The sequence below is a fragment of the Chloroflexota bacterium genome (assembly GCA_016219275.1).
Classification (GTDB): domain Bacteria; phylum Chloroflexota; class Anaerolineae; order UBA4142; family UBA4142; genus JACRBM01.
The window spans coordinates 1-57,671 of record JACRBM010000031.1 but is presented as its reverse complement, the minus strand read 5'-3'; the positions used below and the strand labels follow the sequence as shown (position 1 = coordinate 57,671).

The window sequence follows — 57,671 nt, the reverse complement described above, 5'->3', positions numbered from 1 at the left end:
CATCCACGCAATGTTCTTGCCGGCAACTTGGAACCACTCGGCGAGTTTTTCTGCCGATGCTTTTTCGCCGCCGACGACGACCAGGCGCACCGATGGCGGTACGCGTTCGCCGGTGGCTTGCAACTCGGCAACCCAGGTCTGCCAGTACGCGGTCGGCAGGTCAAGCACGGTAACCTGCTCGCGCTCGATGAATTGGTGAAACTCGCGCAGCGTGGGCAATGGCTCTGGTCGCAAAACGATGCGCGCGCCGACCGACCATGCCGGAAATATTTCTTCGACGGCGGCATCGAAACAGATCGTCGAGAATTGCAAAACCCGGTCGCGCGCATCCAAGCGAAATGCCTGCGCGACGGCAAGGTTGTGGTTGACGACGGCGCGGTGCGGCACGAGCACGCCTTTGGGTTTACCGGTTGAACCCGAGGTGTAAATCACGTACGCGAGATTTTCCGGCGTGACATTGCTTGCTGGGTCGGTATCACACTCTCGCGCGATGGAGTTCCAATCGGTGTCTAGGCAAATGAAATGACGAATGGCGAATGGCGAATGGCGGAATCGTTCCACGAGAGGCGCTTGCGTCAACACAATCGGCGCGCCCGAATCTTCAAGCATGAAGGCGAGCCGGTCGGCAGGATAGGTTGGATCGAGCGGCAGGTACGCGCCGCCGGCTTTGAGTACCGCAAGCAGTGCAATCGGCAACTCGAACGACCGCGCGACGCAAATGCCGACGAGCGTATCCGGAACGACACCCAGTTTTTGTAAATGCTGCGCGAGTTGATTCGCGCGCCGGTTCAATTCGCGATACGTGAGCGGCTCGCCTTCAAACTGCACGGCGATGGCGTCGGGCGTGCGTTTGGCTTGCGCCTGGAACAAGTGATGCATGCACTGATCGCGCGCATACTCGGTCGCGGTCTGGTTCCATTTGGACAACTGCTGTTGTTCGGCTTCGCTCAACAACGGCAAGGTTGCGATGGATTGATCGGGATGCGCGGCGATGCCTTCCAATATGTTGCGATAGTGCGCGATAAAACGCGTGATTGTCGCGGCGTCGAAGAGATCGCCGGCGTACTCAATCGTTCCATGCAACCCATTCGGTTTTTCTTCGAGCATCAAGGTTAGATCGAACGTGGACGTTCCGCTGTGAACGGGAAGGCGGCTGATCGTCAAATTGGGCAACTGGAGATCGGGCAAGGGCGCGTTCTGCAGAACGAACATCGTTTGAAATAACGGCGTGTGACTCAAACTTCGTTCCGGCTGAAGTGTGTCCACCAACATTTCGAATGGCACGTCTTGATGTGCGAACGCATCCAAGGTCATTGGGCGCACGCGTTTGAGCAGATCGCGAAAGGTCGGCTCACCTGAGAGGTCTGCGCGTAAAACAAGCGTATTGACGAAAAAGCCGATCAATCCTTCCAGTTCCGAGCGATTGCGGTTGGCAATGGGTGTGCCAACACAAAAATCTTTTTGCCCAGTGTAGCGATACAAGAGTATCTGAAACGCCCCCAACAGCGTCATAAAGAGTGTAACGTCTTCTTGGCGGCTCAATGTTTGCAGAGCAGAAAGGAGGTCATGCGGAAGCATAAACCCACATTGCGCGCCGCGATTGGATTGCGCCGCCGGGCGCGGGCGGTCGGTGGGCAGTTGCAGAACCGGTAACTCGCCGCCGAGTTGTTGCTTCCAATATGCCAGTTGCGTGTCCAGTGTTTCGCCTTTCAATGACGTGCGTTGCCACGCGGCGAAATCGGCGTATTGGATTGGCAGATCGAGCAAGCCGGATGATTTCCCAGTAGAAAAAGCGGAGTACAGTGTCGCAAACTCTTTCACGAGCACGCCGAGGGACCAGCCATCCGATATGATGTGATGCATCGTCACGAGGAGCACATGTTCGTCGTCGGTTAATTTCAAGAGACGCACGCGCAAAAGGGGACCGCGCGCTAGATCAAACGGACATTGCGCTTCTTCGGTTGCGATGCGGAATGCTTCCGCGCCGCGTTTCTCTTTGGGCAAGTCGTGGAGGTCGGTGATTGGCAAAGACAAGTCGAATTCGGGTGCGATGACCTGAACGGGTAGATCGCCGACGGTTGCAAAGGTGGTTCGCAACGATTCGTGCCGGCGCACGATCGCGTTGAGACTGCGCGTGAGCGCGTCCACATCCAGCGCGCCAGTAAGCAAGAGCGCGGCGGGAATATTGTAGAGCGGGCTATTCGGTTCGAGTTGGTCAATGAACCACAGGCGCTGTTGCGCAAAGGACAGCGGCGCTGGGTCCATGACGGGGCGACGCGGAATGATTTGCGGCTTGGAGGTCTTGGCTTGCTTGAGCCGCATCATCAGTAGCGCGTGTTTTTCTGGCGATAGATTGGCTACACGCTGCGCAAGGTCACTCATTGGTATACCCCCTTTGGTGACCTAACTGTACGGAACTACGGGATACGCCGTGATGGCAACACGGTTGTTCGTCCCGTAGTTCTATTTTTCTTCAACGTGTTTCTGAATTCAAGCTCGCTTGCACCTGCTCATCTGAAAGCGCTTCTATTTCTCCCAGTAATTGATCTATCTCCGCGCTGTTCGATTGCGCGACTTGATACGAAATCAGAACGCTCAAATCTGCAATCGTGGCGGATTCGAAGAAACGACGCAAGGGCAATTCAACTTGGAACGTATCGCGAATTCGCGACGCGAGTTGCGTTGCCAATAGCGAATGTCCACCCAAATCGAAAAAGTTATCGTGAATGCCTACGCGTTCGACCTTGAGCAATGCCGCCCACACGCGCGCTAATTCTGCTTCGATGGTTGTGCGCGGCGCGACGTACGACGATGCTAGGTCAGGTCGCCCAAGGTCGGGGATTGGCAAGGCGCGGCGATCTACTTTGCCGCTCACATTGAGCGGTAACGCGTCGAGAAAAATAAACGCGGCTGGCGCCATATAGTCCGGCAGTTTGGCGCGCAGAAAATCGCGTAACTCATTTGCGGTCGGTCGCTGTCCATCCTCCCGCGCGACAACATACGCCACAAGTTGTTTTTCCCCCGCCGAATCTTCACGCGCGATGACAATCCCTTCGCGCACGATGGGATGTTGATTGAGCGCCGCTTCAATTTCCCCTAATTCGACACGAATACCGCGAATCTTGATTTGATTGTCGAGCCGACCCAGGAACTCGATGTTGCCGTCGGAGCGAAACCGCGCGAGATCGCCGGTCTTGTAAACGCGAATTGGCAATTGGCAATTGGCAATTGGTAATTGGTAATTGATAAATTTCTCTGCGGTGAGTTCAGGACGATTGAGATAGCCGCGCGCCAGACTCGCACCGCCGATGTGCAATTCACCCGGGACGCCGACCGGCACCGGATTGCCCATGCGATCCAAAATGTACGCGGCGCGATTGGCAAGCGGACGACCGACCGGGACGCGCGGATCGTGCGTAATCTGGTCCTCGACCTCGAACGTCAATGCGGTGATCGTCGTCTCGGTTGGACCATACGCGTTGAGTAAACGCGCGCCGCGCATCGGCGTGCGCCGCCACAGTGCGAGCATCTCTGGCAAAACCACGTCGCCGCCGATGATGACGAGGCGCACCTGGTGGTTGGGCGAGAGATCGGTTGCGTCCGCGCATGCTTGCGCCCATTGATGCCAGTACGCCGGCGGAACGTTGACGATGGTCAACGCATTCGCGGCGACCATTTCGTTAAAGCGCCGCGCGTCGAGGATTTCGGGACCGCGCAGAACCAACTGCGCGCCGGCAATCAACGCGGTAAAAATTTGTTCGAGCGACGCGTCAAAGTTGAGCGAGGCAAATTGCAGGGCGCGGTCCTGCGCGGTGATTTCGTAATAGCGTTGGCAATCGCGACAATGATTCGCGATGGCGTCGTGCGTGATCATCACGCCTTTTGGTTCGCCGGTCGAGCCGGAGGTGTAGAGCACATACGCAAGATGATCCAACGCCGCGCTGTCCGGCAGATTGGCGTCATCCCATTTCGCAATGGCATCCCAATCTGAATCGAGACAAAGAGTTGGGGTGTGATGATGCGGCAAACGATTCAGCAGAGATTGCTGGGTCAGCCGGATGCGGGCTTGCGAATCGTTCAGCATAAACGCGATACGTTCGCGCGGATAAGCCGGGTCGAGCGGTAAATACGCGCCGCCGGCTTTGAGGATGCCGAGCAAACCGACGATCATATCCAGTGATCGTTCAACGGACAGCGCGACGATCACTTCGGGTCCAACGCCGAGCGTCTGCAAATGCCGTGCGAGCCGATTTGCCCGCGCGTTCAATTCGCGATACGTCAACTGCGCGTCACCCAGCGCGACGGCAATCGACTCCGGCGTCCGCTCGACTTGCGCCTCGATCAGGCGATGCATGCACGGCGCAGATGGTTCGCGCGTTTCGTGCGCGTTCCATTCGACAAAGTGTTGTTGCTCGGCGAGGGACAGGAATTGATAATCGGCAATTGGTAAATTGGGATTGGCGCTGATGCCTTCGAGCAAATTTTGGAAATGTCCCAGCATTCGCGCAATCGTCGCGCCGTCGAATAGATCGGCGTTGTACTCCATCAACGCAACCAGATCGTTGTCGGCTTCTGCCATCTGTAAGAGCAAATCGAACGGAACGACGCGCTCTTGCATCGGATACACTTGAAGCGTCATCCCATCGAGCATGAAGTTCTTGCCTGGTTCAGCCAACGCCAGCGAAGTTAAACTTTGCCCTTCGACGAGACGCGTCGTTTTCTGCCACGCAAACATCACCTGGAAAAGCGGCGAGCGACTGAGGTCGCGTGTCGGCTGCAACCTTTCGACGAGAAGTGAAATCGGAAAGGCGTCGTGCGCGAACGCATCTTCGACCGTTTGTCGTGCGCGGGCGAGCAATTCGACAAAGCTGGGATTGCCGGCGAGATTGGCGCGCAGAACAATCGGGTTGACGAAATAGCCGATGACGCGCGCCCACTTTTGAGTGCGCCCGGCTTTGGGCGAGCCAACCAGAAAATCGTCTTGGCCGGTGTAGCGATAGAGCAAGGTCTCAAATGCCGCGAGCAAAAGCGCGTGCAGTGGCGCGCCGTGCGTTTTCGCGATGGCGTCGAGACGCCGCGCCAGGTCGGCGCCCAAGCGAATCGTCTGCGATGAACCGTGGTAGGATTGCGCCGGCGGACGCGGACGATCCGTCGGCAAATCGAGCGGGACGAGATCGCCGGCGAGTTGCTGAGACCAATATTCCCAATGTCGCGCGCCTTCCGGGCTGGCGAGCATGGCGTCTTGCTCGCGAATGAAATCGGCGTATTGCGTGCGCGGCATTTTCAACACGGCTGGCACACCGGTCATCTCTGCCGGATACAACACACCCAACTCGTACATAATCACGGCGATAGACCAGAGATCGGTGACGATGTGATGCATCGCGAGCGACAAGACGTACTCGTGCGGCGAACGGGTGAACACGTTCACGCGAATGAGCGGACCCTGCTCCAAATCAAAGGGGCGATACACTTCTTCCGCCAAGCGCGCATCGAGTTGCGCTTGGCTCCACGTCGCCGCATTCTCGCTGAAAAAGAACCTGGGAATGCGCGCGTGCACGCGTTGAATCGGATTGCCATCGGGCGCGGCAAATGTCGTCCGCAGCGTGGGATGTCGCTCGACGATTTTTTCAAACGCGCGTTGCATTGCCTTCACATCCATCGGCGCGGTAATGCGTACAATATTCACAAGGTTGTACGCGCCGCTATCCGGATTCAGTTGATGCAAGAACCACAACGCGCGCTGACCGTGCGAGAGCGGGTATTCGGCGAGCGGCTCTTCGACCAGGGCTGGCGGAGTCAGTCGCGCGGTGAATTGATCCGCGATCAGCAGAGCGAGTTGAGACGCCGTGATGCCTCGCGTTAGATATTCGATGGGCAACGTGACACCCAGACTCGATTCGAGTTCACTTACCAAATCCACTGCCATGACCGAATCAATTCCCAGCACGGTCAGTGGCTGTTCGGGATTCAAGCGCGATGGCGCAACGCGCAATACACGCGCGACCTGTTCTTGGATATGCGATTCGAGTAAAACATGACGATGTTGCGGCGACATGGCGCGCAGTGCTTTGACCAAGAGCGGTTCGGATGTGGCGGCTTGATCCTTGGCAATGCTAGCAATCTCCATCACGCTCACCTTGACAATTTCTAATGTCCCGGCAAGATACTCGGCGCGACACGCGTGGCGTTGGATTTTGCCGGACGAGGTTTTGGGAATACTACGCGGCTCGATCAACACCACCGCGTACACTTGGACATCGTGCGCCTCGGCGACGGCTTGACGAATCGCGTTCACGATGGCATCCGCGTCGAATTCCTGGCGTGTGTCTACCTCGTTCATGATGACGAGTTCCTCTGCGCCGTTCACGTCAATCGAGAATGCCGCGCCGCAACCGGGACGCAATGCGGTGTGACATGACTCGACGGTGAGTTCGATATCTTGCGGATAATGATTTCTGCCGCGAATGATAACGAGGTCTTTGATGCGCCCGGTGACGAACAATTCGCCGTCGTGTACAAAGCCGAGATCGCCGGTGCGCATGAAATCGCTGTCGTCGTCAGCCAGCCGCGCGTGAAAGACGGTGTGCGTTTCTGCCGGTTGATTCCAATATCCTTGCGCGACACTCGGACCCGCGATCCATATTTCGCCGACGTGATCGGGCGCACAGCGCGTCAACGATCCTGGGTCCACTAGCGCAATCTCTTGCAATGCTTGACCGCATCCAACTAGCGTTTGCGCGTCTGGGTCATCTCGGCGCGATGGTATCACTTGGTTGTGTTCGAGCGCAGATTTCTGAATCGTGAACAGCACCGGCGGTTCGCGTTTCAAACTACCGGTCGCAATCAACGTTGCCTCGGCGAGACCGTAGCACGGATAAAATGCCTCGCGGCGAAAGCCACACGGCGCGAACGTCTCCGCAAAACGATCAAGCGTTTCCGGGCGAATCGGTTCTGCACCGTTGAACGCCAAACTCCAACTGCTCAGATCGAGCGTCGCGCGTTGCTCCGGCGTCGTCTTGCGAACGCAAAGGTCGTACGCAAAATTGGGACCGCCGCTGATGGTCGCGTGATAACGTGAAATCGCTTGGAGCCAACGAAAGGGGCGTTGCAAAAACGAGACCGGCGACATTAAGACGCAAGGAACGTCGGCAAATAGGGGTTGGAGAATCCCGCCGATGAGTCCCATGTCGTGATAGGGCGGAAGCCAGACCATGCCGACGCTGTGTGGAGTTACTCGAAATGCTTGGCTGATCAACGCCGAGTTGTGAAGCAGATTGCCGTGGGTCAACATCACGCCGCGCGGCGTGCGCGTGGAGCCGGAGGTGTATTGCAGAAACGCGAGGGTATCGCGCGAAATGCCGGGGTCGCGCCAATCACCTGCCGCGCTGTCAGGAATCGTGTCGGTCGCGATCCACTGCAGTGCCGCAAGGTCGGGCGCTTGATCGAACAGGAATTCGGCAAACGAAAGAATTTCAGTCGTGGTGAGAATAAAGCTTGCCTGGGCGTCGGCAATCATCGCTTGCAGGCGAGGTAACGTACGATTGAGGCGGGCTGGGTCGGGTGGATAAGCGGGAACAGCAACAGCGCCAGCGTACAGACAACCGAAGAAACCGGCGATATATTCCAAGCCGGGGGGATAGAGCAATAGAGCGCGTTGACCGGTCGCTCGCAGGCGTTCGAGGGTCGCGCCGATTGCGCGTGCTCGACAATCTAATGCATCCTGGGTCAGATAACTTTCTTGAGTTTCGCCGTCATCAAGAAAAGTGTAAATCTTGCGATGAGGTTGAGGAAACGATTTCCGCTGAAGCAGATCAACTAGATCGCGATAGGCAAATGTCTCAGTGGACGATTCGGCGCTCTGGTTCATAGTGTGCCTCTCGTTCATGCACTGACACGCTGCAATTGCGGTGATGCCAGCTAGATTGTTTTAGTTTTAGTTTGACGACACAAAAAATAAAGCGATAGCCCTCCTTGTTCAGGATTGCTACCGCCTCTGGGTTTTCCAGTCAGCGATTCTATTTGTCGGTCTGGTGTGAGTTCGGTTTGTAAGAGAGATTCAGGTCCGTATGGACCACCTTTCCATCTTGGATTTGAAGCGTGAGTCGGCAATACGGATATCGTTTGGCAATCACCGCGATCCACTCACACTGGCACAGGCGATCCAAGACTTCATCGAGCATTTTGTCAATTTGGCGACGGTCCTGCATCATTGCAACTCCAATCATTTGATTTGGATAGATTGGCGTTCCAAGACCAAGGCATCCTTGAACAACGTAAAATCCAAAAAACAAAAACCGACCACTACAAAACGTAGCGGCCGGTTTCGCCATTTGCTCCCTCCAGCCCCAGGCGACCGATTAGAAAAATCTGGCTGAAGATCTTTGCATCCGCGGGTCACTTGCCATTCAGCAGCATTTCAGTTAGAAAAATGCTGACAGCAACATTAAAGTTTGGTTAGATTCTACCACAAACTCGCTTGCTTGTAAATAGGTTTGGCTAGAATTTGCACGGTTTTTCAAAAGTCAGTTGCAGACCCATCCCCCTGCCCCCTTCCCTATAAGGGAAGGGGGTTGGGGGTTTGGTTGGCAAGTGAGTCAAGCGACTTTTGAAAAGCCGTGCTAGGATTTACCCAAATTGTATTGCAGAGATCGCGAAGAGCGCAGAGATTTTTAGGATAACTCGGCGGTGAAATGAGGGTAATTTGGCAGTTAGGTCCTGGTGATTACCAAAGACTCCAGACTGCCATTGGGAGCGGCTTGTGCAAAGCCGCGAAGCGAGTGTGTCACTGGATGATTGCTTCGGCGCAAAAACCGCGCCGCGCAAGAACAGAAACGCGTTTTGGCGCTACCGCAAACTACGATCCAACCCATCCTTGCGAAGGTTACCAACTACTTGGGCGAGACATCGCGCCTTCAAACCTTCGTAAGGATGAGCCGTCACAAACGCCAATGCTTTGTCAATACCTTCGCCAAAATGATTTTGCGCGTCACACTTTACGCGTGCTCATTGCAGAATCGTGGTGCCGGTCTTTTGCCCGGTGACAAACACTTGCTTGTTCCAGGTCTGCGGCACACCGGAAGCAATCCCGTTGGGGGTATAGTACCAGTTGTCGAAAATCGCCTTGCGGTGAATTTCGTTGCGCGTCGGATAGTAGATCGGCAAGACCGGCACATCCTGCGCGAGAATCACTTGCATCTCCATCACAAGCGCTTGGCGTTTCGCTTCGTCGGTCGTCGCAAGTTGTTGGTCCGCCAGTTCGTCGAACCGGGGATTGCTGTAACCCAGCGCGCGCGAAAATGATTTCGACGTACTCTTGCTCGAAAAGTTTTGGCGCATCGTATCCGGGTCGCCGCCGAGTCCGCCATAGTACGTGATCGCGACGTCGTAATTGCCGCTCGACGTCGAAGCGTCCATCGTCGCGCGATCCACCGGCTTTAACTCGACGGCAATACCCGCGGTCTTGAGCATATCGCGAACCATTTCGGCGAGGCGTACGAAACCGTTCGAATCGAAAATGAGCGGAACCCGGAATGGTTTGCCGTCGGGATTTTCGCGCACGCCATCGCCGTTGACATCCTTATAGCCCGCGCTCTCCAACAACGTTTTGGCTTTGTCCAAGTTAAACTTGTACTGCTCGACGTTGCGATTGAACCAGGGATTCGACGGCGCGAGATAAACCGGCACGCCTGGCTCGCCGCGCCCGAACAACAGCCGCTTGACCATTTCGGCGCGATCAATCGCGTACGCCCATGCCTGACGGAACTTGACATCGTTGTACGGCGCGCCCTTGGACATGTTAAAGTGAATGACGGGGTTCCATTCGCCCGGCGCGCTCAGAATTCCAAACTCGGGTTTTTGGAACGGCGCGATCACATCGTCGGGCACGCCGGTATCGGTCGGCAGACCCGCGACGTCCACCGTGCCTTGCTGTAACGCGACCAGACCATCCGCGACCGGCACCAGTTCAATGCGTTGTACGTGCGGTTTGCCGAGAAAGAAATTATTGTTCGCTTCGTACAGATACGCGCCGGTCGCCTTGTCGTACGAAATCAATTTGTACGGTCCGCTTCCCAGCAGCGCTTCGGGCGTCGTGAATTTAAGCGGGTCGGAAACCTTTTCCCAAATGTGCTTGGGGATGATCGGCGTTGCGCCGGCGATGTTGACGAGGAACGGCGCGTACGGTCGCGAGAAAACAAATTCGACGTGGTTGGCATCCGTCTTACGAATCTCCGTGATGAACTCGAGTCCGCGCACGAGCGGCGATAGCGCGGGCTGGCTTTTGGAATACTGGAACGTAAAGATAACATCGTCCGCCGTGAACGGCTGACCGTCTTGCCATTTCACGCTGTCGCGCAGTGTGAACGTCCACCGCTTGCCATCCTCCACCGATTTCCACTCGGTCGCAAGCCAGGGAATGTAACCTTGACTATCTTTCCAAACGAGTTGATCGAAAATAAAACTCATCCGGATATATCCCGGACCGCGCACGTACGCGAATGGTGTGGGATAGCCATTGTCGCCGCCGACCAAACGAATGACCGGCACCGATTTTGCGATCGCCGGTTTGGCGGGCGCGGCGGTTGGCGCAACGGTTTGCGGCGCGCAACTGGCGACGATTAACCCAGTCGTTGACAAGCCGACAAGTTGTAGAAACTCACGACGTGTCATCGGATACATAATGATTCCTCCTTCAGAATCAATTTGCTTTTCGCGCGACGAGCAACATGGCTGGCTCTGGCGCAGACAGATGAATCGTTTTGGGCGGTTCAAAGCCCGACTCGATCAACCAGGTTGTCACCTCATCCGTCGTGCGCGATTGCCCGGCTTCCGTCGAGAGCAGCATGTGCAGATCGAACAACGTGGCTTCGAGCGGACTCGTGCGGTCGGGCGTCAGGTAAAAACCGCGAATCGCGATATGACCACCCGGCGCGAGCGCGGCGTATACTTTTCGCAACAGCGCGAGCGAGTTTTCCGGCGTTTCGCTCACGAGCACGCCAAAGAGCAAGGCGAGATCAAAGTCACTGCCGAGTCCATCAATCTTGAAATCGCCGGCATGGGTGTGGACGCGATCGGCGACGCCCGAATCGGCAATGATCTCGCGCGTGACTTCGATTACCGGCGGCAAATCAAAGACGACGGCTTGAACGTTCGGACAGCGTTGCGCGAGCGCGATGCTGTACATCCCATGCCCGCCGCCCACATCAATCACGCGCGCCGGCGCAGTTGACCGCGCGGGGAGCAACGGCTCCAAGGTTTCCGCGATGGCGGGCGCCATCGTTCGCGCGGCATCGCGCAACGCGAACTCGAAACCGCGCACCCAGGTTTTTTGTTTTTCGTCGCGCAGATTTTCCTCGGGACGACGACCGGTCTTGACGGCTTCACTCAATCGCGCCCAGCGTCGGAAGAACGCACCCTCGCGCTTGACGAGATTGCCGACGAACAACGGACCTTCGCGCGCCAGGCACGCGAGCGTTGCCGCGCTATTCGCGTACAACCCATCGCGTTTTTCGAGAAATCCAAGCGCGACGGCGGCATTCATCAACCGCGTCAGCGCGCTCGCATCGGCGTCGAGTGTGCGCGCGAGGTCTGCCGCGCTGAGCGCTTGCTCACCGAGCATCTCAAAGATTCCCAGTTCCGTACAAGCGATCAGCACCTGCGCCGGACGATAGCCGCGCATGATCGCAATGATATGGCGACGATGTTCGAGTTCTGACAGCGTGCACCTCCTATCGGTCAAGACCTTCCAGGTCTCCGAGACCTGGAAGGTCTGGTCTATTCACCGTTGCGCCGCGGCAATTAGCGTTTGGGTATACGCTTGCTCCGGACGCTGGATGATGGAATGTGACAAACCCACTTCGACAATTTCACCCTGGCGCATCACGGCGATGCGATCCGATACTTTGCGAACGAGCGCGAGATCGTGCGAGATCAAGAGCAAGCCCATACCGCGTTCGTTCTGCGCCTCTTTGAGTAAACGCAAGACCTTGGCTTGCTCGCTGGCATCGAGCATCGCGACCGGCTCGTCGGCGATGATGAGCTTGGGTTCGAGGATGAGCGCGCGCGCAATCGCAACGCGCTGCAATTGTCCGCCCGAAAGTTCGTGACCATGCTTGGACAAGAACGCCGGCGTCGCCGGCAAACGGACATCGGCAAGCGCGCGACGGGCGCGTTGATCGCGTTCTTCGCGCGCGCCGAGTTGCTGAATGTCGAGCGGCTCGCGCACGAGTTCGAGCACGGTCAAGCGCGGGCTGAGCGATTCGAACGGGTCCTGAAAAATCATTTGGATGCGACGCCGCGCCGCGCGCAAGGATTGATCGCGCAACGCGTGCACGTCCTGCCCCTCGAAAATGACTTGACCCGCATCCGGTTCATGCAAACCGACGAGACATTTCGCGAGCGTCGTCTTGCCACTACCAGTCTGTCCGACCAGGGCGACGACTTCGCCTTCGCGCACGGAGAGCCAGACGTTCTTGACGGCGACCGGACCATCGCGAAAACGTTTGGTGATACCGCGCACCTCGAGCAGTGTTTGCAATCCGCCGAGATGACACGCGACCAAGCGACCATCGCTTGGCGCGAGGCGCGGCAATTCAATCGCGCAACGTTCGATGGCTTGCGTACAACGCGGGTGGAACGGACAGCCGCGCGGCAAGTTCATCGGGTCAGGCGGTTGACCACGAATGCCCCACAAATCTTTAGCGCGATCCATGCGCGGGTATGCGTTGACGAGACCCCAGGTGTACGGATGCAGTGGCACGTCGAGCACGTTGGCAGTCTTGCCCAGTTCCGCGATTTGACCGGCATACAAAACGAGCGTGCGATCCGTCAGCCCGGCGACATCGTCCAAATCATGTGAGATGACGATCATGGTCAATCCGCGTTGGCGGCGCAACTCGGCAAGCAATTCCAGGATGCGCCCGCGCGTCAGCATATCGAGTCCTGAGGTCGGCTCATCCACGATCAACAATTCTGGATCACACGCCAGCGCCATTGCGAGCATCGCGCGTTGTTTTTCGCCGCCGCTCAGTTGGTGCGGATAACGCTCGAACAATTCCGGCGTCAAGCCAACATTGTCCCACAGCGCGCGCGCGCGTTCGCGCGCCGTGCGCTGATCCAGTTTTAGGTGTTCGATGATCGGTTCGATGACCTGGTGTTCCATCGTGTACACCGGATCGAACGCGTTGCTCGATCCCTGGAACGCGAGCGCGATCCGCCGCCACCGCATCGCGCGCATCGCGTTATCATCGCCGAGCGGTAAGGGCGCGTTTTCGTAAAGCACTTGCCCGTGGAGTTGCGCCGTCGTTGCGAGTCCCATCAACGTAAGCGCGAGCGTCGTCTTGCCCGACCCGGTTTCGCCGACGATGCCTAACACTTCGCCGCGCGCGAGATCGAATGAAATTCCGTTGAGCGCGTGAACGACACTGTTCGGCGCAGTGGAATAGGAAACGGTCAGGTCGCGAATTTCGATAAGATTATCCATAACGAGAATGATCCAACTCGGGCACGTCCAAACCAGGCAGGAATTTTTCCACGAAGAACACAAAGGGGCACAAAGATAATAATATTCCCCTTTGTGTTCTTCGTGACCTTCGTGGAAAAAAATCTTTGCATTTTGCGTAGCATTTCACGGGATAGGCGCTAATCATGTGATAGAATCTGGGTCGCCGCGTGTCGCTTCAAGCGCGGGTCCAGGCGCGATTCCAAACTCACACCCAGGAAAGTGAACCCCAGGATAATCGCGCTGATGTTCAACGCGGCGGGCAACAGCCACCACAACCAATGAGACGTAAAGTAGATGCCGCCAAAATTTAACGCATAGCGCATAATCAAACCCCAGGATTTCGCCGTGGGATCGCCCAAGCCGAGAAACGCCAACCCGGCTTCCATTCCAATTGCGCGACCGGCTTGCGCGACGAAGGTCGCCGCGAGAATCGGCGCGACCGCCGGAATCAGGTGTCGAAAAATCACATAGCCCGCGCCCGCGCCGAACAAACGCGCCGAGTGAATGTAACTGCGGCTACGCAAACTTAATACCTGGGCGCGAATAATGCGCGCGGGAACCATCCATCCGAGCAACGCGATCAGCAGAATGAGATTGAAAATGCTCGCGCCGAGGTAGACGCCGACCAAAATCATCAACGGCAAATGCGGAATCGCCATCAACGTATCCACGAACCGCATCGAGAGCGCATCCACTTTGCCGCCCAGGTAACCTGCCGTCATGCCGACCAGAGTTGCGAGCGTCAGGGTCAACATTCCGGCGACGACGCCGACCACGAGCGAAATGCGCGCGCCGTAAATGAGTTCGCTCAATATGTCTTGCCCCACGTCGTTCGTGCCGAGCCAGTGCACCGCGCTCGGTCGTTCGAGCGGATTGCCGACGTATGCTGACGGATCGTACGGCGCGAGCACGGGCGCGAAGAGTGCGCCAAGGAGGTAGAACGCGATGATGGTCGCGCCAATCGTTGGCAGGGGCGCAAGGGTGCGCGGGGGTACGGGAGATAAAATCTTTCTCCCTTGCTTCTCTGCTCCCTTGCTCCCTTGCGCCCACACTTTTACACTCATGCTTCCCTCACGCGCGGATCGAGCCAGCCGTACATTAGATCGGCAAGCAGATTCATCGTCAACACGGATAGCGCGACAACCAGAAACGATCCTTCGAGAACCGGATAATCGCGCGCGCCGACCGCGTCGAACATCAGTCGTCCCATGCCGGGGTATGCGAACAAGGTTTCGATAAAGATCGCGCCCGAAACGGCAAACCCGAGTTGCGCCGAGAACGCGGTGACGAACGGCAAGATCGCGTTACGCAAGCCGTGACGAAACTCGATCGCGCGTTCGGGCAAACCCTTGGCGCGCGCGACGAGCATGTAATCTTCGCCGAGCACCGCGACCATGCTGTTACGCATCAACAGAAAACGCGCGCCCAGTGTTTCGACGATCAGCAACGACGCCGGCAAAATCCAATGTTTGAGAATGTCGGCGGCTTGTTCCCAGGGTGTTTGCCAGACGCGAAACGGCGTCGTCGCGCCGAAGAGCGGAAGCCAGCCGAGATTCACGCTGAACAGGATCAACGCAAAAACGCCGAGGAGATACACCGGCATGGTGCGAATCAGGTTGAACGCGATCAACAACGCGCGATCTGTGCGTGAACCGCGCACCCAGCCAGAGTGCACGCCGGCGAGCACGGTAATCGTCGAAGCGATCAACAACGTTGGGATCGTGAGCAAGAGTGTCCACGGCAAGCGCAGGCGAAGCAATTCGATTACCGGCGTGTTCAATCGAATGGACCACCCCAGGTTGACGGTGGCGATGCCGGCGAGATAGCCCAAGTACTGTTCGCCGAGCGGGCGGTCGAGACCATAGTACGCCGCGAGCCGCGCGCGCGCCTCGGCATCGGCAATGTAGAAATTTGAGGACGAGTCTTGCATCGCGGCAATCGGATCACCCGGCAGTGCGCGCGGCAACAAAAAATTGAACGTCAACACTGCCCAGACCGTCAACCCGTACAAGCCGACCTGGTTCAGCCAGCGCGGGGTGCGCCTCACGTTCAACGCGCGGATGTTCACACTCATTTGCGTTCGGCTTCTTCAAAGCACGGGATGCACAAATTTTGTCCCTTGAAACGACGCGCGCGCGTTTCCATCGTAGACTCGCCGCACGATTCGCATTGCACCGAATCGTGGATGCGCGCCTTGCGCGGCGGCTTGCCCAAAATTTCGCGCACGCGGAATAATTGTTCCTCGGGTACTTGGAGGACTGCCAGCGCGCGTTGAACGTGCAATTCGCGAAAACGTTTCGCTTCGGCTTCGGTTGCCGTTCCCGCGCGGACTTTATCGAAGAGAATTTTGCGCTCTTCCGGTTCGGGGGGCCATCCATCGGGGCGCGTGACGATGCGGATGGCTTTGCCATCGGAGCGACGATAGAACGTGAACGCGTTCTTGCCGTAATCGCGGTGAATCAAGTTGCCTTTGCCGTACGTGCATCCAGTCAACGACTGGATCGCGTCCACCGCTCACATGTCCGTTTCGACGACGGCGACGACTTCTTCATCGGCAGAGTGGGGACCGATTTCGCGCAAGGCGATTTGCGCGGCGCGCACGCCAATCGTCAGACCTGGGCACAGGTGCCCGTGAAACTCTTTGACTTTTTGAATCGTCTCGTCCACCAGGGTCTCCTTTTGAAGTCAGCCCATCTGTCATTGCGAGGGTGTTTTTTGCCCGAAGCAATCTCCAACCCCACCCTAGCCCTCCCCTTGTCAAGGGGAGGGTTGGGAGGGGTGATTGCTTCGTCGCTGCGCTCCTCGCAAAAACAGTCTGAGGTGCCCCTTTATGCTGTTCGTCCGGCGTACTAGTTCGCTAATATCGTTGCCCAAAAAACTCGCGCGTGAATCACGCGCGCAGAACAGTTGTTATCGAATACGCGTCGTTGTTTTTTTCGGTTTGGGCATGCAGTCGCAGTTGGGCATGAACGCACCGCACGTTCCACAGGCGTTCTTGCCGGACTGCATCAGTCTTCGACGCAAGAGTTTCAAATCATCGCGAAATGCAATCAGCGATTGAACCTGATCGTCGGTTTCGCGGATTTTGCGCGCGAGCATCGCGCCGAGTTTTTCGCGCAGGGGATCGCACGCGCCATCGCTCGCCAGGTCAATCAATTCCGCAATCTCGTTGAGCGACAAGCCCATCAGTTTGGCGCGGCGAATAAAGCGCAGTTGGTCGAGCGCCTGCCGTGCATACAAGCGATAACGATTTTCGCCGCGCGTCGCCGGCGCAAGCAAACCGATCCGTTCGTAATAGCGAATCGCTTTGCGCGTCGTGTTCGTTTGTTTCGCCAGTTCACCGATCTTGAGTAGATCGCGATGCACCATTTAGAAACCCTCGCTATGCCACGCGTGTTTGCAATTCTTGCGCGAGACGATGGATCGCCGCAACGACGCCCGAGTCAGCCGCATAATCCAGAGGCGACATTCCAACGCGATCCGATTCGGGGACGCGCTCGTCGTACGGAATCGTTGCGATGAGTTCAACTTTTTTCCGCTCTGCCAACTCGCTCACGGCTTGCCGATCCGTTTCGTTTCGCACCTTGTTCGCAACAAAAAATATGTTGGGAATACCCAGGTCGCGCGCGAGTTCCGCCGCGTGCCCGCCCAGGTCGAGCGAACGAAAGTACGGTTCGACGACGACGAGCATCACGTCGGCGTGTTCGGTCGTGCCGCGGCTCAGATGCTCCAGACCGGCTTCCATGTCCGTCACGGTGACATCTGCCCAGGGTCCCTCGCGCGTCGCCGCCATCAGCCCGCGCGCAATCGCGTGCGGCTGGCACATGCACCCAACGCCCGCTTCGGTGATTTGTCCGGTGACGAGCAAGCGAATGCCATCGGGCACATGCCAGCCGTACTGCTCCGCGATTTGATCGAGCGGTTCGCGGAGATGCACGTACGCGCGACCATGATCGTCTTGACGCCACTCTGCCATCTCGCGCGGAATCACATTGACCTGGGCGGCTTGCTCGCGCGGCACGCCCATCACGACCGCCATATTCGGGCTGGGATCGGCGTCAATCGCCAGCACCTTGTGCCCATCCCGCGCCATCACCCGCGCGAGAATTCCAGCAATCGTCGTTTTGCCCGAGCCGCCTTTGCCTGAAACCGCCACTCGCATTCATTGCTCCTTGCGCGACCATACCGGATTTTCTGCGGGATAACAGTTGACTAATAATCGCGCGCATAAAAAAAGCGCACTTGTCCCCGAGTGTGTCGGGCAAGCGCGCGTTTGTTCTCGCATGACCAATCCCTTTTTCTAGGCCTCCCACCCTGAGAGACCGACTAGTGAAAGGTAAGTTAACTTGCCATACGATAACGATAAGCCAGCATTTTGTCAAGCCCCCAACTGTCAAACAACTGGGATGCGGTCTTGATAGTTCTGCTGATAGATTTTGATTTTCAAATCGGCAATCGGTCGGTGCAGGGAACGGAACGGCGTCCGATCCCTACCCGTATTACTGCTGAGGAAGAATTTCACTCGCGTGGAGACTCGGCGTGACAGTTGCAGTTTTCGCACGCGCAATGCCCGTCGAACAAAAGGCGTTCGATGCGCCGCAACTGCCGCAGCATTTCGCCGTTGTGCAGGCGCACCGCGTCCAACAAATCCGGAAATAAATCGAGGAGTTTGAGGAGATGGTCGAGCGAGGGAGATTCGATGTCGCGTTCCCAAAATGAAATCGTGCCCTGGCTTACGCCCAGTCGCCGCGCCAGTTCGGTCTGCGCCAACGGCGCGCGCATCCGCGCGCGTCGAATCGCATGACCCAGCGAAATTGCCCGCTGACGTCCCTCTGGCGTAGCCGGGATTGCATTGACCGCCAATCGAATCATATCGTCTTCTGCTAGCCCGATTTCATGCGTGCGCGCGCGTTTGGCGCGATTCGCAAAATTCGGGACCCTGGGTCTGGCACGCGCAATTCGGGTTGTTGCATTCGCCGTGCGCTTGATTCGTCAAGCCGGCGAATTCGTCCATGAATTGCCTGCCGCCTTCGGCGCGTCCACGCTCGGTGAGCGAATACCCCTTGCTTTTCGCGCGCGTCAGATATTTTTCTTTTGTCATCCGGTCGAGGTGGACGCGCAGTTGTTCGGCGGTCGTGTTCAGAAACGTTGCGAGTTCTTCGGCGGTCGGCGCGTCGCCCAGACCTTCGCCGCGCATCCAAAACATCACTTGCAAAATCTCGTCGCGCCAAAAAATCGCGTCGAGCGCCGAGGAATCATTTTTCGCTGGTCGTTTCGCCACGCTGAGTCTCCCGAACGATTTTTTCGATCACGCGAATCGTCGTCTGCGCCGCGCGCGCGACCGGTTCCGTCAAACCAATGCCTAGGTCGTTCACGTCGCCGGGCTGACAGCCCACGATGAAAACCTGGGGCGGCAAAACGCCGAGCGCCTTGGCAAGAATCAACGCCTGGCTTGGCGTCGTATAGTGCATGTCGGAAAGAAAATCGCGTCGCGCATCTTCCTCCCAGGAACCCAGGTCGGGCACATCCGCTTGCGAGGCGCGCATCGTTCCCGGCGCGCTCCCGTGTTCGACGGCATCCACCACGACCAACACATCGTAGCCCGCCATCAATTCCTGGACGAGATGGATGCCGCCAATGCCCACCTCGACGACCTTGACGTTCGCGGGAAACGTGTTTGTGTCGGCGAGATGTTTGGCGACCTGCACACCAAAACCATCGTCGCGGCGCAAGACATTGCCCATCCCGGCGATCAGAACGCGCTTCATCCGACTCCTGGTGTGCTGTTCGCGCGTGTCGTGTTGATCGCCAACTGAATTACGCCATCCACAATCGCGACCGGCAGGACTTGGAGATTCGGTCCGGCTTGCCCATCCGAACGTTTGCCAGTGCGAATGTCCCACGCCTCGTTATGCCAGGGACAAACGATGATGGGCGGTGTGAACGGACCCAGGTTCAGCGGCGCGGCGCTGCCGGGACAATTGTTTCGCACTGCGTAAATGTCGCCGTTCACATTCGCGATAAAGACGCGTGCATTATCAATATCGTACACCCGATACGTTCCAAGCGCAATGTCTTGCGCGCGCGCGATGGGAGAAAAAACTGGGCGTCGTCTTTCGCGCGGCGGCAAGGTCGCCAGTTGATCGAACGGAATAAATCCGGGCGTTTCGTCATCGGGAAGAAAATCGTACAGCAGGAGTAACGCGTGGACGATGGGATCGTGCGCGGCGCGCAAGACGAGATCGGCGTGACCTTGTTCGCGGATGAACGCGATGAGCCGGCTTAATCCTTCGCGATGTACCGCGTCAATCGTTGCGAGCATCTCCATTGCTTTTGCGCGGACTTTAGGCAACGGCAGATGCTCGAATTCCTGAACCAGTTCGTCGAGGTGTTGCAACGTCGCGTTGAACTCTAGTTCTGTTTGCCGATCCGCGCTCATGCTGGAACACTCGTTTCTAGCGCCGCATTCTTCACGGCTTGAATCACTTGATCGAACACTGCCTCGATGCGCGGTGTAAGTTCAAGTCCAAAGCTCGTGTCCGCCGGTTCGACCTCGACGACGCGCACATCGCGCGGCAGAACGCCAAAGTGTTGGGCAATGATCAACAGATTGTCGAGACTCACGACGCCGGTGACCGCTTCGCCGATCCGCTGTTGGATTTCGTCCTTGCTCGGCAACGCGCTGTCCCAGTGATACGAAAAAATTTGACCCGGCGCGCGCCCGCGTTGCACGCCGGCAACGAATACGACGCGGTCGTAGTAACATGGCTGGTCTTGCAATCTTTGCACGACGGCGATGGGACCGAAACTCAAATCGTCAATCTCGACGTTGGCGCGCCAATCGAGTTGCTTTAATTTCGCGACCAACATGGGTCCGATGGATAGGTCGCGCAAATTGTGATAGCCGACGCCGGCGATTAGTGTTCGCATCGCTAGTAAACAAGTAGGCGGGTAGACAGGTACACAGGAAACGAATCTACGTGTGTACTTGTCTACGTGTCTACCTTATTCGTCCAGCCCACACGCGCACGTATTCACCTCGCGCACGACGACGTGATTCGTGCCGTCAACGTGAACGTGCGTCGTGCATGGCATACACGGGTCGAAACTGCGAATCGTTCGCAGAATGTCAATGCCTTTGAAATTTTCGATGCTAGACGCGTTCTCTAAAATCGGCGTGTTCATCACCGCTTCTTCGTACGGTCCTGGGTCGCCTTGCGGACCGCGCGGACTCGCGTTCCAGGTCGAAGGGGTTACAATTTGGTAATTGCTCAGAACGCCGTTGTCAATAATCGCGTGATGCGTCAAAAAGCCGCGCCCCGCGCCCCAGAATCCCGCGCCGATGTGTGTACCATTGCGCGGCAGTTCGAACGGCGTGTGAATCTTGTCCTTGCCCTGTTTGAGTAAATCCAAACCGATGAGCCAGTTGTCGAACGCGACCATCACGGTGTACGGAATGCAGTACGCGCGCCCGCGATTGCGCTCGAACGCATTCCACACCGCCGGCACATGCCATTCCATTTCGACGGCAGGTTGTTTGCCCTCAGGCACTTGAAGTTTGAGACTCGTGCCTGTCGCTTGGATGAAACGCGTGTGCGGAAACACGCCGCCCGCCGCGGTGTTCCACAAACGCGCGGCGCATTCCGCTTCCATCGCTTTGCGATCCCAGCGCGGCGAAGTATCCCAGGAATATTTCTCGCGCCAGTTTTGTCCGCTCGGACGCGGTTTGGTGTCCTTGTTCCACATGTGGTGCGGGCTGAGCGGATTGCCAGCCGGATCGGTTTTGAAACGCGGATTGTCCCAGGTGTCGTAATACGAATGTTCGACGAATTCTTCGATGCCGATGTTCAACGCTTGCAGTTTCGTCGTCACGACTTGCCCGTCCACGATCACACCCGGCGTTGCCCAGCGTTTCTCGCCCCACGCGTTGCAATTCGCGTACGACGCGTCGTACGCGAACGGATCATCCCAGATGCCGGGATCAATCATGTTCGCCGGGCGCGCGCCGACTTGCTTGTACGCCGGATTCGCCGCATAGAAAAATTCAGTCAGGTCATCCCAGATGCCCACGACTTTTTTCGAGTAATCGAAAAAGCGCGCGATGCGCGAGTACACTTCGTTGAACGACGTAATGCTAATCGTCGAGGTCATGCCGCCGGGAATTACCGTTTCGGGATGCGGATATTTGCCGCCGAGCAGAACGTACGCTTCGCGCGCGACGCGTGTCATGTGCAACGCTTCGAGATACAACGCGCCGGTTAGCGGGTTCATATCCACCATAATGTCGCCAATCGTGCGATAGCCGTGCCAGTTCGCGTGCGGCGCGGGCGTGGTCTTGGCGCGTTCCCAGATTTCCGGATTCGTGAGTTGCATGATGGCTTGCGAATAATCCGGTCCCGCTAGCAAAAAAAGATGAAGCGGATGATCGTAGAGAAATTCAATCGCGAGCAAGAGGTTGCGCGTGGCGATGCCGAGCGGCGGCGGCGCGACCGGGAAAGCCATTTCGAGCGAGAGCGCCGAAGTCGCCGCGTGGACGCCGCCGCACACGCCGCACGCGCGACTGCTGATGAACGCGGCATCGCGCGGATCGCGTCCCTTGAGAATGATCTCGTAGCCGCGAAACAAGGTCGCCATCGAATTCGTTTCGAGGACGCGGCGCTCTTTCAAATCCACGACGCTGTGAAACGCGAGCGCGCCCGCGACGCGCGTCACCGGATCGAAATCCACCGATTTGATGTGACCGTTGCGCGCGAGCAAATCCTTGATTTTATCGGCTTGCGCGTCGAGCGAGAGTGTTTGATACGCGTAGGGATCGCGCACACCCTCTTTCAAGTATGCCTTGCCGTGTTCGTCAAACTCGATGGGTAGATTTTTGAAACACATGCGCGTGTCTTCCTTTTTATCCGCGAATTACGCGAATCTCCGCTAATTTTCTTCATTCTTATTCGCGTTATTCGCGTTATTCGCGGACAAATACTCAGCGTCGGAGTAGTCTAGCCACCGCCGCGAGATCGGCTTCGACGGCGAGCAAGCCGGTCAATAACTGGGTCAGCGCGCCGTTGATCGTGCTCAGTTTGCCGGTGAGTGGCTGGGTGTCTTTCACAATTGCGTCGAGACCGCCCGCCAACTGGTAGAGATTGCGATTCGCGCCGCGCAATGCCGCGATGATACCGAGTAAATAAGCGACCAGCGCGAGCACGACGATCAAAACGACCACGAGCGAAATGGATGCGAGAATCGTTCCCATGATTGCCTTTCTATGGAGTACTATTCATCCTGTCATTGCGAGGCGCGGCTTGTGCGCCGAAGTAATCACCCCTCCCAACCCTCCCCTTAACAAGGGGAGGGCTAGGGTGGGGTTGGAGATTGGTTCGGGCAAAGACCGCCCTCGCAATGACAATCAGCCGCGTCCATTTTCATTCGCGCGACTCGTCAGCGTCGCGCCAATCGTCGCGGTATGCGACTTGATGTCGCCGGCAACACCCAGGATTTGCGTTGCGACGCCAATCGTGTCATCCAACGCTTTGATGTTGCGCGTGTTGTTCGCGATACCGACACCCGCGTCGCGCATCTCGGCGAAATAGCGTTCGATACTGCGCGCCGCGTTCAAGGTCCGTTGAAGGAGCCAGACCGTCACCGGCAGAATGACCAGCACGGCGATGGCTAGAGTGATTCCCCAAATCCAATAAACCAGGTCGGGCACGTCCATCATCGCGTCGCCTCCTTTTGCTTGACGACCGCTTCAATCGTCTTGACCAGATGCGTGTCCACCTGCTTCAAGCCCGCTGCGACCTGGGTCAAGCCGCTGTTTAGTTTCGTCACCTCGGCGGGCAGATGACTCGTCTCCTGTTCAATCGCGCGCAGACCCAAACGCAACTTGGCGAGGAAACTGTCGCCGCGTCCGCCGATGGATTCGAGCGTCTTGGCGATCAAGAACAAGTACGCCACCACGACACCAAAGAAGATGACGACCACCAACGCGGAGATGAGCGTAAGTAAAATGAGCATCGTCGCCTCCTGGTCAACGTGAAAGCACGCACGCGGGACAACCGGGACAACCCGCGGCGTGTTGCTCGATCGCGTGCGCGCCCGCGACGATTTGCTTGGCGGTTTCGAGAATCGCGCCCGCGTGGCGATTCGTCTCGATCAACAGAGGAATGTGCACGGTGTTGTTCGCGACCAGTTTGCCGGTCGTCCAAATGTCGCCCGCGACGTGATCAATCGTGCGCGCAGTTCGCAGGATCATCGTCAACAACGCGGCAACGACACCCGTGACGACCAACAAAATTACAAGCGAGATCCACCAGAGATTGTAAACTGTTTCGGGTGTCATAGTCGCGCCCTCCCTTGCCCCCTGCGGGCGTCGGCATCGTGCAACGCTTGCGCGATTTCGCGCGCGTCCGCGAGAATGGCGTTCGCGCCGCAGAGCAATTGACGCGCGACCTGGTTCGTGTCTTGCAATGCCCAGATGACCTGGGTGTTTTCGCGAATTTGTTTAACCATGCCGAGCGCCGCGCCTGCGCCGCGTTCGATGCTCTTCGCCGCGTTCAATACCGCGAGCAAAAGCGCCGCCGCGATCACGACGACGACTGCCGCGACTCCCAGACCAATCAACCAAACGTTGAGAATTTGAGCATCCGTCATTCGCGTCACTCCTTTTTGTCCGCCGGTTTTTCTTCTTCGTGAGGATGCGGGAGACCGTAGAACGATCTAAATGTAACGTGTCCGATCGGTTCGCCGCCGCGCCACCATTGCAAGCGTTCGTAGAAACGATGCTCGATGCGTTCGAACCAGTTCAATTTGGGCACATGTCCCCAGCCACTCGGCACATCGCCCAGGTCGCCCCACAGCCGCGAACGATTCAAATGCTTTTGCGTCAAGCGGCGCAGATTATTGATGAGAAAACCGTGCGCGCGCGACGCGCTCGACGAAAGCATCGTGCCCGGCGGGCGTTGATAGAACGGCGCAAAGCGATCCGGAAAACCGGGCATCGTGCAACCGATGCAGATGCCGCCGACGTTCATACAACCGCCGACGTGATTGATCGCGCCGCGCCGCGCGATGTTGCATTGCACGACCGGTCCCCAGCAACCAATCTCCACGAGACAACGTTGATCGCCGTAATGGTCGGCGAAAATTCCTTCTTCGTAAAATCCCGCGCGCGAGCAACCCTGGTGAACCGTTTGATTGAAGAGCCACGCCGGACGACCCAGTTCATCAAATTCCGGAAGTGGTCCCAATCCTTGCAAGAACAACAACACCGCGGCGACCGTTTCGCTAAAATTATCGCCGACGGGCGAACAACCTGGGATGTTGACGACCGGCAAACCGAGCGCGCTGCGATAATCCTTGCCCAGAAAATCCATCACGCCCATCGCGTGAGTGGGATTGCCAATCGCCGCCGGAATGCCGCCCCAGGTCGCGCACGTGCCGATCGCGATCACCGCCGCCGCGCCGGGCGCGAGTCGCTTGAGCCAGGTCGCAGTCGGAATCGGCTGATCGTGCGCGTCCGCGCCCATGGCGCTCCAGTAGCCGCCGGTTTTTTCCGCGATGCTCTCGTCCGCGATGGACCCTTCATAAATCACGACGTAGGGCGCATTCAGTTGCCCCGCCGCGGCGAGTTCATAATTCTTGATGAACTCGGCGCCGGCTTCGACGGAAACGACCGAGTGATGCAAGACCAAACGCGGAACGCCGGGCAAACGCCCGGTCAATAAATCTTCGACGCTCGGCGAGGTTGCGCCGGTGACGGCGATCGTACAGCCGTCGCAACTCATCCCGGCGAGCCAGAACGCGTGCACGACTTTGATCGGACCGAGCAACGCGCCGGTGCGTTCGTCGGCGGGCGTCTTTTGCAATTCGCGTGCGGCGCTGGAGGTCAAGAGGTCAACCACATCGGACGCCGTTTGCATCGGCGGCGCGGACAAGATCGTTTCTTGCATGGACCTTCCCCTTTCGTGCAATCGTAACTCGTTCGGCGATCAAGTGCTTGACCCGAATTATAAAACCTTCTCCTAGGGTAAATGTCAAGAGCAGGACGGCTTGTCCGCGCTCGCCGCGCCGCCAACAAAAAATGGTCGCATCGCCGTCGGCAATGCGACCACGGTTGGGCTTGCGCCTCAACCAGGACAATCGGTTCGAGCGAATAAGCGGTCTGTGCTTCACCGCACAATTGTCGCGCCGCGTTCGCGCGTATGCGGACACCTATTCTCGATTTAGAATCTCCGCGATTTCCGGCGTCGTCCACATTGCCGCGCCGGTCGTATCCACAACCAGATCGCACATTTGCATTTGTGGCACATAGGCGATCTGCGCCATCAAAAATTGGTCTTTGAAAAAGCGGTTGCGAAAATAGGCGGGGTCGTATTTCTTGCGATAATCAATATCGCGTTTCCACTTGCGCTTGAGCCGAATCGGGTCATCGGTCAGGTAAACAACTTTGATGCCGATCCAGTGCGCCACTTCCTTGAGCAAAAATGGGAAATTGCCTTCGATGAAAATAATATCGGCTGGCTCGATCTCAATCGGCGCGCCGCCGGGTTTCAAGTTGCCGTCCAGGTCATGACTCGATGTTGCAAAAATAAAATCGTAACGCGGAATGCTGATCTTTTTGCCGCGACAAAGATCTTCGAGACTCTGTTTGAAAAGTTCAAAGTGGATTGCCGCTTTACCTTGCGAGTAGATGCCTTTTTCCTCGCGCGGTTCGCGGTCGGTCAAAAAGTTGTCCAGCTCGAGCGCGGTCGTTTTTTTGCCATTGTGCTCGAATGAACGACGCAAGCGTTCGACGATTTCGGTTTTGCCGGCGGCGGTCGGTCCCGCAATCGCGAGGAGGATCGGCGTGCCCTTGGCGGCGACAAGTTTTTTCACGCTGGCGATGAACAGTTCGTCCAGCTCGGCATTTGCCGCTTGGAAATCCTTGTAGCCAATGTCCTGAGATCGTTCGAAATGTTTTTGCTTTGGTTCGAAACGCCGGTACGGCTTGCCGCAAAAATGCGCCAACACCGGTTCGGTAAAGTAAGTTGTCCGCGTCAAAAAGAAAAATCCGCGAACGTCGAAATAAAAATGCGCGGTGATCCACTCGACCGAATAGACGCCGGTGACCAGACCGACCAAAAGCATGTTCGTCAAACGCGCAATCGTTTTATCTAACACGATTCGATCATCGACACGCGGCTTGATCTGAATACTGTTGTAAAATTCGCGGGTGTGAATGCGTTGTTCGATTTCTGCCTGGGAATCCAGCTCGATACCGCCCCAGCCACCATCTTTAGGATATAAATTATCGAGCGCATAGCGAAATTCATAGAGTTCCATTTCCGCTACACCGGCATTAACTTGCTTCATTTTTTCAAACAGGACGGCGGAAAATTCATCGGGGTCGAACGGGTTTGAGGCGCACATAAAAATTCCTTTCGATTTACGCAACAAAAATATAGGGGCATTCCCTGATAGGTTGTTCAACCATTCACCGCAAAACAAAGGGGCGCAAAGAGTTATCGTAGAAATGCGAGGTTCCCATTCCTTCGCGTTCTTGGCGGCAAGCAATTGATTTGCTAAGCCAGCTCTTTACGCGGCGGGAAAATATGCAACAGTTCGCTCAACGCGTGAATGGTCGCGTCCGGTTTGTTTCCGTCGGTGAGCGGTTCTTTTTCCACCTTGCCTGGCTCTAGCAACATGATCGCCACCGGAAAGCCGGCTTGGCGCGCACCCTCCACATCGCGAACCGGACTATCGCCGACGTACGCGCAGTGCGCCGGCGCGATTCCGATGCGACGCGTCGCCTCCCAGAAAATTTCCGGGCTGGGTTTCCGATAACCAACCTGGGATGAAAGAACCACCGCTTTGAAATAATCGGCGAGTCCGTCCGCGGCGAGCCAATCGGGGATTTCGGTTTCGGTGATGGTGTTCGCGATGATGCCGAGGCAATAACCGCGTTTCCGCAATTCGAGAATAGTGTGTTTGGCATCGGGACGCGGGACACGGCGACCATCTTTATCGCGCCACAAGCGCGTCAGTGTACCGGAGAGTGGCGCAATCTTTTCCGTCGGAAGATCGGGCAACAGGAATCGCGTCCACAATTCCTTTTCCGGTACTTCGGTCAGGTTTTCGGATGACCATTTGCGGTACGCCTTCCATCGCTGGTCCAGTCGCTCGAACAACGCCTCAATTGGCTCCGGAGTTTCGATCAACGCCGCAAGTTGCTGGCGCGCGTGCGCGGCAAATGGTTCGTCCGCAACCACAATTCGCAACGTGTCGCCAACGTCGAAAAAGATGGCATGGATTTCAGAAATTATTTCTGTGACCGTTCCTGGGTTGGAGTTTTGAAAAATCGGCACGTTGAGCAAATCGGTGAGCGACTCGGCGTAGTAATCAGCTTTGGAACCTGGGTCATAGTTCACCGCGACGGTCATCATCCCCGCTTGGCGCGCGCCCTCAAGTTCGCCCGCATCGTGACCGACAAACGCCGATTCGCTCGGTGTGAGGCGCGCCTGTTCCAACGCATTCCAGTACATCGCCGGATCCGGTTTATGCGCGCCGAACACGGTCGAACACGTAACCACGTCAATAAATTCGGCGACGCCCACTTTTTCGAGCCGCCGCATTTTCCATTCGAGCGGGTACATTGTGTCGGTGACGATGCCGAGAACGAAACCGCGCCGTTTCAAACCGGCGAGCGCATCTCTGCCGCCGGGGACCGGCAAGACGTCGTTCGAGAATTCGAGAATTTGCGCGATTAAAGTTTTGCGTTGCTCAGGATTCACGACGCCGCGCATGAGCACAAACTGATCCCAGTATGCCGCGTGATTGAGCTTGCCTTCGTTCGCTTGCGCGCGCAATGATTTTTCAAGCACAAGGTTTTCGGCGGATAGGTCGGCGGTAAAGCCATTCTGCTGGAGCAGCTTTAACGCGAAGGTTCTGGTTGACTCCGACCGGCGATAGAGTACGCCTGCCGCATCGAAAAAAATTCCTTTAATCACATCACCCCTCCGCGTGGTTAACCAGGTCTACCACTTGCATCAAATTTTGCGCGATGGCGTCCGGCGGCTCGACATCGGACGCACGGTCGGCTTGCGTGGTGAGAAACGATTTGATTTGAATCGCCAAGCCATACCCGGCGCGATGCGCGCCAACCACATCACGTGAAACCGTGTCGCCGACGTATGCGCATTCACGCGGTTCCAATTCGAGGCGGCGCGTCATTTCGAGAAAGATGCGCGGACTCGGTTTGCGCCAGCCAAACTCGCAACTCGTCAACACGACCTCGAAAAAATTCCAAATTCCGTACGCGGCGAGATTGTGCGGCACCAATTGTCGGCTGACGATGTTCGAAATCACGCCGAGCCGGAATCCTTTTGCGCGCAACGCCGCCAGCGCCGCACGCGTTTCGGGACGCACCGTGCGTTTGGAAAATTGCGTATCCCAGTAAAAGGCGATCTCTTCGCCAATCGCCGCAACACGTTCTTGCGGCAGAGCGGTGAAAACGAATTCGCTAAAGACGCGCTCGGGCGTTAGCTCTTGATTGGTTTCCGCGCGCCACTTGCCGTATTTGTTCATCCCGGTTTTGACGATACCGTACAGATCGGCGTCGTTCAACCCAGGATCGAGATCATGTTTGGCGAGAATCGCGCGCAAGCCGGGCGTCGCATTCAAGCGTAAGAGATCGTCATAGTACACGTTTTCCAATGTGCCGCCCAGGTCAAACACAACCGCACGAATGGGGATTGTCATGATGCCTTGACTAGACCTTTCTGCACGAGCCACTGCACGCCCGCGCGCACTTGGGCGGGCGAGTTGAAATTTTGAAATTCGCACGTGCGGTGCGCGTTCGCCGGCACGTAACGCGCGACCATATCCCAATCAATCTGTCCCGACCCGGCGGCTTGATGATCGTCAATGCCGACAACGTCGTGCAGATGCACACCGATGATGCGCACGCTGAAACGCCGTAACCATTCTGCGTGCGGAAAGAATCCGAGGCGGTGGAGCGTTTCGGCATGACCGACATCGTACCAAAACCCGACATTCTTGAAACCCAGGTTAAGCAAGCTGTCGAGTTCGTCGGGCAAAGGAATTTCGAAATAGTGATAACGATTTTCCAGACCCAGCTTGATGTTGCGTTCGCCGGCGTACTCGGCAAGTTCGATGAGACTAGTCCGCACCGCGCTCAGGTTGAGCGGCGCTTGCGCGGCGCGCAGCGCGATGAATTGGTTGCGGATTTGTGCGAACTCGGCGGTCGCGGCTTTGCCCTGGCGAAACAGCTCGCGCATCGTATTGTCGCGCGCGGTATCCACATCCACTTTGCCCGGATGCACGATGACGAACGATGCGCCGAATTTTTGCGCGAGGTCAATACTGCGCTTGACGGCGTTAACGCCTTCGCGACGATTGGTTTCATCCGTTGCAGAGATAAGCCAGTTGCGCTTTTTCAATTCACTTGCCGACACATCCGCGGGACAAGGTTCGTGCACGCTGACGACGCGATAACCGTTCATGCCGTTGAGCATCGTGGAATTGACCGCGTGGTTCAGTTCAAAGCGCGTGAAACCGAGCGCGCTGCCTTGCTGAAAAAATTCCGCGAGCGTATCGAATTTTTTGATTCCCCACATGGTGGAAAGCGCGGCGTCTATCATTGGAATCTCCCGCAAAAATATTCCAAACTGCCGTTCAAATCACGGCGTCCAACTGTCCGAGCCAACATCGGTTCACGATTCCTTTCTATGGGTGAGGTATCTTGCTGGATCGTTCAAAAGCCAGAATACCTATTTTACGCGCGATGGAAAAATTGCCAACAATTCCCTCAACGAACGAATTAGCGCGTCGGGTTTGGCTGATTGGTCTTGTTCGTCCGCGCGCGCCTTGCCCGGCGGCTCGATGATGAGCGCCATGCCAAAGCCGGCGTGGCGCGCGCCGACGACATCGCGCGAGATGCGGTCGCCGAGATACGCGCAACGCGCCGGTTCGATCTGCATCGCGCGCGTCGCCTCCCAAAAAAATTCTGGATCCGGTTTGCGGCGCCCGGATATGGAAGACAGGAGCGCCACCTCAAAATATTTTTTCCAGCCGTAGGCGTCCAAACTTTTCAGCACATCTACCGATGAGATCGTGTTGCTAATCAAACCCAGCCGATAACCACGCCGATTCAATTCGACCAAGGTATCCGCAGCATCGGCTCTGACGACGAGGCGTCCATGCCGTTCGCGCCATGCGAGCGTCAGCTCGGATGCCACTGGCGCGATTCGCTCCGGCGGCAATTCTGGCGCGAGCCAACGCGTCCAAATTTCTTGCTCCGGCAATTCGACTAGATGTTCTTGCGCCCAGCGCGAGTACATTTTGTATCGTCGTTCCAATTCGGTCCAATACAAATCGGAGACGGATTCTACACCGAGTAGTTTGCTGATGCGGGCGATAGCCGCGTCTCGAACGGCTTGATCCGGTTCGCGCGTCCGCAACGTGCCGCCCATATCGAAAATAATCGCGTGAATGTCTCGAACGTTCAATGTAGATGCAATCATTGCTCTGATTCCGTCAGCCACCCGGTTGCGCGCAGATGAGCGATGCCGGCGCGTGCCGCGTCCGGGTCAACGGTACGATCCACTTCGAGGACGCGGAGCGCGTTTGCCGGGACATGGCGCGCGAGCGCATCCCAGTGTACGTCGCCGCTTCCGGGCGCGTGATGATTGGTCGTACCGATGGCGTCGTGCAAATGCACGCCGATGATGCGGTTGCCATACGAACGCAACCATTCGGCGTGTGGAGTGAAACCCAGGTTCGCCTGCACTTGCGCGTGTCCAGTGTCGTGCCAGTATCCGACCGCGTCATCGGGATACCAGGAAAGAATTTCGCCCATCTCGACAAAATTCGTAATCTCGTGCGTCGGACGATTTTCCAATCCCAGTTTCACGTTGCGCGCCGACGCGTACATCACGAGTTCATCGAGACTGCGATGCAGTGTATCCATGCGTTCGCGACGTTGATGTGCGCGTTCCATTGCAAGTTGTTCGCGCAAGGTGTTGGCTTTGCTGTTGTGAATCTTGCCTTGCGCGAACAGTTCTTTCAAGCGTACTTCGATTTGCGGACGCGCACCCGTCTGACCTGGGTGTAACACAATTGCGCGTGCGCCGTACTCGGCGGCGACATCGAGCGAGCGTTTGGTGATCGCCACTGCGCGGCGGCGGCGTTCGTCGTCGAGCGACGTGTAGACGATGTCGGCGCGGCGTAGTTCCTTCGAGCCAATGCGCGTTTGTCCGCGCGCCGGTGGTGCTGGGTCGTGCAAACTAGCGATACGAAAATCTCCGGGACGGACCTCATCGTAAAAGGTGTCGAAATGAATGCCACTGAGTTCAAAGCAATCGAATCCAAGTTCCGCCCCGGCGGCAAAGATATTGCGCAGATGCCAATCGCGTCCGCTGAACCAAAAAGTAGAGAGGGCGAGTTCGGTCAAGGTTGTTTCCAAGACCTGGCAGATCGCAGAGACCCGTCAGGTCTACGCCGAGTTACTTGAGCACGTTGATCGCGTAAAAGTCGCGCACCTTGCCGAGGGTCTTGTACGCGATGGACTCGTCAACCGTCCAGACGACTTTGCCCAGTTCCATGTACGGAATAGCGCCTTTAGGAGAGTCCCAATCGGTGCGAGGGCTGTAGTCGCCGATGACGTTCCAGGATTCGAACCCTTCCTGGCTAGTGATGTAATTGATGAACAGCTTGGCGGCATTGGGATGCGGCGCGCGATTCGCGATTGCCAGATACGACGCGGTCTGGAGACCCAGAACCGGTTTCAGACCTTTGCATGGCTCGACGACAATCGTTCCCTTGACCACGTTGCGGTATTTGGAATAGGAGATGAAACCGATCCCGGCTTCCTTCATTCCTTTTGACCCGATGGCGGTCGTGACTTCATCGCCGCCCGGTTGGGGCATCGGTTTGTTCTTGGCGAACAGCTTGAGCCACAGCCACGCGGCATCGGGAGTGTCTTTATCGAGAACGGGGTCTTTACCGTATTTCTCTTTGTAGGCATCCGCAAACTCTTTGCCGTGCGAAACGATGGTGGCAAAGATACCCATGGTGCTGGCATCCGCCAACGGATCCTCGATGTAGATTTTGCCTTTCCAAGTCGGTTCGGTCAATTCCCACCAATTGCCGACCGGGCACGTCTTGTTCAGTTCCGAGTTGTATGCCAGGACACGGACGCCGTAGCGTGAAACAAGCAACGGATCGCTGGCGGCTTTGGGGTACACGGAAGCGACGGTGTCGGGTATGAAATTCCACAGCATCTGCTTGGGCAACATGTCCCCCACTACATCGCCGGCGGAACTGCTACTGAAGAGCACATCACCGGTAAAAGCCCCGGCTTTTTGCTCTTCTTTTATTTTGAGGACCGAGTCTTCACTGCCCAGATCAAATCCTTCGAGCGTAATCCCGGGATACTTTTTTTCGAACGTCTTTTTCACATCGGCAATGCGCGACGAATTGGCATAGACGAGTACCTTTCCTTCCTTCTTGGCTGCCGCTTCGATGGCTGCCCAATCTTGCTTGGCGGGCGCGTACTTGCCCAGTTCGGCAGATTTGAGCCAAGCATCCATTGCTGCATCTATCGCCGGAACAGTTGCGGCTTTAGGCGCGGCAGGCGCGGTGGTCGGCGCTGCGGGTGATGCGCACGCGACTAGGACACTCATGACCACCGCAATCATCAACAATTTTGCAAACGCTTTCATTTTCTCCTCCTCGAGAATTGGGAAATGGATTGGATGGAATACGCGTTGTTTCGTTTGAATCTCTGCCGCACACCCCCTTTCTGGAAATTGGATGTTGGACGTTGGAAATTGGAAATTGGAAATTGGATGTTCCAGATTCCAACTTCCAACCTCTCACTTTCATCCTCGAACCTCAACTGCCAACTTTTAATTCGCGACGATCAGTTTTCCACTTGCCTTGTCGTACAAGTTCAGAGTTGTTGAATCAAATCTCAGCCAAATCTTGTCGTCCATTTTGATTTTGCTGATTCCCATGACTTTGACCGTGATCTCCAAACCATCCCGATGCGCAACGATGGTTGAATCGGCGCCTGAAGGCAATACAGAATACGCGTTGAACTCAACGGAATCCGGTGTCGGGGTCGTCGAGATGGCGATGTCTTCTGGGCGAATGGCAACTACGATCGGACCGGTAGCGTTCTGTGTTGCGATGGGCATCTTGAATTTACCGAGGTCAACTGAATTCGCACCGTCCACCGTGCCCTCCAACAGATTCACTTTGGGATTGCCGATGAAATCCGCAACGAACAGATTGGCGGGACAACGATAGATGTGGTCGGGCGGATCTACTTGTTGAATGACGCCATCCCGCATCACGGCAATCGCGGACGACATGGTCAACGCTTCGATTTGATCGTGGGTGACGTAGACGGTGGTCGCGCCGGAAATATGATGCAAACGTTTGAGTTCCGCGCGCATATCAATTCGCAGGCGCGCGTCTAGATTCGAGAGCGGCTCGTCCATCAAAAAAACTTTGGGACGATACGCTAGCATCCGCGCGAGCGCGATGCGTTGCTGTTGTCCACCGCTCATCTCGCGTGGATAGCGATCGGCATAGCCCGCCATTTGCACTTCGGCTAGCGATTCGTTAACGCGCTGCGCCATGTGTTCCTTTGGTATTTTCTGGATTTCAAGCGCAAAGGTCATGTTTTTGTAAACTGTCATGTGGGGCCACAGCGCATAATTTTGAAAGACCAAGCCAAGATTGCGCTGACCCGCCGCTAAATTGATGCCGCGCGCGCTCGAAAAGACTAACTTGTCGCCGATGGAAATCTCGCCTTCATCCGGATCTTCCAGACCGGCGATGCAGCGCAACAAAGTGGTCTTGCCGCAACCGGACGGTCCCAAGAGGGTCAAGAAAGCGCCTGGTTCGATGGTCAGACTCACATTGTTGACTGCGGCAACCTTGCCGAAGCGTTTGGTGAGATTCTTGATGAGGATGGATGTTCCCATAAATTCCTTTCTCTACATTCAATACTTTCGCCAAATCGTTTTCGCCCGTTTTTTTATCCGCGCATAACGCGAATCTCCGCTAATTTTAAATTCATTCGCGTTACACTTGCCCTGGCGGGAACGCAAGTGCCAGGGTTCGCGTTATTCGCGGATGAATTTATGATTTTGGCGAAGGTGTTGCTACATTCCAAGACCTTTTTTGAGACTGCCGCCGCGGAAGAGACTGATGAGCCAGTTGCCGATCAAGACCAGCGTGACCAAGATGATAATGATCGCATTCGCCATCTGGGTGTCGTCATTTTCGAGATAGCGGATCGTCATACTGGCGAGCACTTGCGTGGAGGGCGTCACCAACAGGATGATCAACGATAGTTCGCGCATCGTCGTGATGAACGTCATCAGAAAACCGGAAACAAAGCCGGGACTGGTGAGCGGAAAAATGATGCGCTGAAATCGCTGCCAAGCATTCGCGCCCGCCACTTGACCGGCTTCTTCCAATTCCCGCCCCACTTGGAGCATTGCGGAGACGCCAGTTCGCGCGGAGTACGGAATATGTTTCGCCACCGAGACGATGACGAGTAACGCAAAAGTTCCGTACAACGGCGGAATCGGTCCCACCGATTTGGCGAACATCGAGATGTAGACCGCGCCAAACGCGATGCCGGGAATCACGTACGGAATAAACGCGAGTTGTTCGACCAGTTTCGACAGCCGCGTGCCGCGCCCTTTCGCGATGGCATAGCCGAGAAGCATGCCAAGCAACGCAGTGAAGAACGCTGTCCACAACGAGAGCGCAATCGAATTCCAAGCGCCTTTGTAAATATCCGGGTTACGCAGTACGCCCGGCACGCCATTAGAAATGGTGGGCGTGCTTTCACCGATCCAATAGTGCAAGGTAAAATTGCTGAGACTGTATTCGCCGTCAATCAACATGAACGTACTGAAAGCCAACAGCGCGAGCGGTAGTAGCGCCACGACTAACTGAAAAAAGATCACGCCAGCAGTCAAGCTGAATTTCCAGTTCCGTAGGCGCGTGCGTTGCGCCACGAATCCGCGCCCGCCAATCGTTTCATAACTCTTGCGCGTGCCGACCACTTTTTGGTTCGCATACACGGTCGTCATCGCGAAGAGAATCAAGACGATAGCTAGCACAAAGCCATCGGCATAGTTACCCAAGCCCATATCCGATCGGATCATCGTCGAAATCGTATAGTAGCCGACGGGAATTCCCAACACGTTCGGTCCGCCAAACGTGCCCATCACTTTGGAGAAGGTCATAATGAAACCGGAAAGCAACGCAGGCACGATCAACGGAAACGTGATTTTCCGCAAGATGCGCCAACGACTCGCGCCCATCAACTCGCCTGCTTCTTCCAGGTTGGAATCAATAGACATCAACGCGGCGGAAACAAACAGGAAGAAGAAGGTGTAATAGTGCAGTGCGCTGCTGATGATGATCGGCACAGGACCGTACGCCAACCAATCGGGTGGACCTTGTCCAACAAGATATTCATAAATGCCCGGCGAACCACCCGATGTGCGATTCTTGAACAACACCGTCCACGCCATCGCAATCGTCCAAGATGGCATAATGTAGGGGACGGTTGCCAGCGTGTTGATGATAGTCCTACCCGCCATATCGGTACGAATCGCCATCCACGCCAACGTCGAGCCGATGAGCAGCGCGAGCAATGTCGCGCCGGTCGAGATCACGAGCGAATGTTGCAAGGGCGCGTAGGTCATCACTTCGGCAAGCTCACCCGTCAACATTCTCACCCAATGAAAGAGAGTCGGCTCACCCACGATGGCATCTGGATCATAGTGAATGTCTCTCTCTTGATAAGTCAGCGTGGTTTCAATCATGCGATAGAGCGGGACGAGAATCAAGTACACCATCAAGACAAGCATGACCAACGCCAGAATCACTTTAGGGCTGGTGAACCAGCGGACAAACCTCCGGTAATTGGCTAGCAGTTGCAGCGCGCCGGGTGGCTGCAATGATTGGGGAATTGCCATAACAGTGCTCCATCTGAATAAGAACCCGCTTGCTTGCCCGCGCTTGATCGTTCGGGCAAGCAAGAAATCGGGTTCGTCATCAAATCGGTTACTTGGGTTTCAGGTTCGCTAGCCAGAAATCGCGCACTTTGACTGAGTTGTTGTACACGTACAGCGTATCGCCCGCGCCGCTCCACACAAATTTTTGCACATCAAGCCACGGTTTTGCGCCTTGCGGCGGTGGCACATCTTTGCGGGTGGGATAATCGCCGGGAACGTAAAAGGGCACAAAACCCTTGCCACCCTTTTCGTCGCCTTCCATCCAGCGAATCAACAACTTGGCGGCGTTGGGGTGTGGCGCTTGGTTCGCAATCGCGAGCGCGGTCTCTTCGGTAAAACCGATGATGGGTTGCATATTCCACATCACGTCAAACACGAGATCGCCTTTGATAACATCGCGAATTTTTGAGTACGTGGTAAAACCAATCGGTGGGGCTTTTTGCCCTTTCGCGCCAATCGCGGTTGCGACATCGCCGCTACTTGAAGTCAACGCCGGTTCGTTCTTGAGCACGTCCTTGATCCATTGATAGCCGGCATTCGGCACGTTCGCTTCAAGTTGGAGCGGTTTGCCAAACGCGTCCTGGTATGCGTTTGCCATTGTATCGGAATTTTTGGTAATAATCGTCAACGCGAGTAAACCCATCGCCACTTTTTGTGGATCGGGCAGAATGACTTTGCCTTTCCATGCCGGTTTCGTGAAATCCCAAATGTTTTTCACCGGCGGTTCTTTGTACACTTCGGTGTTATAGACAAACGTCGTCAAGCCGTAACGATGGTACATCAGCGGTTCGCGCGCGGCAATGTCTACGAGTGGTTCCAATTCTTGCGGCACAAAGTTCCACAGCATTTTGTTCGGTGGATTGAGCATTTCGTTAACAAGCGTCGAATAATCGCCGCACAGAATCACGTCCGCGGTGTACACACCGGCTTTTTGTTCTTTCTGCAATTTCGTGATGAGGTCAACGGTGGAAATGTCGTAACCCTCGACGGTGATGCCCGGATAGGCGGCTTCAAATGATTTCTTGATGTCGGGCCAACGCGATGAGTTGGAGTAGATGACGACCTTGCCCTCTTTCTTTGCCGTGGCTTCGATGGCTGCCCAATCCTGGGTCTTGGGCGCAGAGGGTCCCAGCTCGGCGGCTTTTGCCCAGGTCTTCTGCGCGTCCGTCAATCCTTTCAAGGGATCATCGATTGGCTTGGGCGCGGCGGTTGGCGCGGGACCCGACGACGATGCCGGCGGCGCGGTCGGTTTGGGCGCTTCGGTCGGTGTGGCGCATGCGACTGCAATCACAGCCAGAATCAACAATCCGAGCAAAACAGACCTTTGTAACACGAGTACCTCCTTGTGCACAGAGAACAGTTTCAGTTTGCCGATTTGGTTTGCGCGCGATTTTTCTTCCATCCTCCTCCTCGTTCGCATCAACGTGCGACGATCAAATTGCCGGTTGCTTTGTCGTAGAGATTGATCTTTTTCGCGTCGAACGTGAGCCACACAGCACGATCCATTTCAATCTCGATATCGCGTGTTTCCTTGATGACGATAGTCGTGTCGCCGCACTGCGCGTTCACAATGATTTCCGAACCCGCCGGCAGAACCGCGTACGTCGTGAATTCGGCGGCATCGGGTATTTTCTCCAACGAAATGCGAATGTCTTCGGGGCGAATCGCCGCGACAACCGCACCGGTCGCGCGCGTGGTCACATTCTTGATTTCGAACGCGCCGCAGTGCAACGTGAGTGCGCCATCGTTCGTAATTAGATTCGCGTCAATCAAATTGATTTTTGGATTGCCGATAAAATCAGCGACGAAAAGATTCGCGGGCGTGCGATACACTTGGCTTGGGCTGGCGTACTGTTGCAAGCGCCCTTCCTGCATCACCGCGATGTGCGTGGACATGGTAAGCGCTTCGAGTTGATCGTGCGTCACGTACACCGCCGTCGCGCGGGTGTCGCGATGCAAGCGTTTCAATTCCGAGCGCATATCCACGCGCAAACGCGCGTCGAGATTGGAGAGCGGCTCGTCCAGCAAAAAGATGCCCGGTTTGGGCGCAAGCATCCGCGCGAGCGCGACGCGTTGTTGTTGCCCTCCGCTCATCTCTTGCGGATAGCGTTCTGCCATCCCGCCGATTTGCAAATCCTTCAAAATGGTTCCGACGCGTTCCTGGATTTCTGATTGGGGTCGTTTTGCCATCTGTAAACCGAACGCGACATTTTGAAACACGGTCAGGTGGGGCCACAACGCGTACGATTGAAAAACCAATCCCAAGTTGCGTTGCGGCGGCGGCACAAAAATATCTTGGTCGGAGGAAAAGACTGGGCGACCATCAATCAAAATCTCGCCGGCGTCCGGTTCCTCCAACCCGGCAATCATACGGAGGACGGTCGTCTTGCCACAACCCGAAGGACCCAAGAGCGTCAAAAAACTCCCTGGTTCGATCATTAAATTCAAATCATCCACGGCGAGCACTTTGCCAAATCGTTTGCTGACGTGCTTTAATTCGATGCGATACATTTACGCCCCTAGTCCTTTGCCGATTTGCCCGCCGCGAAAACGGCGCACCAGCCATTCACACAGCAGAATAATCGCGACGAGCATCATCGCGAGCGCGTCGCCCGGTTGGTGATATCCTTGTTCCGAGTAACGAAAGTTCAGCGTCGTGAGCGTACGCGTCGCCGGCGTGACCAGTAGAACGATCAACGACAGTTCGCGCATCGAGGTGATGAACGTGAGCAGGAATCCGGAAACGAGACCGGAACTCGTTAACGGAATGATGATGCGGCGAAAGCGCGTGAGCCACGACGCGCCGCCGACGAGCGCCGCCTCTTCCAATTCACTGCCCACCTGCAACATCGCCGCCGTGCCGGCGCGCGACGAGTACGGCAAGTTTTTCGCGACCGATACGACGACGAGAATCCAAAACGTACCATAAAGCGCGGGAAGTGGTCCGAGCGGCTGGGCGAACATGCCAATGTAGATCGCGCCGAACGCGATGCTTGGCATCAGGTACGGCAAGAACGCGACCTGTTCGACAATTTTCGAGAGCCACGTGCCGCGTCCCTTGACGACGGCATAACCGAGAAAAATTCCCAGGAGTGACGTAATGCCGCCCACCGACAGCGCGAGCGCAACGCTATTCCAAGTGGAGACCCAGGTTTGCGCATCGGTTAGAATGCCGGCGATGCCATCGGCAATTTTGGGATTGCTTTCGCCAATCCAAAAGTGGAGCGTCATGTTGTCGAGTGAATAGACGCCTTTGCGCAACATCAACGATTGATAACCCAGGAATCCGAGCGGCGCAACTACCGCGATCATTAGAAACGCGACCACCAAAATCAGGAGGGGATATTTGAATGCGCGCAAACGAATCGGCGTTGATGTGAAACCTTTGCCGGTGAGCGTGGCATAACTTTTTCGCACGCCAATGATGCGCTGATTGAAATAAATCGTGACAATCGAAATCGCGATGAGCACCAGACCCAGCACAAAGCCGTCGGCTTGCAGACGACTGGCGATGTTATTGTACAGCGTGGTCGAGAGGACGTAATAGCGCACCGGGTTGCCAAGAAACGCCGGTGTGCCGAAACTGCCCATCGCGCGCGAAAAGGTCAGGATGAACGCAGACAGAATCGCCGGGATGACGAGTGGAAACGTGATGCGGCTGAGCACTTGCCAGCGCGACGCGCCCAACATCTCGCCGGATTCTTCGAGCCGCGCGTCTAACGATTGCAGCGCGCCTGACACAAGGAGAAACGCGAACGCGTAATAGTGCAGAGACAATGTAATGATGATCGGCGCGGGACCGTACGACAACCAATCGGGGACCTGGATACCGGTGAGCGCTTCGAGAAAACCAATCGAACCGCCGATGCGTTGGTTCTTGAACACGACGATCCACGCGAGCGAAATCGTCCACGAGGGAAGCATGTACGGAATAATCGCGATGCTCGAAATGTAATTCTTGCCCGGCAAATCGGTGCGAACGACGAGCCAGGCGAGAAGCGAACCAATCGTTAGCGCAAAAATCGAAATCCCGATGCTGGTGATGAGCGTGTTTTGCAACGGCGTCCACAGCATCGTTTGACTGATGATGCTGTTGAATACGCGTTCCCAGTGGAAGGTGGTCAATTCGCCGGGCGTGATGCCGCGCACCAAGCGTACATCTTCGGGTTGCCACGTGATCGTCGTCTGAATCATAATGAGCAGAGGCGTGATCACGAGATAGAGTAGCAATGTCAGCAAAACAATCGCAACGACGACGTGTGGACGCGCCAACGTGCGCCACAGGCGTCGAGTGGGGCGTACGAGCGAGGATGGTAGTACACTTGCGGACATTCGTTTTCCTCCGCACTGAGGAAGAACCGGGACCAGCCCGTCCAATCACTTGGTTGGAAAATCAAAACCGTATTGAGCGCGTAGCGCTTGCAGGCGATCGAGTGAAGCGACGGTCGCCTCGGAGCGTTCCATGGCGACGGCGAGAATGATCGCGTTGAGGATCGCCATGGGGACCGTAAGAGAATGAAAGGTTGAGACCGGTCCGCGTCGCGCCGAGAGAATGACATCTGCTTGGTCTTTGTAGCGCGCGCCGAGCGTATCGGTGAGCAACACTATTTTGCAACCAATTTTGTGCGCTTCGCCGATCATCGCGCCCAGTTCTGGATTGTCGCGATAAAAGCCGGTGGCGAGGACAGCGTCATCAGGTTTCAGCAAGAGCAATTTGTCGAGCATATCGCGTCCAGTCTCGGTAATGAGCACACTGGGCAACGCGAAACGATTAAAGCGGATCTGGACGAGTTCGGCGAGAATACGCGAGGGACCCGATCCGAAAATGAACAGTCGCCGTCCTTTGAGGATGATCTTGACAGCGCGGTCGAAATCCGCCGTGGAAATACTGCGGGGCACTTCGGCAAGATATTGTAATTCCATGTCCACAACTTGATGGAGAACATCGCCTTGACCGCTTTTCAGGTCGGTGAGTTTGCGTTGGAGCCGCGCGGCTGGGGTCACTTTGACTCGGAAGATTTCCTGAAGTGCGCGGCGTAGTTCGGGGAAACTCTTGTAGCCGATGGACTTGGCAAAACGAACGACGGTCGCCTCGCTGACATCCACGTGCTTGGCAATTTCAGACCCCGTGAGGAAGGTGGCTTGATCGTGGTTGGATAAAAGGAAGGAGGCAATCCGCTTCTCGCGTTTGGTGAGGTTGCCAAAGTGACCTTCGATCCGCCGTCGGAAATCGGTTAACTCTTCCATACCTTCAGCTCCTTCAAGGCGTCGGTTCTTGAAAAATTATACCATAATTGAAATGAAATTGCAAGTTCATTTTCTATCATATTGACAAATAAATTGCAGGATGTCTGCGCGCCCGGGCGCGTAAAAACGAACTGTACGCTACACCCGTATTTCCAAAACCATTAAAATAATCCGCGAACCCTGGCGCTGGCGTTCCAGCCAGGGTTCGCGGATAAAATAATATCTATCCAGTTCAATTGATGTACAAAAAGCAAAGAAATTACGATTGATGTACGAGTGCAGGGATGACGTAGAGTTCACGCAGTTTCAGGGCGAGCGTAACGATCTCACGTTCCCAATCGGTCAGATCATATTTGTAATGCCGCCCAATTTTTTTGAGTAGACCATGCACGCGCCGGCGTTAGTTTCGGCTAGTCCGCGTTAGGTGATAGCAAAACCCGAAAAATCGCTCCGGAACGATCCTAACAATTCGTAGTATATCACGAAGAACCGAAAAAAAATCAAAAATTCTGCGCGGTGAATTTCTGAATTCGTTTTAGACGCGCGGCGCGTTCCGTGATACAATGCGCCTCACCTCATGGGCACACTCTATCTCGTGGCGACGCCAATCGGCAATCTCGAAGACATTACGCTGCGCGCAATCCGCGTGCTCAAACAAGTCTCGCTGATCGCGGCGGAAGACACGCGCACCGCGCGGCAATTGTTGACGCACTTGCAACTCGCAACGCCGGTCGTCGCGTACTTTGAACCGGTGTACGATCGCAACGCCGCGCCGCGCATCAAGCTCGCGCAGATTCTCGACGCGCTCGAACACGGCGATGTTGCGGTGATTTCCGAAGCCGGCACGCCCGGTTTGTCCGACCCTGGTTACAACCTCGTCCGCGCGGCGATTGAACGCGACATCCGCGTCGTGCCAGTTCCCGGCGCGAACGCGCTCGTCGCCGCGTTGACCGCCTCCGGCTTACCCACCGATCAATTCGTCTACCTCGGTTTTTTGCCGCGTCAGAAAAACGCGCGGCGCGAATTTTTGCAATCGGTCGCGCGCGAAACGCGCACGCTCGTCGCCTATGAATCGCCGCACCGCGTTCTTGCCGCGCTCGACGACCTTGCCGCGATCCTGGGTGATCGCGAGATGTGCGTCGCGCGTGAACTGACCAAGCTGTTCGAGGAATTTTTTCGCGGCACGGTCACTGCCGCGCGCGAGCATTTCATCGAGCACGCGCCGCGCGGCGAATTCACGCTCATCATCGCCGGCGCAGACCCAGCAACTTTATCGGACGCGCAAGACGCGGTTGAGCCGTGGGACGATGCGCGCGTCGTCGCGGAGGTGCGCGCGCTGATCGAGTCGGGCGTGCCGCGCACGGACGCGGTCAAGCGCGTGGCGCGCCAAGCCAAGCGCGACCGCCACGCGGTCTACGCGCTCGCGCTGGGTGTGTAGGACGTGCCACCCCAATGAACCATTTTCCAGTTTCAAAATCGTTCTTGCTTCGCGACGCGCTAGCTCATCAAATCGAAGAAGAATACGGACTCGCGAACGTACGCTGTCAACTGATTACCGCGACCCTGCGTGATGTCTATTTGGTCACTTCGTCCCAGGGTAGGCATGTTCTCTATGTTTATCGGCACGGGCAACGCTCGAACGATGAAGTATCTGCCGAATGGCAGTTCGTAGATTATCTCTACGATTCTGGTGTACCGGTTGCGCCTGCCGTTCCCAGGAAATCAGGCGAATACCTGCTCAGTTTTCTCGCACCCGAAGGTATTCGACTTGCTGTATTGACGCAATTTGCGAAAGGGCAAATTCTGCGGAGACGACCCAGCATTGCCGCTGTCCGTGCGTATGGTCAAATCACCGCAAGAATTCACGCGCTCGCTGACCGGATGCCGTTCACGTTGAACCGACCCGCACTCAATTTCGAAAAGATGATGCAAGACTCGGTCACATCTTTTGAGAAAGAACTTTTCGACCGACCCAGTGATTTGGCATACCTCCATGAATCGGCAACGGTTTTGCAAACCAAGCTCGATGGATTACGCAATGCAGGGTTATCTTATGGATTGATTCACGGCGATGTGATTCGCGCGAACGCGTTGGTGGCAGACGATCACCAAGTCACCGTCCTCGATTTTGATTTTTGTGGGTTCGGTTGGCGCGCGTATGATGTAGCCAGTTATTTGCTGACGATCAGAAATACGCCACAAGAACCAGAATTTGAAAGAGCATTTCTCGAAGGGTACGAGGAGATTCGTCCGCTGGCGCGTGAGGATAAAGCCGCCCTCGGATTTTTTGAAGCGATCCGCGCGATCTTCTCTATCGGCGTATCGGCAATGAACATCGAACACTGGGGCAGTCAGTATTTCTACGCGTTTGTAGATAATGATCTTGCCGCACTGAAACGCAGTATGGATCGGATTTTGTAGAGATGTTCGCGAATCCTGCAACGTCTCTGCAAAATTGAAGAAACCGGGATTCTCGAGAAGGTATCACGGATTTGTCCGTTGATCATCGCCGGTGGGTGGGTGAATCCTACATTCCTCGCGCAGAACGAAATTGCCACTTTGGTGTTTTAACTGTGGAAGCGACTAGTGCGCCTATCGAATCACCTAAACCGTCCCGTCATCTAGCCAGTGGGATCGCCTTGCTCGCATTCGCATTGTTCCTCGGTCTATGTGGGGTGTGTTCGGCGACGGTGTATGTGATTGCGCCGCTCACCGCGCGACCCAGCGTGCAAACGAATGTGCTGTTCGGCGCGCTCGCGGGCATCGGTGGATTGCTCGGCGCGGGGTTGTTGTGGCAAAGCGTCATTGCCCTGCGCGGACGCGAACCTGGGTCTGCCGCGCGCGCGCTGCCGCCTTTCGGCGTGTTCGTCGCCGCGTTTTTCATCGCGGTGCCGGCAGGCATCGGTGTGTTGGCATTGCGCGATACCGCGCTTTTGCCGGTCGTATTGGGTTTTCCGTTTCTGCATTTCATCGCGGCGAGCGCGCCATCGTTTGCCGTGATCGCATACGTCGCGCGGCGCGTTGGCGCATCGTCGAGTTCGCGCGCGGCGTTCCTCGCGTTCGTCTGGGGCGCGTGCGGTTCGACGACGATCGCGATTTTGATCGAGCTGATTCTCGGCGTCATGTTCGTGCTCGTGGTGATCGTCATGTTGGCGATTCAACCGAACGGCGCGACCCAGTTAGACGAATTGCAACGCGCGGCGCAACGCCTGAGTCGTCTCGACGATACGTCCGTGCTGACGCAATGGCTTGCCAACCCGCTCGTCATCGCGGGCGTCTTGTTTTATTTCGCCTTGCTCATCCCAGTCGTCGAAGAGGCGCTAAAAACGCTCGTCCTCGCGCCGATGAACGCGCAACGTACGCGCGTGTGGGACGCGTTGTTGTGGGGCATCTGCGCGGGCGCGGGCTTTGCCTGGGTCGAAAATCTATTCAACGCGGGCAACACGGTTTCCGACTGGGGCGTGGTGATTTTGTTGCGCGCCGGCACGGCGATGATGCACATTGCGAACGGCGCGTGGATGGGACGCGGCTGGTATGCCGCGCGCGTGGAAAGGAGGTGGGGGCAACTCGTTCTCGCGTATCTGGTGAGTGTAGTGATTCACGCGGTTTGGAATGCCGCAGCGTTGGTGATGACGGCGGGCACGTTCGTGTTGAATGCCTCAACAGCGGTCTTGCCCGCGAGTTTGCTCGTGGGCGCGATGGCGATGATCCTCGCCGTGCTCACCGCGCTCGCGTTGGGCAGTGTCTTGTACGCGACGCAGCGTCAATCGCGTGAACAACATGTTGACGAAAGGAGTGTCTCATTGTGACAGTAAAAATTGTCACCGACTCGTCGGCGCATCTGTCGCAGACGGCGCGTGAGCAGTTCGACATCACAGTCGTGCCGCTGCACGTGTTCTTTGGTGAAACGGATTATCGCGATGAAGTGGATTTGCCGAACCAGCAATTCTACGCGATGTTGCCGGACGCCAAGGATCATCCTAAAACATCGCAGCCCTCCGCCGGCGAGTTTATCGAAGTCTACAAACCCCTCCTCGACGCGGGCAAGGAAATCGTTTCCGTTCACTTGTCTGCCAAGTTGAGCGGGACGTACGCCTCTGCCTGCGCAGCAAAGGAACATCTCGAAGGGCAGTTCAAAAAAGCGTTACCCATCAACATCGTAGACACGTTGAATGTTTCGATGGGGTTGGGTCTGCTCGTGATCGCGGCGGCGCAAGCCGCGCAAGCGGGCAAGTCACCGCAAGACATTGTGGCGACGCTGAATGCGTTGATTCCAAAACTCAATCTGATCTTTGTGTTGGACACGCTCGAGTACTTGAAGCGCGGTGGACGGATCGGCGGCGCGCGGGCGATGCTCGGTTCGCTGTTGAACGTCAAGCCGATGTTGGAAGTGGTGAACGGACAGGTCGAACCGCTCGAACAACCGCGCTCACGTGCCAAGGCGCTTAAACGCGCGATTGAGATCATGGAAGAACGCGTCGCCGGCAAACCGGCGCACGCCGCGATTTTGCACGCCCAAGCCGCGGACGACGCCGCGACTTTGGAGCAAGACATTCGAGCGCGGGTCAATTGCCGTGAGCTTTATCTCTCGGAAATTGGACCCGCGATTGGTGTACACGTCGGACCGAACGCGGTCGGCTTGGCGTTTTACGCCGAGTGAAGCGGTCGGGGCGACTGCGTGTCGCCCCGACCGCGTAACGAGAAATGCCGCGCGGTGTTCTTATCACAGGACACCGCGCGTTGTCTGGAGTGATCGTGTCCGAATCGGAAGAGCAGTTGATCGAACGCGCCAAGCGCGACCCGGACGCGTTCGGGGTGTTGTACGAACAGAACGTAGATCGAATTTTTAGTTACATCGTGTATCGTGTGGGCGATGCGCGCGAGGCGGAGGATTTGACGGCGCGCGTGTTCTTTCGCGCGCTCGCGCGCATTCGCGATTATCGCCAACGCGGCATTCCGTTTATCGCGTGGCTCTATCGCATCGCGCACAACCTGGTCGCGAACTGGTATCGCGATACGAGCCGCCGCCGCGATATTCGCCTCGACGACGCGGTGATGGTCGCGGAGAAACATGCCGGACCCGAACATCTCGCCGAGCGCAATGACCAAGCACGCGCGTTGCTCGACGTAATTCGCCGTTTGCCGGAGGAACGGCAACAGGTTCTGATTCTCAAGTACGTCGAGGGTTTGTCCAACGCGGAAATCGCGCAAGTAATGGGACGCAGTGAAGGCGCGATCAAGTCGCTGTATCATCGCACGCTGCTCGAGCTGCGCGACCAAATGCCGCCGGAGGATTTCTGATTTTCGATTGACGCCACTGCCCCGTTCGGAAAAATCGAAAATCGAAAATGTGTAAGAGGTGGTGGATGTATCCTAAAGATGAACATTCGCTCGACCAAGTTGAATCGCACTTGTCGCGCGCGCTCCACCCGGTTGCCGTGCCAACCGATTTTCGCGCGCAACTGCAAAACGGATTGATGCTCGCCGCGCGTCACGATGTCGTCGTAGAAAAAGAAAACCAGCCCGTGTGGGGCTGGATGGTGAGCGCGTTTCTGATTGGGATTCTCGTCGGCGTCGTCCTGCTGAATCAACGCTGGCGCGGGCGGGCTGTGATACGTAATCCATAATGTCGGGTTGCGTGTCACGTTTGCGCGAACAATTCCCCGCGTTTGATCCGCTTGCCAATCGGTGGGTGCGAGTAGAGCAACCACTCGACCCACGCCTCTGGTTCGACCTCCGATAGATTTTGATTCGCCAACTTTTCCATCGCGCCGATGAATGCCGGCGCGTTGCGCGTCGTTTGCAACGCGTAATCGTCCGCCATGCTTTCACGCCAACGCGAGAACGTGTTGCTCATCGGCGTCGTCACCAAACCGAATGCGCCGAGCGCGAGCGCGAACACCGGCATTGCCGCGAGATCGGCGACGCTCGTGTATCTCAACCACGCGACGCCCGCGCGCAAAAACGCATCGGCGAGGACAAAGCCGACGAGCGTCGTCAACGATTCGAAGACGAGCGACCAACCGATATCGCGATGGACGTGATGACCCAACTCGTGCGCGAGAATCGTTTCGATTTCATCGTGCGAGTAATTCTGGTACAACGTGTCGCCGAGCACGATGCGCCGCGTGTTGCCCAGCCCCATCAACGCGGCGTTTGCCGCCGTCGTCTTCTCCGAGAGCATCATCGTGTAAACGCCTTGCACGCGCGCCTGCGCGCGCTCGGCGAGCGCGGTTAATCGCCGAACTAGTTCTGCGTCTTGCAGCGGCGCGAACTTGAAAAAGATCGGTGCGATGAGCACAGGCGCGAGGTTCGCGAGGATCACGTTCAACAGAATCATAAACCCGGTCGCCCAGAGCCACCAGGTGTCCGGTGCGTTGCGTAAAACCGCGTAGATCACTTCGATGACGATGCCGCCGAGTACGCAACCTAATGCGCCGGCTTTTGCGACATCGGTCAACCACGCGCGCAGGGTTTGCGTCGAGAGTCCGTAGCGGTGTGGCAGAACGAATCCGCTATAGTACGCGAACGGCGCGAACAAGGTTTCGTACCCGACGAACGCGACGATAAAGTACAACATCGTCGCGAGCCACGCGTCGGTCGTAATCGCGAGAATCATCTGCTTGAGCCACACGTTCAGCCCTAGCGCGATGACCGCGAGGATGGCGAGCGCGCCCAGGATCACATCGAGCGCGAGCAAACGATGACGGATGCGCGCGTACTCTTTGGCTTGACGTTGACGTTCGAGGTTGATCGGCATGGTGATTCAGAAACCCTTGCGAAGGTTCTAAAACCTTCGCAAGGGTCTGCGGTAATTTACGGCAAGCGGTTGAACCAGAAGAGCGACAATGTGCCGCCCAGGAGCAGCAGAGCAATTGCGCCGGCGGTGAACAGCGAAGTGATTTCAGTGCGTTCGGTCCGGAGAATCAATTGCGTGTCGAGGTTCTGGTAAATTTCCACGAGCGCGTCTTCGTTGGATGCGTGAAAATACTCGCCGTCGGTCATTTCGGAAACGGCGCGCAACGTTTTCTCGTCGAGCGTCGCGCGAAAACCGCCGCCTCCGCCGCCAAAGCCGCCCGGACCGCCGCTGCCCGGACCTTGAATCGTTGCGCCTTGCACGGTGCCCGCACCGATGGTGTAGACGCGGACGCCGCGCTGCGCCGCTTTTTCGGCGGCTTGGAGCGGCGGAACCCCTGTGTTGCTCTGCCCGTCGGTCAGCAGGATGACGATGGCTGGCACGTGATGCCCCGGCGAAACGGGCGTGGGGGTTGGCAGGGGCGCATTTGGCGCGATGGGCGCGGCGGGCGTCACGATGGCTTGCGACGCGGTAGTCGGCATATCCGGATTTTCAAAAATCGCGTCGAGCGAGACGAGGATGCCGTACCCGATAGCGGTCGCGCGTTGCAAATACAAACGATCCACCGCGGCGAGGACGGCATCGCGATCAATCGTCGGCGGTTGCACGAGCGACGCGGTGCCGGAAAACGCGACGATACCGATGCGTGTCGTGGGGTCTTGCTTGTTGATGAACGCGCGGGCGGCAGCTTTGGCGGCTTCGATGCGGCTGGGTTTCAGATCGTCGGCGCGCATACTGCCCGACACGTCAATCGCGAGAATGACGGTCGCTTCTTGTTTGGGCAGCGTGACGACCGAAAACGGACGCGCGAGCGCGAACAACATCGCGCTGATGCCAAGCAGGAAAAAGAAAGGCGGTATGTGCCGCCGCCACATGCTCTGTTGATCTAGCGCGTCTTTGACGAGCGAGAGACTCGAATACCGAATCGCGTACTTGGAGCGTCGGCGTTGAATCCACACGTAATAGCCGACGAGGAGCGGGATCGCTATTAACACCGGCAACATCCATTGCCAGAGGAAGATCATACGTGCCTCACTTCTTGCGAGTTTTTACAAACTCACGCGCCTATGCTGCTCCGTGAAGCGCAACCCAGGTTCTGCTTTTGCCGCACGGACAATTTGGATAACCGATACCAATTTACGTGCTCCAGACCTTGAGAAAATGACTTGAGCATAGACCTTCCAGGTCTCGAGGACTTGAATGGTCTTGACCGATGATTTCCAAAAGTAAATCTGACTTTAGTGTTGGTCAAGTGTGTCTGTTTGAATTACGGGTGGAAGGTTGCGATGGTTTTCTGAGACGAATGGATGGCGCGTGTCTTGCGATGCGGAGAGTGCCGACCCTAGCGCGTAGAGGATGAATCGCACGCGCACATTGTACCCACTGTACGTTTGGCGTCAAGGGGGGATGAACAACACGTCGGGGCTTGACAGTATCACCCCACACGGTTAATGTTACCGCCATGATCGAACAATCCGATTTTTCCCGCGAACAATACCTCTACCTCACGACGACCGGACGCAAAACCGGCTTGCCGCGCGAAATCGAAATATGGTTCGTGACGTTCGACGATAAATTCTTCATTCTCGCCGAGCATCGCGAACGCACACAGTGGGTCAAGAATATTCGCCACAACCCGCGCGTCCGCGTCCGCATCGGTACACGCACGTTCGACGCGACCGCGCGCATACTCGACGCGGAACGTGATCGCGCGACGTACCAACGCGCGCAACAACTCGAACGCGACAAGTATGGCTGGGGTGCGGGACTGCCGGTCGAAATCGTACCCGACTCACGCGACGCGTAGGACAAGGCAATCGTACAACATTTTTGTGTTAGACAAAGCCGCGTGTGGCGTGGGTCGGCGAGGAAACGCCCAATCTGTGGAGCGGGCAGCCTGTCCGCTTGTGCGGACGAGCCGTCCGCACCACAGAATACCTGACTTGAGCCGTGGCAGATTTGGCGAATGCCTTGCCCCTACTTGGGTTTGTGATATAATCTCCGCCGGAGAAAATTCTATGGACGCGAAAGAAATCGCCGCGCAACTCGCGCGCGAATTGCATTATCTCGATATGCCCATCGGCGTGTACGTCGTCGCGACGGATGGACAGTTTATCGCGTGCAACCGCCTCGTGCGCGACATGCTTGCCTTGCCGCTCGACGGCGACGTGCACGCGAGTCTCGCACAATTCTACGCCGATGCCAACACGCGCGGCGAATTGCTCCGCAAAGCCGCCGAAGCCGAAGCACGCGGCTCGTTTCTGCAAAAAGAAATCATCCATCTACGCGTTGCCGCGCGCGATCTCTACGTCGAAGATTATTGCAAGCCCCTGCGCGATCCCGCGACGCGCGCGATTGTCGGCTATATCGGTTGCCTCGTAGACATTACCATCGAGTACGAAGCGCAAAAGCGCGAGGGGCAACTCCAGAACAAAGTCGAAGAACTCACATTCGACATCGGTCGAATTCTGCACGCGAACACCAGCACATTGTTGATGGCGCAACAAACGCTCGACAGCGTCGCGGAAGCATTGAGCCAGCGTGCGCTCAAAGAAGTGATCGGCACTCCGCTCGAAGATTTGGACGAACAATTGATCAAGGAAGCCGAGCAACTCGCCGGCACGCTCGACAAACTGATCCAGGGTTCCGACGCATCGCGTCGCGCCCAAGCGCTGCCCGAAGCGAAATGGGACGCGCTCGCGACCAAGATCGCGCCACTGCGCCAGGTGCGCGAAATGGTTCCTGGGTTCGAAATGCGCGTGCCCGCGCTGCGCACCGCCGCGCATCAAGTCACCGTGACGTGTCACGCGATGACGACGGGCGCGTTGCCGCGCGAACTCGTGAAAGAAGTGCTCCGCGCCGCGGCGCAACTCGAAAATACCGCGTGTCTCGCCGACGTGTTAATGTCGCGCATGGCAATCGTGCAGATGGACGCGACGCTCCGCTCGTTGCGCGATTTTGTCACCGCCGACATTCGCACGCACGAGCCAAAGAAACGCTTGTCGGTCAAACTGCTCGTCGAGCAGACCATCACGCAGATGGCGGAATTTGCGCGCACCTCGCGCGTGGATATTCATCGCAAGGAACGCGATTTCGATGTGGGCGTGGAAGGCATCGAGCGCGATGTGACGCGCGCGCTCGCGAATCTGTTGCACAACGCGATCAAGTACTCGTGGCGGCGCGATCGCTACAAATCACCCTGGGTCACGGTACGCGCGTTCGCGCGCGACGGAATCGCATGCATCGAGTTTGAAAATTGGGGCGTGCCCATCGCGCAAGAAGAAATTGATAACGGTTTGATTTTCCAACTCGGCTATCGCGGCAAGTGGTCCAAGGACCGCGGACGGTTGGGCACCGGCATCGGCTTGACCGATGCGAAACGCACCGCCGAAGCGAATCGCGGCAGTCTGCACGTCGCGAGCCGTCCCGCGAATCCTGGGTGGGTGCGTCCGGATGATCGCGATTATTACAATCAACCATTCATCACAACGGTGACATTCTGTTTGCCCGAATCGGCAGAGGTACGACGATGAACAAACGACCGAGTGTGCTTTGGATTGAAGACAGCGCGCGTTTTGAATTGCGTAACCTGGTCGGTCCGCTTTTTTTCAGCGGCAAGTACGATTTCAGTCTCGCGGAGGATGTGACCTCGGCGTTGTACCAGTTGCGCGTCAAAGAGTACGACAGCGTGATCGTAGACATTCGCTTGCCGCCCGGCATTGATCCCGAATGGCGCAAGCATTATCAGCAAACGGGGTTCGATAAAGTGCACGCGCAACTCGGATTGAAATTGTTGTACTGGATGTTGAGCAAGGATGCTTCGATTCATCCCGATGCGCCGCCCGAATGGATCAAGCCGTGCCGCGTCGGCGTGTTCACCGTCGAGAGTCGCGGCGAAATTCAGCAACATCTCGATACGCTCGGCATCAAGATTTTCCGGCAGAAATCCGCCGGCTTGCGCGACACGACGCTCCTCGAATTGATTGACGAGATTCTGGCACAAGCACAAGCAGAAAATCCCGCCCCCCTGTAAGCAAGACCGTCAGCCAAAAAAAATCCAGGTTTCTTCAAGAAACCTGGATTTTGGGTTCAAGTAGAGAGTGGGATTTTTATTTTGCATCTTCGATTTTAATCCACTCGATTGCCGCCGCGACATTCGGCTCGGTCGCGCCGATGCCGACGACGAGTTGTGCGGGCATGGTCGCGCCAAGCAACTCCATCGCGTTCGAAGCGCCTTTCACACCAATAATCGCGTGTGACCAGCGAAACTTGTCACGCAAATCTTCCCTTGCCCCAATTGAGTGCAACGCTTCAACTGCTTCCGGTGTGAGATGACGCGACGCTTCATCGCGTACAGCAACCGCAACGATTCTGCCATTCGGAATCGCGGCGATGAATCGTGCCATTCTTACGGATTCGGTTCGTAACGTGAATGTATCAAATGCCGCACGCGACTCGACCGCACCGGTTTTTTCGTTGATGACAATAATATTGTAACCGCGCAAATTCGGCGACGCCTCTACGCCATTGACGTAGATGTGCGCGAAATCGCCAACCTCGCTCCCCGCGCTATACGCAACGATTGAAACCGGCGAGGTAGTTGTCCCGACCGCAAAATCACCTTCATGGATAGTTGATACCGGCGCAAGCGTGTCAAAATGCAAAATGATTTCATTAATCCCCACGCGCAATGCGCCCGGAGGAACTGCAACCGCGTATTCTCCCCAACCCGGTTGAAGGGCAACTTGCCCAGTAGCAAGTCCATTAACGAACACGACTAGCTTTTGATTTGCCATTGGGGCAAATGCGCGTACTTTGAATACGTAATTTTCTTTGACTTGCTCAAATCGAAAGAATATCCGCGCATCGTGGCGCAATGCCCAAACAGATGTGCCCCGTAGAGTTCCCCAGCCCTCTGCAAAATGCAAACGCGCCCACTCGTCGTCGGGGCGAATATCTGCACCCCGTGACCAGGGTATTTGCTTCACGCGATACGCAATTGTTTGCCCCGTTTCATCTGTCGAATCGTAAATCTTTGTCGTCTGAAACGCATTTTCGATATATTGCCGCGCGTTTTCGAGAGCGGCGCGGTTCTGTTCCTCTCGCGGCGAATGCCATACAATGTACCGAATACCGAGGAAACTGACGAGACCGTGTGAGATTTTGCTATCGTCATACCATAAATAACCAACGTCGCGCCCGTTTTCCGCCCAGATCAACGAACTAATCACCGGCGCTTCAGTAAAGTACTGGAATTTCAGTTCCGGATTGCGCGAGGTGTTGCCGCCGAGGATCGGGCGGCGATGCGCGGTCTGGTACCACTGCGCGAACATCATCGCTTGGTCGAGCGTGCCGGTCATGCGAAAACCGTTGCGCCATGCCAGTGGAATTTCGAGCAGCGTGAAATCACCCTTGTCCTGCGCGATGGTTTTGTAGACATCTGGGATGCGGAAATCGGAGAGCGGCAGAACGGCGAGATGCTCAAATAAAGTAAACAGTAAACAGCTAACAGTAAACAGTAACGTCCACTTTTGACTTTTAGCTTTTAACTTTTGACTTGCGAGCGCAATTCCGTACCCCACCAACACCGCGAGCGCGAGCGTCACCATCACGCTCCAACGACTCGGATAGCGATTGCCTTTAACGAAGGGAATTTCGAGCAGGATGTCGAACGGCATCGGCAGATCGAAACGCGCACCATTTACCACGAGTGCGGGACCGAGTGAAATCAAAATAAAAATTGCGCCGAACACGCCCCAGATACGCACGTGCGGAATCTTCCATAGCGCGAGAATCGCGAGCGCGAGCGCGACGAAACCCAGGTACGCAAAGTTCGTGTACGCAAAGTTCATCTGCGGCTCAATGCCGCCCAAAATCGGATTGAGTTTGCTCGGTACGAAAAATCCCAGCACATCACTCGAAAACACATCGGCAAAGCCAAGACCCTGTTGAATGAAATCGCCTTCGGTGAGCATATCCTGGATCATCGCGGCGAGAATCGGGGACATGGGGATGGTGAAGGTGAGGACGGCGACGAGAAAAGTAATTAGTAATTGGTAATTGGTAATTAGTTTGCCGCGTGTCGCGATGAGACGATAGACGAGATAAAGCGCGGTAAAGATGATGAGGAACGACGCGTAGATAAATTCGCTCAATGCTTGGAAAAGAAGAAACAGTCCCAGAAGAAATCCAAATCGAAGTGTCTCGGCGGTCGTCCGTCGGCGGTCAGCGGTCAATTTCAACAGGAACAGCACATAGTACGGAATCCAATGCGACGACGCGATGTTGAACTGACCGAGCGATACGTACAGCATCTTGTTCGCCGAGAACGCGTACAACGCGCCGGCAATGAACGCGGCAACTGTTGACTGTTGACTGTTGACTGTTGACTGGGCTAACAGGTATTTGACCAGCAGATATGTTCCCAACCCGCCGACGACAAACGAGAACCACACATTCGCGTTCGTCGCGATGACGAGGTTCGTGGCGTACTGCAGTGGAATCGAAAGAAAGGCGTTGAGGTACGTGAGCGTGTAAAACGCGAGGTTGATCCCGATTGGATAAAACATGTGCTGGGTGTAGATGGGACTCTGACCCAGGTTGATGATCGCGTACGGAACCCACCACAAGTTCCACGCGAGCGCGGGATCGTCGCCGCCGTCGCCGGGAACGTGCGTGGTGAAATGCAACACGAGAGGAAACGTGAGTACGATCGCGAGGACGAGATACGCGATGAGCGCAACGATGTCCGCGCGAAACGTTTGCGTCGAGCCGACCTGGGTTGCCGGTCGTCCGTCATCCGTCATCCGTCATCCGTCCTTCGTCGCTATTTCGCGCTCTGCGCCTTGTCTCGTCCCGGCACTTGATGGCAATGCCGGCAGCGCGCTTCGTACACTTCGCTCGCGCCGACGAGAATCACCGGGTCGTCGTACTTGGCGGGCGAACCGTTGATGAGACGTTGCGTGCGCGACGCCGGATCACCGCACACGACGCAGATCGCGGAGAGTTTATCCACGTGCTCGGCGTGCGCCATCAACAGCGGCATCGGACCGAACGGCTCGCCGCGAAAATCCATGTCGAGTCCGGCGAGGATGACGCGAATTCCGCGATCGGCAAGTAGGTTGACGACTTCGGCGATTTTCCAGTCGAAGAATTGCGCCTCGTCAATCGCGACGACGGTCGTGTCCGGCGCGATTTGCGAGGGAATCTGGCTCGCGTCCTGCACCGGGATCGCGTTCCAGTTTGCGCCGCTGTGCGAAGCGACCTGGCTTGCGCCGTAACGCGTGTCGAGCCGGTGCGAGAACACTTGCACGCGTTGTTTGGCGATCTCGGCGCGGCGAATGCGGCGAATCAATTCTTCGGTCTTGCCGGAAAACATCGAGCCGCAAATCAATTCGATGTGTCCTCGTGAGCGCAGAACCCGTTCGCGTTCAACCGTCGCGTCCATCATCCGCTTCTCCTCGTCAAAAGTTACTCAGTCATGCGAAGGTTGCCAACCTTCGCATGGCTCGGCAGAGTCGTCGCCAAAAAAAGAGACAGAGGTTTTGCTCTGTCTCTTCGCTTTACGTGTCTTATTCCGCCGGTTTGTCTTGGGCTTGCGGCGCATCACCCGCTACGGCAAGCGGTAAATCGGCTGGCGCTTCCGGCTGAGGTGCGCTTTCAACTTTGCGTCCGCGACGACGATCTTTCTTTACACGCTTGTCTTCGACGGTCGCTTGCGTTGCGGCGATTTGTTCTTTCGCCGTCATGCGCTTGTTAAAACGCTCGACCTGACCCGCCGTGTCCACGATGCGTTGTTCGCCCGTGAAGAACGGGTGGCACTTGTTGCACACGTCGGTATGAATTTCTTTTTTCGTAGAGGCGGTGCGCCACGCGTTGCCACACGCGCAGGTCACAACCGCATCGGGATACCACGTAGGATGAATTGCGTCTTTCACTTTAACCTACCCTACTCTGCCTTGGGCAGAATACTAACTTGCTTTTTCTCTTTGCTAAATGGTTCGAACTTGACGGTGCCGGCGATCAACGCGTAGAGCGTATCGTCTTTGCCGAGACCCACGTTCAATCCCGGGCGAATGTGCGTGCCGCGTTGGCGCACGATAATCGAGCCGGCGTTTACATACTCACCATCATAGCGCTTGACGCCCAAGCGTTGCGCATTACTATCGCGGCCATTGCGCGATGAGCCGCCACCTTTTTTGTGTGCCATCTTATCACTCCGTTTTGGAGGTCGGAAATCGGAGGTCGGAAATTGGAAGTTGGAATCTCATCTCACATCCAATTTCCAACCTCCATTTTCTAATTTCCAATTTCTAACATCCAACTTCTACCCTTTGATTTCCGAAATTTCCAGGCGTGTGAATTCCTGCCGATGTCCAAGCGTCTTGCGGCGGCGATGTTTGTTGCGATAATCAAAGTGCGTCACTTTGACGCCCTTGCCTTCGCCAACCACTTTCGCGACGACTTCAGCGCCGGTAACCATCGGTTTGCCGACCGTGACATTGCCATCGTGTTCGAGCATCAACACGCTCGTCAACGTCACTTGATCGCCGACCGCGTTCGGCAGTTTTTCAACTTCGATCTTGTCGCCGACTGCGACGCGATATTGTTTTCCACCCGTCTTGAGTACTGCGTACACGTCGTCCTCCACAATTCCAATCCAACTGTCAACGGCGCAGGATTATACTTGCGATGACCCGTTTTGTCAAAAACAAACCCCAGAGCGGTGACTCTGGGGAATTCCGCCATGCCGAGCCAGGGACTTGAACCCTGATGGACTTTCGCCCACACGCCCCTGAAACGTGCGCGTCTGCCAGTTCCGCCAGCTCGGCGTTCGGATTGCATTGTATTCTAAAGCCGCGATTTGTCAAACGCCACGCGCCTAGCGGGTGTGCGTCAGATTTTCGGATTGGTCAGTTGCCGGGATGATTTGAAACGCGCGCGCCCAATCGGTGAACGCCGCCACGGATGATTCACTGACGGGCGATTGGGTGGTTTCGGTTGGTCCGAGGTTGACGTGTGAGAT

At 56.4% G+C, this 57,671-nt stretch carries 51 protein-coding genes, 1 tRNA gene, 1 pseudogene and 1 riboswitch (1 of these 54 running past the window's edge); of the genes and pseudogenes, 9 read left to right on the top strand and 44 right to left on the bottom strand.

The features are described from left to right. From HY868_06400 to HY868_06225, 36 genes and pseudogenes are all read right to left on the bottom strand, one after another. Positions 1 to 2,382 carry the 5' end (the start) of an amino acid adenylation domain-containing protein gene (locus HY868_06400; protein ID MBI5301746.1) on the bottom strand. The gene continues 5,520 nt to the left of window position 1, outside the view, so only the first 2,382 of its 7,902 coding nucleotides appear in the window; the start codon lies at positions 2,380 to 2,382; its stop codon lies beyond the left edge, outside the window. Positions 2,383 to 2,473: 91 nt separating this feature from the next. Then, on the bottom strand, positions 2,474 to 7,870 hold the full coding sequence (locus HY868_06395; GenBank protein MBI5301745.1) for an amino acid adenylation domain-containing protein: 5,397 nt from the start codon (positions 7,868 to 7,870) through the stop codon (positions 2,474 to 2,476). A gap of 148 nt (positions 7,871 to 8,018) precedes the next feature. Further along, complete coding sequence (locus HY868_06390; GenBank protein ID MBI5301744.1) at positions 8,019 to 8,333, bottom strand: hypothetical protein; 315 nt, start codon at positions 8,331 to 8,333, stop codon at positions 8,019 to 8,021. Further along, positions 8,312 to 8,401: riboswitch (cyclic di-GMP riboswitch) on the bottom strand. Its footprint overlaps the gene before it by 22 nt. 605 nt (positions 8,402 to 9,006) lie before the next feature. Further along, positions 9,007 to 10,680, bottom strand: a complete 1,674-nt coding sequence (locus HY868_06385; protein ID MBI5301743.1) for a diguanylate phosphodiesterase — start codon at positions 10,678 to 10,680, stop codon at positions 9,007 to 9,009. A 19-nt stretch (positions 10,681 to 10,699) separates the two neighbouring features. Beyond that, positions 10,700 to 11,740 (bottom strand): methyltransferase domain-containing protein, encoded by a 1,041-nt coding sequence (locus tag HY868_06380; GenBank protein ID MBI5301742.1) that lies wholly within the window; start codon positions 11,738 to 11,740, stop codon positions 10,700 to 10,702. Positions 11,741 to 11,779: 39 nt separating this feature from the next. Next, the gene (locus tag HY868_06375) at positions 11,780 to 13,483 is read right to left on the bottom strand and encodes an ABC transporter ATP-binding protein (protein ID MBI5301741.1); all 1,704 of its coding nucleotides are present in this window, start codon (positions 13,481 to 13,483) and stop codon (positions 11,780 to 11,782) included. Between the two features lie 158 nt (positions 13,484 to 13,641). Beyond that, positions 13,642 to 14,568: an ABC transporter permease gene (locus HY868_06370; GenBank protein MBI5301740.1), complete on the bottom strand. Its 927-nt coding sequence runs from the start codon at positions 14,566 to 14,568 to the stop codon at positions 13,642 to 13,644. Next, the gene (locus HY868_06365; GenBank protein MBI5301739.1) at positions 14,565 to 15,578 is read right to left on the bottom strand and encodes an ABC transporter permease; all 1,014 of its coding nucleotides are present in this window, start codon (positions 15,576 to 15,578) and stop codon (positions 14,565 to 14,567) included. The genes HY868_06370 and HY868_06365 overlap by 4 nt, the downstream gene beginning before the upstream one ends. After that, positions 15,575 to 16,174: pseudogene (locus HY868_06360) on the bottom strand (TraR/DksA C4-type zinc finger protein). The gene HY868_06365 and the pseudogene HY868_06360 overlap by 4 nt, the downstream one beginning before the upstream one ends. 240 nt (positions 16,175 to 16,414) lie before the next feature. Continuing rightward, the gene (locus HY868_06355) at positions 16,415 to 16,873 is read right to left on the bottom strand and encodes a MerR family transcriptional regulator (protein ID MBI5301738.1); all 459 of its coding nucleotides are present in this window, start codon (positions 16,871 to 16,873) and stop codon (positions 16,415 to 16,417) included. 13 nt (positions 16,874 to 16,886) lie between these two features. After that, on the bottom strand, positions 16,887 to 17,666 hold the full coding sequence (locus tag HY868_06350; GenBank protein ID MBI5301737.1) for an AAA family ATPase: 780 nt from the start codon (positions 17,664 to 17,666) through the stop codon (positions 16,887 to 16,889). 356 nt (positions 17,667 to 18,022) lie between these two features. Beyond that, a complete protein-coding gene (locus HY868_06345; protein ID MBI5301736.1) occupies positions 18,023 to 18,376 on the bottom strand; it encodes a helix-turn-helix transcriptional regulator in 354 nt (117 codons plus the stop codon). Between the two features lie 22 nt (positions 18,377 to 18,398). Beyond that, positions 18,399 to 18,785 carry a hypothetical protein gene (locus HY868_06340; GenBank protein MBI5301735.1) on the bottom strand — a complete coding sequence of 129 codons (387 nt, stop codon included), beginning with the start codon at positions 18,783 to 18,785 and terminating at the stop codon, positions 18,399 to 18,401. Beyond that, positions 18,760 to 19,272: a hydrogenase maturation protease gene (locus HY868_06335; GenBank protein MBI5301734.1), complete on the bottom strand. Its 513-nt coding sequence runs from the start codon at positions 19,270 to 19,272 to the stop codon at positions 18,760 to 18,762. The genes HY868_06340 and HY868_06335 overlap by 26 nt, the downstream gene beginning before the upstream one ends. Continuing rightward, positions 19,269 to 19,943, bottom strand: coding sequence for a Rieske (2Fe-2S) protein (locus tag HY868_06330; GenBank protein MBI5301733.1), 675 nt, complete (start codon positions 19,941 to 19,943; stop codon positions 19,269 to 19,271). Before HY868_06330 ends, HY868_06335 begins: the two co-directional genes overlap by 4 nt. Further along, positions 19,940 to 20,434: a hydrogenase maturation protease gene (locus HY868_06325; protein ID MBI5301732.1), complete on the bottom strand. Its 495-nt coding sequence runs from the start codon at positions 20,432 to 20,434 to the stop codon at positions 19,940 to 19,942. Before HY868_06325 ends, HY868_06330 begins: the two co-directional genes overlap by 4 nt. A 75-nt stretch (positions 20,435 to 20,509) precedes the next feature. Further along, entirely contained in the window at positions 20,510 to 22,387 is a 1,878-nt protein-coding gene (locus tag HY868_06320) for a nickel-dependent hydrogenase large subunit (GenBank protein MBI5301731.1), read from the bottom strand. A gap of 94 nt (positions 22,388 to 22,481) precedes the next feature. Further along, positions 22,482 to 22,751: a hypothetical protein gene (locus HY868_06315; protein MBI5301730.1), complete on the bottom strand. Its 270-nt coding sequence runs from the start codon at positions 22,749 to 22,751 to the stop codon at positions 22,482 to 22,484. 153 nt (positions 22,752 to 22,904) lie between these two features. Continuing rightward, on the bottom strand, positions 22,905 to 23,216 hold the full coding sequence (locus tag HY868_06310; GenBank protein ID MBI5301729.1) for a hypothetical protein: 312 nt from the start codon (positions 23,214 to 23,216) through the stop codon (positions 22,905 to 22,907). After that, a complete protein-coding gene (locus HY868_06305) occupies positions 23,213 to 23,512 on the bottom strand; it encodes a hypothetical protein (protein MBI5301728.1) in 300 nt (99 codons plus the stop codon). Before HY868_06305 ends, HY868_06310 begins: the two co-directional genes overlap by 4 nt. 13 nt (positions 23,513 to 23,525) lie before the next feature. Next, positions 23,526 to 23,837 (bottom strand): hypothetical protein, encoded by a 312-nt coding sequence (locus HY868_06300; protein ID MBI5301727.1) that lies wholly within the window; start codon positions 23,835 to 23,837, stop codon positions 23,526 to 23,528. After that, positions 23,834 to 24,148, bottom strand: coding sequence for a hypothetical protein (locus HY868_06295; GenBank protein ID MBI5301726.1), 315 nt, complete (start codon positions 24,146 to 24,148; stop codon positions 23,834 to 23,836). The genes HY868_06300 and HY868_06295 overlap by 4 nt, the downstream gene beginning before the upstream one ends. Positions 24,149 to 24,153: 5 nt before the next feature. After that, positions 24,154 to 25,416 (bottom strand): hydrogenase expression protein HypE, encoded by a 1,263-nt coding sequence (locus HY868_06290; GenBank protein MBI5301725.1) that lies wholly within the window; start codon positions 25,414 to 25,416, stop codon positions 24,154 to 24,156. A gap of 292 nt (positions 25,417 to 25,708) precedes the next feature. Beyond that, the gene (locus HY868_06285; GenBank protein ID MBI5301724.1) at positions 25,709 to 26,905 is read right to left on the bottom strand and encodes a hypothetical protein; all 1,197 of its coding nucleotides are present in this window, start codon (positions 26,903 to 26,905) and stop codon (positions 25,709 to 25,711) included. Between the two features lie 152 nt (positions 26,906 to 27,057). Next, positions 27,058 to 28,482, bottom strand: a complete 1,425-nt coding sequence (locus HY868_06280; protein MBI5301723.1) for an HAD family hydrolase — start codon at positions 28,480 to 28,482, stop codon at positions 27,058 to 27,060. A gap of 1 nt (position 28,483) precedes the next feature. Further along, positions 28,484 to 29,233 carry an HAD-IA family hydrolase gene (locus HY868_06275; protein ID MBI5301722.1) on the bottom strand — a complete coding sequence of 250 codons (750 nt, stop codon included), beginning with the start codon at positions 29,231 to 29,233 and terminating at the stop codon, positions 28,484 to 28,486. After that, positions 29,230 to 30,135: a sugar phosphate isomerase/epimerase gene (locus tag HY868_06270; protein MBI5301721.1), complete on the bottom strand. Its 906-nt coding sequence runs from the start codon at positions 30,133 to 30,135 to the stop codon at positions 29,230 to 29,232. The genes HY868_06275 and HY868_06270 overlap by 4 nt, the downstream gene beginning before the upstream one ends. Positions 30,136 to 30,264: 129 nt before the next feature. Next, positions 30,265 to 31,017: an HAD family hydrolase gene (locus HY868_06265; GenBank protein ID MBI5301720.1), complete on the bottom strand. Its 753-nt coding sequence runs from the start codon at positions 31,015 to 31,017 to the stop codon at positions 30,265 to 30,267. Further along, complete coding sequence (locus HY868_06260) at positions 31,014 to 31,946, bottom strand: sugar phosphate isomerase/epimerase (GenBank protein MBI5301719.1); 933 nt, start codon at positions 31,944 to 31,946, stop codon at positions 31,014 to 31,016. The genes HY868_06265 and HY868_06260 overlap by 4 nt, the downstream gene beginning before the upstream one ends. 52 nt (positions 31,947 to 31,998) lie before the next feature. Continuing rightward, complete coding sequence (locus HY868_06255; GenBank protein ID MBI5301718.1) at positions 31,999 to 33,216, bottom strand: ABC transporter substrate-binding protein; 1,218 nt, start codon at positions 33,214 to 33,216, stop codon at positions 31,999 to 32,001. 186 nt (positions 33,217 to 33,402) lie between these two features. Continuing rightward, entirely contained in the window at positions 33,403 to 34,488 is a 1,086-nt protein-coding gene (locus HY868_06250; GenBank protein ID MBI5301717.1) for an ABC transporter ATP-binding protein, read from the bottom strand. Between the two features lie 180 nt (positions 34,489 to 34,668). Then, on the bottom strand, positions 34,669 to 36,504 hold the full coding sequence (locus HY868_06245; GenBank protein ID MBI5301716.1) for an iron ABC transporter permease: 1,836 nt from the start codon (positions 36,502 to 36,504) through the stop codon (positions 34,669 to 34,671). An 88-nt stretch (positions 36,505 to 36,592) separates the two neighbouring features. Continuing rightward, on the bottom strand, positions 36,593 to 37,876 hold the full coding sequence (locus HY868_06240) for an extracellular solute-binding protein (protein MBI5301715.1): 1,284 nt from the start codon (positions 37,874 to 37,876) through the stop codon (positions 36,593 to 36,595). A gap of 86 nt (positions 37,877 to 37,962) precedes the next feature. Continuing rightward, positions 37,963 to 39,054, bottom strand: coding sequence for an ABC transporter ATP-binding protein (locus HY868_06235; protein ID MBI5301714.1), 1,092 nt, complete (start codon positions 39,052 to 39,054; stop codon positions 37,963 to 37,965). After that, positions 39,055 to 40,875, bottom strand: a complete 1,821-nt coding sequence (locus tag HY868_06230) for an iron ABC transporter permease (protein MBI5301713.1) — start codon at positions 40,873 to 40,875, stop codon at positions 39,055 to 39,057. Between the two features lie 45 nt (positions 40,876 to 40,920). Then, positions 40,921 to 41,790: a MurR/RpiR family transcriptional regulator gene (locus tag HY868_06225; GenBank protein MBI5301712.1), complete on the bottom strand. Its 870-nt coding sequence runs from the start codon at positions 41,788 to 41,790 to the stop codon at positions 40,921 to 40,923. A gap of 577 nt (positions 41,791 to 42,367) precedes the next feature. Between HY868_06225 and rsmI the strand changes: the two genes are divergently transcribed. From rsmI to HY868_06195, 6 genes are all read left to right on the top strand, one after another. Beyond that, positions 42,368 to 43,228 carry a 16S rRNA (cytidine(1402)-2'-O)-methyltransferase gene (rsmI, locus tag HY868_06220; GenBank protein ID MBI5301711.1) on the top strand — a complete coding sequence of 287 codons (861 nt, stop codon included), beginning with the start codon at positions 42,368 to 42,370 and terminating at the stop codon, positions 43,226 to 43,228. Between the two features lie 14 nt (positions 43,229 to 43,242). Further along, positions 43,243 to 44,211: a phosphotransferase gene (locus HY868_06215; protein MBI5301710.1), complete on the top strand. Its 969-nt coding sequence runs from the start codon at positions 43,243 to 43,245 to the stop codon at positions 44,209 to 44,211. A 152-nt stretch (positions 44,212 to 44,363) separates the two neighbouring features. Continuing rightward, positions 44,364 to 45,599 (top strand): PrsW family intramembrane metalloprotease, encoded by a 1,236-nt coding sequence (locus tag HY868_06210; protein ID MBI5301709.1) that lies wholly within the window; start codon positions 44,364 to 44,366, stop codon positions 45,597 to 45,599. After that, positions 45,596 to 46,450, top strand: coding sequence for a DegV family protein (locus tag HY868_06205; GenBank protein ID MBI5301708.1), 855 nt, complete (start codon positions 45,596 to 45,598; stop codon positions 46,448 to 46,450). Before HY868_06210 ends, HY868_06205 begins: the two co-directional genes overlap by 4 nt. Before the next feature lie 95 nt (positions 46,451 to 46,545). Beyond that, positions 46,546 to 47,091, top strand: coding sequence for a sigma-70 family RNA polymerase sigma factor (locus HY868_06200; protein ID MBI5301707.1), 546 nt, complete (start codon positions 46,546 to 46,548; stop codon positions 47,089 to 47,091). Positions 47,092 to 47,156: 65 nt separating this feature from the next. Next, a complete protein-coding gene (locus HY868_06195; protein ID MBI5301706.1) occupies positions 47,157 to 47,417 on the top strand; it encodes a hypothetical protein in 261 nt (86 codons plus the stop codon). A gap of 14 nt (positions 47,418 to 47,431) precedes the next feature. Here HY868_06195 and HY868_06190 read toward each other — a convergent pair whose 3' ends face one another. Further along, on the bottom strand, positions 47,432 to 48,550 hold the full coding sequence (locus HY868_06190) for a M48 family metallopeptidase (GenBank protein ID MBI5301705.1): 1,119 nt from the start codon (positions 48,548 to 48,550) through the stop codon (positions 47,432 to 47,434). Between the two features lie 56 nt (positions 48,551 to 48,606). Beyond that, a complete protein-coding gene (locus HY868_06185; protein ID MBI5301704.1) occupies positions 48,607 to 49,671 on the bottom strand; it encodes a VWA domain-containing protein in 1,065 nt (354 codons plus the stop codon). 437 nt (positions 49,672 to 50,108) lie between these two features. On the opposite strand from HY868_06185, the gene HY868_06180 reads away from it, so the two are divergent. The 3 genes from HY868_06180 to HY868_06170 all read left to right on the top strand — a co-directional run bounded on the left by HY868_06180 (position 50,109) and on the right by HY868_06170 (position 52,679). After that, entirely contained in the window at positions 50,109 to 50,453 is a 345-nt protein-coding gene (locus tag HY868_06180; protein ID MBI5301703.1) for a nitroreductase family deazaflavin-dependent oxidoreductase, read from the top strand. A gap of 211 nt (positions 50,454 to 50,664) precedes the next feature. Next, a complete protein-coding gene (locus HY868_06175; GenBank protein ID MBI5301702.1) occupies positions 50,665 to 52,179 on the top strand; it encodes a PAS domain-containing protein in 1,515 nt (504 codons plus the stop codon). Next, positions 52,176 to 52,679: a hypothetical protein gene (locus tag HY868_06170; GenBank protein ID MBI5301701.1), complete on the top strand. Its 504-nt coding sequence runs from the start codon at positions 52,176 to 52,178 to the stop codon at positions 52,677 to 52,679. Before HY868_06175 ends, HY868_06170 begins: the two co-directional genes overlap by 4 nt. 76 nt (positions 52,680 to 52,755) lie before the next feature. Here the strand turns inward: HY868_06170 and HY868_06165 are convergent, their stop codons facing one another. The 6 genes from HY868_06165 to HY868_06140 all read right to left on the bottom strand — a co-directional run bounded on the left by HY868_06165 (position 52,756) and on the right by HY868_06140 (position 57,477). Then, positions 52,756 to 55,452 carry a hypothetical protein gene (locus tag HY868_06165; protein ID MBI5301700.1) on the bottom strand — a complete coding sequence of 899 codons (2,697 nt, stop codon included), beginning with the start codon at positions 55,450 to 55,452 and terminating at the stop codon, positions 52,756 to 52,758. 20 nt (positions 55,453 to 55,472) lie between these two features. Continuing rightward, complete coding sequence (locus tag HY868_06160) at positions 55,473 to 56,093, bottom strand: thymidine kinase (protein ID MBI5301699.1); 621 nt, start codon at positions 56,091 to 56,093, stop codon at positions 55,473 to 55,475. 124 nt (positions 56,094 to 56,217) lie between these two features. Beyond that, positions 56,218 to 56,583: a 50S ribosomal protein L31 gene (rpmE, locus tag HY868_06155; GenBank protein ID MBI5301698.1), complete on the bottom strand. Its 366-nt coding sequence runs from the start codon at positions 56,581 to 56,583 to the stop codon at positions 56,218 to 56,220. A gap of 11 nt (positions 56,584 to 56,594) precedes the next feature. Continuing rightward, the gene (rpmA, locus tag HY868_06150) at positions 56,595 to 56,855 is read right to left on the bottom strand and encodes a 50S ribosomal protein L27 (protein ID MBI5301697.1); all 261 of its coding nucleotides are present in this window, start codon (positions 56,853 to 56,855) and stop codon (positions 56,595 to 56,597) included. A gap of 117 nt (positions 56,856 to 56,972) precedes the next feature. Continuing rightward, positions 56,973 to 57,296 carry a 50S ribosomal protein L21 gene (gene rplU, locus HY868_06145; protein MBI5301696.1) on the bottom strand — a complete coding sequence of 108 codons (324 nt, stop codon included), beginning with the start codon at positions 57,294 to 57,296 and terminating at the stop codon, positions 56,973 to 56,975. Positions 57,297 to 57,393: 97 nt separating this feature from the next. After that, a tRNA-Leu gene (locus HY868_06140) sits at positions 57,394 to 57,477 on the bottom strand. Positions 57,478 to 57,671: the final 194 nt, after the last annotated feature.

Excerpts from the sequence above, each read along its gene's own strand:
- HY868_06350 (MBI5301737.1), bottom strand. The coding sequence starts at position 17,666 with ATGCGAGTGGCGGTTTCAGGCAAAGGCGGCTCGGGCAAAACGACGATT.
- HY868_06245 (MBI5301716.1), bottom strand. The coding sequence starts at position 36,504 with ATGGCAATTCCCCAATCATTGCAGCCACCCGGCGCGCTGCAACTGCTA.
- HY868_06315 (MBI5301730.1), bottom strand. The coding sequence starts at position 22,751 with ATGGGAACGATTCTCGCATCCATTTCGCTCGTGGTCGTTTTGATCGTC.
- HY868_06270 (MBI5301721.1), bottom strand. The coding sequence starts at position 30,135 with ATGATAGACGCCGCGCTTTCCACCATGTGGGGAATCAAAAAATTCGAT.
- HY868_06390 (MBI5301744.1), bottom strand. The coding sequence starts at position 8,333 with ATGGCGAAACCGGCCGCTACGTTTTGTAGTGGTCGGTTTTTGTTTTTT.
- HY868_06190 (MBI5301705.1), bottom strand. The coding sequence starts at position 48,550 with ATGCCGATCAACCTCGAACGTCAACGTCAAGCCAAAGAGTACGCGCGC.
- HY868_06180 (MBI5301703.1), top strand. The coding sequence starts at position 50,109 with ATGATCGAACAATCCGATTTTTCCCGCGAACAATACCTCTACCTCACG.
- HY868_06330 (MBI5301733.1), bottom strand. The coding sequence starts at position 19,943 with ATGAGCGCGGATCGGCAAACAGAACTAGAGTTCAACGCGACGTTGCAA.
- HY868_06160 (MBI5301699.1), bottom strand. The coding sequence starts at position 56,093 with ATGGACGCGACGGTTGAACGCGAACGGGTTCTGCGCTCACGAGGACAC.
- rsmI (MBI5301711.1), top strand. The coding sequence starts at position 42,368 with ATGGGCACACTCTATCTCGTGGCGACGCCAATCGGCAATCTCGAAGAC.
- HY868_06195 (MBI5301706.1), top strand. The coding sequence starts at position 47,157 with ATGTATCCTAAAGATGAACATTCGCTCGACCAAGTTGAATCGCACTTG.
- HY868_06255 (MBI5301718.1), bottom strand. The coding sequence starts at position 33,216 with ATGAAAGCGTTTGCAAAATTGTTGATGATTGCGGTGGTCATGAGTGTC.
- HY868_06225 (MBI5301712.1), bottom strand. The coding sequence starts at position 41,790 with ATGGAAGAGTTAACCGATTTCCGACGGCGGATCGAAGGTCACTTTGGC.
- HY868_06265 (MBI5301720.1), bottom strand. The coding sequence starts at position 31,017 with ATGATTGCATCTACATTGAACGTTCGAGACATTCACGCGATTATTTTC.
- HY868_06345 (MBI5301736.1), bottom strand. The coding sequence starts at position 18,376 with ATGATTCGATTGGCGGTCAATGCAATCCCGGCTACGCCAGAGGGACGT.
- HY868_06215 (MBI5301710.1), top strand. The coding sequence starts at position 43,243 with ATGAACCATTTTCCAGTTTCAAAATCGTTCTTGCTTCGCGACGCGCTA.
- HY868_06185 (MBI5301704.1), bottom strand. The coding sequence starts at position 49,671 with ATGATCTTCCTCTGGCAATGGATGTTGCCGGTGTTAATAGCGATCCCG.
- HY868_06335 (MBI5301734.1), bottom strand. The coding sequence starts at position 19,272 with ATGAAGCGCGTTCTGATCGCCGGGATGGGCAATGTCTTGCGCCGCGAC.
- HY868_06325 (MBI5301732.1), bottom strand. The coding sequence starts at position 20,434 with ATGCGAACACTAATCGCCGGCGTCGGCTATCACAATTTGCGCGACCTA.
- HY868_06395 (MBI5301745.1), bottom strand. The coding sequence starts at position 7,870 with ATGAACCAGAGCGCCGAATCGTCCACTGAGACATTTGCCTATCGCGAT.
- HY868_06285 (MBI5301724.1), bottom strand. The coding sequence starts at position 26,905 with ATGTGCGCCTCAAACCCGTTCGACCCCGATGAATTTTCCGCCGTCCTG.
- rpmA (MBI5301697.1), bottom strand. The coding sequence starts at position 56,855 with ATGGCACACAAAAAAGGTGGCGGCTCATCGCGCAATGGCCGCGATAGT.
- HY868_06310 (MBI5301729.1), bottom strand. The coding sequence starts at position 23,216 with ATGATGGACGTGCCCGACCTGGTTTATTGGATTTGGGGAATCACTCTA.
- HY868_06365 (MBI5301739.1), bottom strand. The coding sequence starts at position 15,578 with ATGAGTGTGAACATCCGCGCGTTGAACGTGAGGCGCACCCCGCGCTGG.
- HY868_06305 (MBI5301728.1), bottom strand. The coding sequence starts at position 23,512 with ATGCTCATTTTACTTACGCTCATCTCCGCGTTGGTGGTCGTCATCTTC.
- HY868_06290 (MBI5301725.1), bottom strand. The coding sequence starts at position 25,416 with ATGCAAACGGCGTCCGATGTGGTTGACCTCTTGACCTCCAGCGCCGCA.
- HY868_06320 (MBI5301731.1), bottom strand. The coding sequence starts at position 22,387 with ATGTGTTTCAAAAATCTACCCATCGAGTTTGACGAACACGGCAAGGCA.
- HY868_06235 (MBI5301714.1), bottom strand. The coding sequence starts at position 39,054 with ATGTATCGCATCGAATTAAAGCACGTCAGCAAACGATTTGGCAAAGTG.
- HY868_06355 (MBI5301738.1), bottom strand. The coding sequence starts at position 16,873 with ATGGTGCATCGCGATCTACTCAAGATCGGTGAACTGGCGAAACAAACG.
- HY868_06300 (MBI5301727.1), bottom strand. The coding sequence starts at position 23,837 with ATGACACCCGAAACAGTTTACAATCTCTGGTGGATCTCGCTTGTAATT.
- HY868_06370 (MBI5301740.1), bottom strand. The coding sequence starts at position 14,568 with ATGAGTGTAAAAGTGTGGGCGCAAGGGAGCAAGGGAGCAGAGAAGCAA.
- HY868_06165 (MBI5301700.1), bottom strand. The coding sequence starts at position 55,452 with ATGACGGATGACGGACGACCGGCAACCCAGGTCGGCTCGACGCAAACG.
- HY868_06230 (MBI5301713.1), bottom strand. The coding sequence starts at position 40,875 with ATGTCCGCAAGTGTACTACCATCCTCGCTCGTACGCCCCACTCGACGC.
- HY868_06175 (MBI5301702.1), top strand. The coding sequence starts at position 50,665 with ATGGACGCGAAAGAAATCGCCGCGCAACTCGCGCGCGAATTGCATTAT.
- HY868_06250 (MBI5301717.1), bottom strand. The coding sequence starts at position 34,488 with ATGGGAACATCCATCCTCATCAAGAATCTCACCAAACGCTTCGGCAAG.
- HY868_06385 (MBI5301743.1), bottom strand. The coding sequence starts at position 10,680 with ATGTATCCGATGACACGTCGTGAGTTTCTACAACTTGTCGGCTTGTCA.
- HY868_06170 (MBI5301701.1), top strand. The coding sequence starts at position 52,176 with ATGAACAAACGACCGAGTGTGCTTTGGATTGAAGACAGCGCGCGTTTT.
- HY868_06375 (MBI5301741.1), bottom strand. The coding sequence starts at position 13,483 with ATGGATAATCTTATCGAAATTCGCGACCTGACCGTTTCCTATTCCACT.
- HY868_06295 (MBI5301726.1), bottom strand. The coding sequence starts at position 24,148 with ATGACGGATGCTCAAATTCTCAACGTTTGGTTGATTGGTCTGGGAGTC.
- HY868_06275 (MBI5301722.1), bottom strand. The coding sequence starts at position 29,233 with ATGACAATCCCCATTCGTGCGGTTGTGTTTGACCTGGGCGGCACATTG.